A 57,671-nucleotide genomic window follows, 5' to 3' on the forward strand; every position below is an offset into this window, starting at 1 on the left:
GTTGGGGGCCCCTAGTCCAATCAGTGCTCTACCTCCAAGACTCTCACAACATGAGGCTAGCCCTAAAGCTATTTCGGAGAGAACCAGCTATCTCCAGGTTCGATTGGAATTTCTCCGCTACCCACACCTCATCCCCGCACTTTTCAACGTGCGTGGGTTCGGGCCTCCATTCAGTGTTACCTGAACTTCACCCTGGACATGGGTAGATCACCTGGTTTCGGGTCTACAACCACATACTAAACGCCCTATTCAGACTCGCTTTCGCTACGGCTCCGCCTTATCAGCTTAACCTTGCATGGGATCGTAACTCGCCGGTTCATTCTACAAAAGGCACGCCATCACCCATTAACGGGCTCTGACTACTTGTAGGCACACGGTTTCAGGATCTCTTTCACTCCCCTTCCGGGGTGCTTTTCACCTTTCCCTCACGGTACTGGTTCACTATCGGTCACTAGGTAGTATTTAGCCTTGGGAGATGGTCCTCCCAGCTTCCGACGGAATTTCACGTGTTCCGCCGTACTCAGGATCCACTCAAGAGGGAACGAAGTTTCAACTACAGGGTTGTTACCTTCTTCGACGGACCTTTCCAGGTCGCTTCATTTACTTCGTTCCTTTGTAACTCCGTATAGAGTGTCCTACAACCCCAAGAGGCAAGCCTCTTGGTTTGGGCTAATTCCGTTTCGCTCGCCGCTACTCAGGAAATCGCATTTGCTTTCTCTTCCTCCGGGTACTTAGATGTTTCAGTTCCCCGGGTCTGCCTTCAATATCCTATGTATTCAGATAAAGATACTGTTCCATTACGAACAGTGGGTTTCCCCATTCGGAAATCTCCGGATCAAAGCTCACTTACAGCTCCCCGAAGCATATCGGTGTTAGTCCCGTCCTTCATCGGCTCCTAGTGCCAAGGCATTCACCGTGCGCCCTTTCTAACTTAACCATTAGCGAATAAATGGTACAACATAAAGTTGTGTTATTTATTGGTTTGATTAAAGAAAAGTTTCACTTTTCCTCAGCAATTACTGTTATCTAGTTTTCAAAGAACAATCGCAACCAAAATTCTTCTTATCTAATAAGAAGAAAGTAGTATGCTTTCTATAATTGAGAGATTGAACTCTCAAAACTGAACAAAGTGTCAAAACGTACGTCATGTAAAAATCCTTAGAAAGGAGGTGATCCAGCCGCACCTTCCGATACGGCTACCTTGTTACGACTTCACCCCAATCATCTGTCCCACCTTAGGCGGCTAGCTCCTTACGGTTACTCCACCGACTTCGGGTGTTACAAACTCTCGTGGTGTGACGGGCGGTGTGTACAAGGCCCGGGAACGTATTCACCGCGGCATGCTGATCCGCGATTACTAGCGATTCCAGCTTCATGTAGGCGAGTTGCAGCCTACAATCCGAACTGAGAATGGTTTTATGGGATTGGCTTGACCTCGCGGTCTTGCAGCCCTTTGTACCATCCATTGTAGCACGTGTGTAGCCCAGGTCATAAGGGGCATGATGATTTGACGTCATCCCCACCTTCCTCCGGTTTGTCACCGGCAGTCACCTTAGAGTGCCCAACTAAATGCTGGCAACTAAGATCAAGGGTTGCGCTCGTTGCGGGACTTAACCCAACATCTCACGACACGAGCTGACGACAACCATGCACCACCTGTCACTCTGTCCCCCGAAGGGGAACGCTCTATCTCTAGAGTTGTCAGAGGATGTCAAGACCTGGTAAGGTTCTTCGCGTTGCTTCGAATTAAACCACATGCTCCACCGCTTGTGCGGGCCCCCGTCAATTCCTTTGAGTTTCAGTCTTGCGACCGTACTCCCCAGGCGGAGTGCTTAATGCGTTAGCTGCAGCACTAAAGGGCGGAAACCCTCTAACACTTAGCACTCATCGTTTACGGCGTGGACTACCAGGGTATCTAATCCTGTTTGCTCCCCACGCTTTCGCGCCTCAGCGTCAGTTACAGACCAAAAAGCCGCCTTCGCCACTGGTGTTCCTCCACATCTCTACGCATTTCACCGCTACACGTGGAATTCCGCTTTTCTCTTCTGCACTCAAGTTCCCCAGTTTCCAATGACCCTCCACGGTTGAGCCGTGGGCTTTCACATCAGACTTAAGAAACCGCCTGCGCGCGCTTTACGCCCAATAATTCCGGATAACGCTTGCCACCTACGTATTACCGCGGCTGCTGGCACGTAGTTAGCCGTGGCTTTCTGGTTAGGTACCGTCAAGGTACGAGCAGTTACTCTCGTACTTGTTCTTCCCTAACAACAGAGTTTTACGACCCGAAAGCCTTCATCACTCACGCGGCGTTGCTCCGTCAGACTTTCGTCCATTGCGGAAGATTCCCTACTGCTGCCTCCCGTAGGAGTCTGGGCCGTGTCTCAGTCCCAGTGTGGCCGATCACCCTCTCAGGTCGGCTATGCATCGTTGCCTTGGTGAGCCGTTACCTCACCAACTAGCTAATGCACCGCGGGCCCATCTGTAAGTGATAGCCGAAACCATCTTTCAATCATCTCCCATGAAGGAGAAGATCCTATCCGGTATTAGCTTCGGTTTCCCGAAGTTATCCCAGTCTTACAGGCAGGTTGCCCACGTGTTACTCACCCGTCCGCCGCTAACGTCATAGAAGCAAGCTTCTAATCAGTTCGCTCGACTTGCATGTATTAGGCACGCCGCCAGCGTTCATCCTGAGCCAGGATCAAACTCTCCGAAGAAATGTTTGACTTGCTCATTTAAAAAATAAAAATTAACGTTGACGTTTGTCGCTTTGTTCAGTTTTCAAAGTTCAACCGTTGCTCTGAAGCAACTTTATTAGTATAACATTCTATTATTTTGATGTCAACATCTTTTTTAAGATGTTTCTCTCAACTACGCTGTTCATCAGCGACATTTAATAATTTACCATATATAATATATAGAGTCAATCGTTTTTCTAAAAAACTTTATAAATAAAAAAGTTAATGAAGTAAACCTTCAGTAAAGTAACCAATTAACCTCTATTACAATAGCAATCTAGCCGCTATGCAGTTTTCTTATCTTACCATAAAAAAAAAGCCCAGTCATTAAACTGAGCTTTTTTATTTAAACTATTCTGCTAAGAACGCGAAATAGAGTATGAAGATGATACAGAGAGCATACATAATGGGATGCACTTCTTTTCCACGCTTGCTGCATAACATTGTAATAGGATAAAAGATAAAGCCAACCGCAATGCCTGTTGCAATACTGTACGTTAATGGCATCATGATCACCGTGAAAAATGCCGGAACTGCCACTTCGAACTCTTTCCAATTGATTTCTCCTAAGTTTGACACCATCAGAGCTCCTACCGTAATTAAAGCTGGCGCAGTAACAGCTGGTGTTACGACCGCTAACAACGGAGAAAAGAACAGTGCAACTAAGAAAAACGCCGCCGTTACAATTGCAGTAAATCCTGAACGTCCGCCCGCTGCTACTCCAGCCGTAGACTCTACGTAAGCTGTTGTTGATGAGGTACCAAGAACAGCACCAACTACAATCGCACTAGAATCTGCCAATAACGCTCTGCCCGCTCGCGGAAGCTTATTATCTTTCATAAGCCCAGCTTGACTCGCTACAGCAACCATCGTACCTGCTGTATCGAAGAAATCAACGAATAAGAAAGTTAAAATGACGACTAGCATCTTTACAGTAAAGATATCACCGATATTTTGGAAAGCTGCCCCAAACGTCGGGTCAAGACTAGGAACCGATGAAACCACTGCTTTAGGTGTATCAATTAACCCAAAAGCCATACCTGCTACAGCCGTTACAATCATACCGATAAATACAGCTGCATTTACTCGAAGCACCATTAATACAATAGTAATGACAATACCAAAAACCGCAAGTAATGTTGTTGGGTTCGTCAAATCACCCAGTCCAACGAATGTGGCATCATCTTTGACGATGATTCCCGCACCTTTCATACCAATAAAACTAATAAATAAACCAATACCTGCTCCAACAGCCATTTTTAATTCAATAGGAATAGAATTAATAATTTTTTCTCGCAGGCTTGTTAATGTTAAAAGAATAAAAATAACACCTGATATCATAACACCCGTTAAAGCCGTCTGCCATGGAATTCCCATCGTCAGAACAACTGTATAAGCAAAAAATGCGTTTAATCCCATACCTGGAGCTAATGAAATTGGATATCTACCAAGCACTCCCATAACAATTGATCCCAAAGCTGCCGCTAAAGCAGTAGCTGTAAATACAGCCCCTTGGTCCATTCTCATACTGTCAGGTAGATCCTTTACATCACTTAGTGATAGCACAGATGGATTAACAAATAAAATGTAAGCCATAGATAGAAAAGTTGTAAGGCCAGCTATAAACTCTTTTCGGTAGCTAGTACCCAGCTCTTCAAAACGAAAATACTTCTTCACGTTTTTTCCTCCCTTTATAGAAGCCGCATGCACTTAGGCAAGCCATAAAAAATGCCTCTACACTATGGCGCGTAAAGGCATAAAATCGACTAAAAGAGAAATGTATGAGCAAAAAACAAAAGATTTTTATACATACATGTATTACTTTCTCGTAGTCAAGCCATTTACGGTAGCTCGGTAGAAACTTTTGGGCCTTATCCCCAAGATTATACGACATTAAAGCTATATCTCGCTGTTTTATGTTACTATCCTACCATTAACTTTTTAAAAAAGTCAACAAAAAACGAACATTCTTATAAAAGAATGTTCGTTTGTTCGGTTTTCTTACATATTATTCCCATTCAATTGTTGCAGGTGGCTTACTTGTAATATCATACACTACGCGGTTAATATGCTTAACTTCGTTTACAATGCGCGTTGAGATAACTTCAAGCACATCCCAAGGAATACGCGCCCAGTCAGAAGTCATACCATCAATCGATGTAACAGCACGAATACCGATTGTGTAATCATACGTACGAGCATCTCCCATTACACCTACACTGCGGATGTCAGGAAGAACCGTAAAGTATTGCCAGATATCGCGCTCTAAGTCTGCTTTTGCAATCTCTTCACGTAAAATAGCATCCGACTCACGTACAATTTCTAACTTCTCTTCCGTAATTGCACCAAGTACACGAATACCTAGACCTGGTCCTGGGAAAGGCTGACGCCAAACGATGTTATCAGGAATACCTAATTCAGAACCTAATGCGCGTACTTCATCTTTGAATAGCGTGTTTAACGGTTCGATTAGTTTGAACTGCATATCTTCCGGTAATCCACCTACATTGTGGTGAGATTTAATCGTTTGAGCTGTAGCTGTCCCACTCTCGATAATATCTGTGTATAGCGTACCTTGAGCTAGGAAATCAAACCCTTTTAATTTAGCAGCTTCGTCATCGAATACATAAATAAATTCATTACCGATGATTTTACGCTTTTGTTCAGGATCTGATACACCGCTTAATTTTTCTAAGAAGCGATCTTTTGCATCGATTTTAATTACGTTCATATTAAAGCCTTCGCTAAATGTTTCCATTACGCTTTCAGCTTCACCTTTACGTAATAAACCGTGATCTACGAACATACATGTTAACTGATCACCAATTGCTTTGTGAATTAATACAGCTACTACCGAAGAGTCTACTCCGCCGCTAAGTGCGCAAAGTACTTTTCTATCTCCAACTGTTTCACGGATTTTATCCATTTCAACTTCAATGAAGTTCTCAATTGACCAGTTTGCTTCAGCATGACATACTTCAAACACGAAGTTCTTTAAGATATGGTTACCGTGCACTGAATGGCGAACTTCTGGATGGAACTGCACTCCGTACATATTCTTTTCTTTGTTACTCATTGCGGCAATTGGACAAGATGGGCTAGTTGCGTCCACTTCAAAACCAGCTGGTGTTTCTACAACTAAATCACCGTGACTCATCCAAACAACTTGTTCTTTTGGCAACTCATGGTACATTAATGAATCGTTTTGTACGTTAATCGCTGCTTTACCATATTCACGATGGCTAGCACCTTCTACCTTCCCGCCAAAATGATGAGTCATTAATTGCATTCCATAACAAATACCTAAAACAGGAATACCTAATTCAAAAATGTTTTCATCGCAGTGAAATGCGTTTTCACCGTACACACTGTTTGGGCCTCCAGAGAAAATAATTCCCTTTGGATTTAATGCTTTAATCTCTTCTGCTGTAATTGTGTGCGGATGCAATTCACTATATACTCCGAACTCGCGAATGCGACGCGTAATCAGTTGGTTATATTGACTACCAAAATCTAATACAACAATCATGCCTTCCATCTTGTTCACCTCTCCGAATGTGTAAATAATCACTTGTTATTATGCCCTAAAATATAAAAAAAACTAGACTTCTCCCTCAAAAAACAAAGGCAGAAGTCTAGTTGAGCACGACGTTTATCGTCAAATAGACTGTTCTGCCTTCATAGTCAGATCGTTTAAGGTGACCCGGTAGAGACTCTCGAACCATATTATCGAGGATATATGAAGGTATACGAAACATTTATAGTAAGTTCGAGAATATTCTATCAATCCGCGAAACAATGGTCAAGAACTCGTTTTTTTGATTAAATTTTCCCACAATTCAATCGACTCTTTCCATTCTTTTATGGAATCTGCATTTCGATATAAAACCCGCTCGTATTTTTCCGTTAATTTTAGCATATTTACCGTATTTAATTTTTCGTCTACTTCTCCTGCAAAGTCGCGCAGCGTTTGATTTTCTTGCCGTTTTAGTCCATTTGCAGCGAGTCTTTTAAGTAAAAAAGCATACGCTGATTCAAAGGTTTCCACACTCTCTTTCTTTTTATAAAAAGAGATATAAAAAGGTAAAAACCATTTAAATCGATTGAGATATATTACTATTAACATAACTACAATCAGTCCGTAGAAAAGCACTTTCCATTTCATAGACAACTTAGCATTTTGAAGAGAAGCTGTTTTTTCTTTCTCTCTTTTTTCTTGTGCCGGAAGCTCTTTCTTCTTAGGCTGCTCCTTGACTTGCGTTTCTTGTTTCTCTTCTTCCCTTTGACTATTTTCACTAGAGTTGTTAGGTTGGCTATCTACAAAATCATAAGGATTAGAAAAACTTTTTGTTGGTTCAAAAGGTACCCAGCCCGCTCCTGGAAAATAGACTTCGACCCAAGAATGAGCATTATTTTGTGTAATTTCATAGGTTGTCCACTTACTACTTCCTGAAATAACGGTGGCATCACCTTCTGTATAGCCCTTTACCCACCGAGCAGGAATATCTAATGAACGAAGCAACACGACCATAGAAGTAGAGAAGTTATCACAGTATCCTCTTTTTGTATCAAATAAAAATTGATCCACATAATCTTTATTCTTCGTAGGAATTGGAACATTTTCAGTATCATATACATATGGATTGGATCGGAAGTATTCTTCAACGGCTTTCGCTTTTTCATAGCGATTGTTTTTATTTTTTGTTATCGTACGAGCTAAATCCTTTACTCGTTTTGGCAAATTAGCAGGAAGCTGTGTATACCTTGCTATAAATTCATTATTATTCTCTAGACTCTCTGACTTTTTCTCCTCTGCTTGCTGAAGAAGCCCGGTATCAAACACAGGATATTTATACGTTAGCTCATACGATTGAACAGTAACAAGTTTGTCATTTTGATAAGGATATAATTTTTCATTTGTCGGTGTAACATCGGTTTGAATGCCATTTTTTAAGGTTAGAGACAGCAGTTGAGGAACATGCATAAGATGAACAGAAGGCTGCGAATAGGTAACTTCTGCTTTTCTTACTTCTCCTGCAACACTTGAATCATATTGAGGGAGTAAGTTTTCATTTCCTTTGAAAGGCACTTTTTCTTCCTCTTTAGACAGCTCCCAGCCCTTACCTGTATACACATCCTTCGTTTCAATACGCCAATAGTGCTCATCCTCTACTTTAGCTGTAAACACAACCGTATCATCATTGACAAAGGATCCCCCCAATTTAGAATCGTCCATATCATAGCCAATTCGTTGACCGCTTGCAGATTCTCCCTGTCCTTGATTTGTTGTGTGAGCTGCAATAAAAGGGACCGGATCTGGCCACTGCGGACCTGGTTTAGGGGCGAGATAAGCCAGCACAATGACAATGGCTAAAAAACTGCCTAGAAAAAGAAACGATCGTTTTCTATTTTCTAAACGCTCGGTGCTAGCACCTTTTATACGTTCAGGATTGATGCGAAGCATGGCTACTAATAAAAATCCGATAATCGTCACGCGAATAATAGCAGCTCCGGCATCGTAAGTAGAAAAGGTATCCAATACGGTAATATACAAAATGGTTAAGAAGAAAAAGAAGAAAATTCTTTTTTGATAAAAGATCCAGTATCGAATTAAATAAGCCATAATCCAAAGCAGGATAAAAAATAAAGTGGTCCTCATTTCAAAGGATAAATTCGCTATATTCCACTCCATGATACTTTGTACATCTGACTGAAGAATTTCCAAAAGTCTTGGAAGCCATTCTGAAGAAAAGAAGGCACCTTGGAAATAGAGATTGTGAAGTGAAAACAAAATAAACAACATGCTCCCTAACGTCATCACAATAAACGGCAATCGAAACGTTAAGCTCAAAAAACAGTAAGCGACAAACAGGATAAAGTATTGAATTTGATTCGTATCAGTGACTTCATTTAAAGGGAGAAGCCATTCCACTAATAAAAAGAAAGCTCCCGCGTATAATAAGACGTTTTTTACATACCAAGCTGATTTATTCACTTATTTCCGCCCTCACTTCTTTTAGTGATAGAGGAAGATCAATATGAACGACTTCAATCGTTAAAGCAGAAGATTGTATGCCATTGACAATAACTGTCTCTTCGTCACTAAGCCCCGCTCCTTCATTTTTAACGACAATGAGTGAAGCCTTAGCATGAGGGCTCAGCTTGGATTGAATCTGGCCAATAAGAGTCCCTGTAACCTGACTGACAATTACCATAAAAGAATGCTGCTTTTGAATAGCAATATTCTGAAATTCTGTTTCGAATGCTCGATTGCTAATAGGCTGTGCACGTGCTAAGTGATGCAACAGGTTATCAGCCTCCCTTTGTTCAGAGGTTTTCTGCGAAAAAAGGGCATCTCCAGCTAAAAGAAAATCGACTTTTTTACGCTTGGTTTCTTCATGAATGAGCATGGATGCCAGAAAGCTCATTCGCTCTTCAAAGTATAGAGGGCTCATAACATCTGCAATGATAATTATACTCCGTTCATGATAATGACCAAACTCTTTAGAAATCAACGTAGCTTTACGAGCGGTCGCCTTCCAATCGATAGACCCTAATCGGTCACCCGGCTGGTATTCTCTAATGCCTGTCACTAACGTAGTAGATTGATTCCCCGTCGAAACTTCATTTTTTCCTTCTTCTATTCCCGCTAAAAGAAACGGGATATCTATCTCATGGATTTGAGGATACACGACAAACCGCTGCTGCAGTAGAAAATATGCCTTCTTTTTTACGATGCCTAATAAATCACTCAGTTCAATCGAAATCGTAAAAAATTCATATTCTCCTCTTTCTACAAACGATCTTTCATACGGGATAACAGCGTTTCGTTGAAAAAGCGGATAAATTGTTCTTTCTTCTTGATCTAAAAGGTTACTCTCCTCTTTCACGGCTGCCATATAAACAGGAAAAGCCGAGGAGCGTGTAATGTGAATGTCATACGAAAGATGATCTCCAGCGAATCGAGGCTGTAGCTTCACGTCACGAGCAACATTCCACTTCTTCAACGGATAGAGCAACACGGCTACCCCATATAATCCAAAAGGTAAGAAGCTATAAAATAAAAACCAGCTGACAAAGCCTCCTTGAAACATGGCGTAAGAAAACGTAGCGGTAAAGATGCAGAATAAAACGAACCAGTCTCTACCTTTGTTCCATATCACTTTTATATACTGTTTCATAAATTATCCTCTTACCTTTTAACAGGTACTTTCGTATCAGCCATAATTTGCTTCATCACATCACTCGCTATTAAACCGCTGTACTGAGTATCAGGTCTTAGCGTTAATCGATGTGCACACACATACGAAGCAAGCTCTTGAACATCATCAGGAAGACAGTAATCTCTTCCCTTTACTAACGCATATGCTTGAATAGCCTTCATAAAGGAAACCGTGCCACGAGGACTAATACCTAATGAAACATGTGGATGAGAGCGAGTTTTGCGAATAATTTCAATGATATAGTTCTTGATCGTATCATCTACATAAATACTGCTTACAGCTTTTTGAGCCTGTACTAATTCTGGAACGCTCATAACAGGTTTGACATCTTCAAGATTAACTTGAGTCGATACGCCATTTAAAATTTGAAGCTCCTCTTCTTGCGTAGGATACCCCATGCTTAGTTTGAATAAAAAACGATCCAGCTGCGCTTCCGGCAAATGATAGGTCCCATCAAAATCAACGGGATTTTGAGTAGCCATCACAAAAAAAGGCGCCGGAATTTCCCGGGTGATACCATCGGTTGTTACATGATGCTCAGCCATTGCTTCTAAAAGCGCCGATTGTGTTTTAGGAGAAGTCCTGTTAATCTCATCAGCGAGTACTATGTGGCTCATGATAGGACCTGGACGAAAATGAAATTCCATGTCTTTTGGACTGTAAATAGAAACACCTGTTACGTCGGACGGCAGCAAATCAGGCGTGAATTGAATTCGTTTAAATTCCGCATCAATTGATTTGGCCAGTGCCTTCACTAGCATCGTTTTTCCTACACCCGGTACATCTTCAAGCAAAATATGGCCCTCGGCAAGCAAAGCAACCAAACTCAACGTAGATACGTGACGTTTTCCAATCACAATTTGATCAATGTTTTCTAATACTTGGTTTAATTTATTATTAATATGATCCAGCTGAATCAACGACGCTCCCCCTTAAAACTCAGTTAAGCCTTGAGTTTAGTAAGTTTTCCAATAAACATAGTACTATCTTAACAAATTTTAAAAAAATCTGAAAATATTAACGCACACAAAAAAGCGACCAAGTGAGTACTTGGTCGCTTTTTTAGGTAGGGCAGTGATTACATCATGCCGCCCATTCCACCCATGCCGCCCATGTCAGGCATTGCAGGAGCTCCGCCTTCTTCTGGCTTGTCAGCAACAACTGCTTCAGTTGTTAAGAACATAGCCGCTACAGAAGAAGCATTTTGAAGAGCTGAACGCGTTACTTTTGTTGGGTCAACGATACCAGTGTCTAGCATATTTACCCACTCGCCAGTTGCAGCGTTGAATCCAGTTCCAACTGCTTCGCCTTTTAGACGCTCAACGATTACTGATCCTTCTAAACCAGCGTTGTGAGCGATTTGACGTACAGGCTCTTCAATCGCACGCAATACGATGTTGATACCTGTAGCAGTGTCACCGTCAGCTTCGATGCTTGCTACTTTATTATAGATATTTACTAATGCAGTACCACCACCAGCTACGATACCTTCTTCAACCGCAGCACGCGTAGAGTTTAATGCATCTTCAATACGTAATTTACGTTCTTTTAACTCAGTTTCAGTTGCCGCACCAACTTTGATTACAGCTACGCCACCAGCAAGTTTTGCTAAACGCTCTTGTAATTTTTCACGGTCAAACTCTGAAGTTGTTTCTTCAAGCTGAGCTTTGATTTGGTTTACACGTGCTAGGATATCTTCTGCGTTTCCTGCACCGTTTACAACTGTTGTATTTTCTTTTGTTACAACAATTTTAGAAGCGCGACCTAATTGATCGATGCCTGCTGTTTTTAAGTCAAGACCAAGCTCTTCAGTGATTACTTCTCCGCCTGTTAGGATCGCAACGTCTTGTAGCATTGCTTTACGACGATCACCAAAACCAGGAGCTTTAACAGCTACAGCTGTAAATGTACCACGAAGTTTGTTCACAACTAATGTTGCTAAAGCTTCGCCTTCTACGTCTTCAGCGATGATTAATAGCGGCTTGCCTTGTTGAACAACTTGCTCTAATACCGGTAAGATTTCTTGAATGTTACCGATTTTTTTGTCTGTGATTAAGATGTACGGGTCATCTAATACAGCTTCCATTTTATCTGAATCAGTTACCATGTAAGGAGATGCATATCCACGGTCAAACTGCATACCTTCTACCACTTCTAATTCAGTTGTGAAACCTTTTGATTCTTCAAGTGTGATAACGCCGTCGTTACCAACGCGCTCCATTGCTTCAGCAATTAATTGACCTACTTCTTCGTCAGCTGCTGAGATAGCCGCTACTTGAGCAATTGAATCTTTACCTTGAATTGGTTTAGAGATTGCTTTTAGTTCTTCAACCGCTACAGCTACTGCTTTTTCCATACCTTTACGGATACCCATTGGGTTAGCACCAGCCGTTACGTTTTTAAGACCTTCTCTGATCATTGCTTGCGCTAAAACTGTTGCAGTAGTTGTACCGTCACCAGCAACGTCGTTTGTTTTGCTAGCAACTTCGGCTACTAATTTAGCACCCATATTTTCAAATGCGTCTTCTAATTCGATTTCTTTTGCAATTGTTACACCGTCATTTGTAATAAGCGGTGAACCGAATTTCTTTTCCAATACAACGTTACGACCTTTTGGTCCAAGCGTTACTTTTACAGCATTTGCTAATGTATCTACACCACGTAGCATTGCGCGACGTGCTTCTTCGCTAAATTTAATGTCTTTTGCCATATTCTTTGACCTCCTCAAGATGTTCTTAATAATCTATTTTTTACGTATGATAAGTTTGTGGTTAAAATTAGCCGATTACAGCTAAAATATCGCTTTCGCGTAAAATTAAGTATTCAGTACCTTCGTATTTTACTTCAGTACCCGCATATTTTGAGAAGATGATACGATCGCCCGCAGCTACTTCTAAAGCTACACGCTCACCGCTTTCTAATACTCGGCCTGTACCTACAGCAACAATTTTACCCTCTTGTGGCTTTTCTTTTGCACTGTCCGGTAACACGATACCGCTTGCTGTTTTTTCCTCAGATTTTACAAGTTCAATCACTACGCGATCACCTAATGGCTTTAACAAGTGAAACAACCTCCTCAAATAATATGTTTGCATTTTTATTAGCACTCAACCTCAACGAGTGCTAACACAATTATTATATTAAAACAAAGTGGGTTTTTTTTGCAAGTATTAAACAAAAAAAATTTAAAATTTACGACAACTACATATAATAGTCTTAGATTTCGACGATTTTGAGAAATAAAGCATTCTTTTCTCTGTTCAATAATATGTATGTTACAATACGAGCAAGAAGAAATTACTAACTTTACAGTACTTCTTCGACATATATACATAAAAACCTTTTAAAGGAGTATAGAAGATTGGAAAAACGTTATTGGTATGTTATCCTCACTTACATCCTTATGCAGTTTTCAGGAGTTGTTGGTATACCGCTGTTAAAATTAACAGGAATATTTGATGACTATCCAGTTCGAACAGCGAATGTCATGCTTTTGACTTATTGGACTATCATTAGCTTTATCCTTGGTTTACTTATTGTCTTACTGCTGCTGCGCCGTGACATGTCCATGCGTATAGAACATGCTGGAAAAACGATTGCTGTTGTCTGGTCAGTCCTTGGGGTGTTTCTCGCTATGGCTGGTCAAGCTGTAGCAGGTATGATTGAGCACGCTCTTGGCATTACCCAAGTATCTGAAAACACACAAAATATTGTTAATCTTGTTAAAGCAACGCCGTTCCTTATTGTCGTTACGTCTGTTATTGGACCAATACTAGAAGAGATTATTTTCCGAAAGATTATTTTTGGTTCTCTTCACAAACGATACAATTTCTTTATCTCTGCATTTATTAGTTCCCTTATTTTCGCTGCGGTACACTGGGATTTTAAACATTTACTTGTGTATACAGCTATGGGATTTGTATTTGCATTCCTTTATGCAAGGACGAGACTAATTGTTGTACCTATTATTGCTCATGTTTTGATGAATACAATCGTTATTTTATCTCAAACTATTTTTGCAGATAAAATTATAGAAATGCAAAAACAAGCAGAACAAATGCAGTTCATTTTTGGAGGCATGTTTTTATGAAGAATATCCCTTTAACACGAGGGTTTATTTATATTATTATGGGGATTTTATTCACCTACTTGGCAATTCAAAATGCCCAGGAAACCGTCTGGAATTTCCCCACAATCTTATTTGCACTCGTAGCCGCATTCGATTTCAGGTTTGCGGTTCGCATCTTTATCTTGCACTACAAAATTAAAAAATTGCAGCAGCAATATAAAAATCAAGATGATTCATCCAAATAAAAAAACCACTGTTTCAGTGGTTTTTTTTACATACTAACATCTTCTCTTTCTTGCTCTGCCCTTGCCTTTAACACTTTGCGATACGAAATGCGGGAAATAATGATGCTGATTTCATACAAAATTAAGAGCGGCACTGTCACCATCATGTGCGAGAGCAATTCCGGTGGTGTAATAAGTGCGGCAATAACTAGCAGTACGAAATAGGCATATTTTCGAATTTGAGATAAAAACATAGGCGTTATAATTCCTAAACGCGTCAAAAACATAACGACGACAGGAAGCTGAAACAACAGGCCAAAAGGCAGTGTGAGCTGCATTAAAAAAGAAAAGTATTCATTAATGCCAATCACTTGGTTTACATTCAGCTCATCAGAAACGCGCGTCATAAAATCAACGACAAATGGAAACAACACAAAATAAGAAAAAGAGACACCGCCGATAAAGAGAAAAATGGAAACAGGAATATATCCAAGCGTTACCTTACGCTCTTTTTCATATAAACCAGGACTAATAAATGCCCAAAGTTGATACAGTGCAACAGGAGCTGCAAGTACACAGCCGATAATAACAGCAAATTGCATATAAATCTTAACTGGATCTGTTAACCGAAATGCATTCATCGTTAAATTCTTTGCCTCATCAGCATGCTGTAAATAGACAATAACCTTATCCGCTATAAAAAAGCCGCCAATTGTGGCAATCACAAAGAAAAATAAAACAATTAAAATGCGTTTTCGCAGCTCTCCTATATGATCATATATTGACATTTCTTGTTCGGTCATACTATGATCACCCTTTTACTCTTTGTCATCTACTTGACGCTGTTTATCTTTTTCACGATCTTCTGATGCACCGCTAGCGGCATGCTTAAACTCTCTAAGCGTTTGGCCCACTGATCTTCCTAGCTCCGGTAACCGTTTCGGTCCAAAAATAAGCAGTGCTACAATCGCAATAATAATCCAACTGCCTGCTCCAATCCCCATATTCCCACTCTCCTTATTAATTTAGACTTAAGGAAATCGTAACACAGTCCACCTTATTCAACAGGATAATTTTTCAAAAAATAGACAAGCGACTGTAATTCTACAGCAAGATCAATATGATGCAGTCGAATCTCATCCGGTACGTTTAAGCGTGCAGGAGTGAAGTTTAGAATCCCTTTAATTCCGCAATTCACTAAACGATCGGTAATTTGCTGAGCAACAGTTGCAGGAACGGTTAAAATCGCTACTGAGATGTCATCACTCATATAATCTTCCAATTGGTCAAGGTGATAAACCGGCACGTCGCCTACTTTCGTACCGACTTTATCTTCTATCACATCAAAAGCGCACTCAATTTTGGTGTTATTATTTTTAATAAAATTATAATTTAAAAAGGCCGTTCCTAGATTCCCTACGCCAATCAGTGCTACTTTCGTTACTTCATCTTGGTCTAACGTTTTACGGAAAAATGTAAGTAAATAATTCACATTGTAGCCGTATCCCTTTTTTCCTAATGCTCCAAAGTAAGAAAAGTCCCGACGAATAGTAGCAGAATCCACTTTCACTGCCTCACTTAACTCCGCTGACGACACACGCTGTTTACCAGAAGCATGCAAGTTTTTCAAAAAACGATAATAAAGCGGCAATCGTTTAGCCGTTGCTTGTGGTATTTTTAATTGTTCAGTGTTCACGTTGTACCCCCTCAGTTCATGTATGTCATTACTAACATTTTCAAGTCATATTGCATTACCTTTCACAAAGCATCAACCGCTTTGAGGTAGCGCTTCCAATTCTCTCTCTTTTCTCTTGTTTTATATATACTCCGCTTCACACCCCGAAGGCTTTTGTCTATCCAGCACTACTTAAAGTCGGTAGCTAGAACGAAGTAATTAGCCCTTCAAAGGATTCGTTTGTTAGTCATGACGGGTTTTCTACATCCATCATATATAAGTTCAGAGATGCACTTATCTCTTATTTTAACATAGTATCCTGTATAAAATGTGCAGGTAAAATCATTTTATTTCATGAATCAAAACATTCGCTTCATCATTTGTCCTTGTCCCTCTACAAATTACAAACGCTTGTAGGAAGAACTTGTAGTTGAAAATATGTTAAAATACACTATGGATATACTACTAGAGGTGAAAAAATGATTATTCTACAATTGAACGGTATTACAAAATACTATGGGGCAGAACCCATTTTATCGAATATAAAGTTAGAAGTACAATCAAAAGACCGCATTGCCCTAGTGGGACGAAACGGTGCTGGTAAATCAACTTTATTAAAAATTATTGCTGAGCAGCTTTCTTATGACAGCGGAGAGATTATCAAACCTAAAGGTGTTTCCATTGATTATATGGGACAAGATACAGTTCTTGAATCAACACTCTCCATATGGGAAGAAATGATGACTGTCTTTGCTCCGTTAAAGAAGATGGAAAAAGAATTACGTACGCTTGAAACGAAGATGGGCGATCCAGATATTTTTAATGATTCAGTTCAATACGAAAAACTAACCAAAGAGTACGATCAGCTTCAAGTAACGTTCAAAGATTTAGGCGGCTATCAATATGAAGCGGATACACGATCTATTCTTCACGGTTTCCGTTTTTCAAACTTTGACTACAGCACCCCTATTTCCTCCTTAAGCGGTGGACAAAAAACGCGCCTGGCTCTTGCAAAACTGCTTTTAACAAAGCCTGATTTGCTTATTCTGGATGAGCCTACCAACCACTTAGATATTGAAACTTTAGCATGGCTGGAACAGTTTCTGCAAGGGTATGAAGGAGCTATTTTAATCGTTTCACATGATCGTTACTTCCTTGATAAAGTCGTAAATCAAGTGTATGAAGTCGTACAAAAAACAACGGTGAAGTACACGGGCAACTACTCTAAATACCTTGTACAAAAAGCAGAGCGATATGAAAAAGAGTTGCGTCAGTACGAAAAGCAGCAAGATGAAGTCGCAAAGCTGAATGATTTTATTCAGCGAAACATCGCCCGCGCATCGACTACAAAACGTGCGCAAAGCAGACGTAAACAGCTCGATCGAATGGAGTTAATAAATCGACCTAACGAAGGCGAAAAATCAGCTAGTTTTTCGTTTGAAATTGAACGTCAAAGCGGAAATGAAGTCTTAAATCTGGAAGATGTGTCTATCGGATATGATGAACACAACTATGTCGTCCAAGAGGCAAACCTTCGCATTAAAAAAGGGGAAAGCCTTGCGTTGGTTGGTCCTAATGGCGTGGGGAAATCAACTTTATTAAAAGGCATTGTGGATAAACTCAGCTTCAAGACTGGGACCATTTCCTTTGGCTCAAATGTAATGGTTGGTTATTACGACCAAGAGCAAGCCAATTTAACGTCTAATAAAACCGTTTTAAATGAACTTTGGGATGACTACCCAGCCAAACCTGAAAAAGAAATCCGTACAGCGCTTGGAAATTTTCTGTTTTCAGGTGATGATGTACTGAAAATCGTTTCCACGCTCAGCGGTGGTGAAAAAGCACGTTTGGCTCTTGCGAAGCTTATGCTTCAAAAAGCTAACTTCTTAATTTTGGATGAACCTACTAACCATCTTGATTTAGATAGCAAACAAGTACTCGAGAATGCGTTAATTGATTACCCAGGGACTCTATTATTTGTTTCACATGACCGTTATTTTATTAATCGTATTGCCAATAAAATAGCAGAGCTATCTCCTGAAGGAGTAGAAGAATTTCTTGGAGATTATGACTATTATGTAGAAAAGAAAGCAGAAATAGAGGAAATCAAAGAATTAGAAAATATAAAAGCAAACGAAGAACGTACGGTAAAAGTAGATAAACAGTCCTATAAACAAGATAAAGAACAAAAGAAATTGATGAGACAGCGAACGCGCCGCATTGAAGAAATTGAAACTGAAGTAAACAAATTAGAAGCCGCCCAAGCGGCGAATGAAGAACTTCTTTGTGACCCTGAAATTTATCAAAATCACGAAGAAGTATCAAGATTAAACGGTGAAAATGAAAAAATTTCTTCACAGTTATCCACATTAATGGAAGAGTGGGAAGAATTACAGCTGCTTCTAGAAGAGTAGCCTATATTTTTGCGTATCTATTCATCCTATTTACTTGTTCATGCGCTTAAGAGCAAGCTTTATCCACTCTGTGAATAAATAGTGGATATCTGTCTGATTTTCATAATTAAAACTTGTTGATAACAGGTCCGTGTACTGAGTGCACGGACTTTTCCACATAATTATCCACAGTCAATTCTAAATTTATTGAATATTGTTGATAAATCATTTTTATCCACAAAAAAAGACGAATGAGAAATAAATCTCATTCGTCACTTACTCTTCCAAGTCCAAACCGGGGTTTGCATTTAATGACATATCTGAACGTTTTCCTTGAGCAAATCGTACGCTTGCTGCTGCTCCAATCATTGCGGCATTATCCGTACATAGAGATAGCGGCGGGATAATAAGCTCAATATTTGATAGGGGTTCAAATGCCTCTTCTAGCGCTGCTCTAAGCCCTTTATTAGCAGCAACTCCTCCTGCTAATAAAACTTGCTTAACGTTATATTCCTTTGCAGCTTTAATCGTTTTAGTTACTAACACATCAATGACACTCGCTTGAAAGCTAGCAGCAAGTGTTTGTGGAAGAATCTCTTCACCTTTTTGCTTCGCATTGTGGACAGTGTTAATAACTGCTGATTTTAATCCACTGAAACTAAAATCATAGGATCCTTCTTCTAGCCAAGCACGCGGCAAATCAATTAATGGCTCTCCTTCATGTGCAAGGCGGTCAATATGAGGTCCGCCTGGATATGGAAGGTTTAACGTGCGGGCTACTTTATCGTAGGCTTCTCCTGCTGCATCATCTCTTGTTTCACCGATCACTTTAAAATGACCGTGACTTTCCATGTATATAAGCTCCGTATGCCCGCCAGATACAACTAGCGATAAGAGCGGGAATTCTAGTTTTTTGATTAGCTGATTTGCGTAAATATGTCCTGCAATATGATGAACACCAATTAATGGCTTTTGATGTGCAAATGCTAGCGCTTTGGCTGCATTTACGCCAATAAGAAGTGCTCCCACAAGCCCTGGTCCTTCCGTTACAGCTATTGCATCTATATCTGCAAACGTCAAGTTCGCTTGATTTAAAGTTTCTTCAACTACTACTGTAATTTGTTCTACATGATGACGAGATGCAATTTCCGGTACGACACCGCCAAATCGTTTATGGCTTTCTATTTGAGAGGCCACCACATTGGCTACAATTTCATGACCGTTTCGAATCACAGCTGCTGCTGTCTCATCACAGCTTGTTTCTAATGCTAAAATTAATTGATTTTCATTCATAAATTCACCCACATAACTAATGCATCCTCATTGTTATCAGAATAATAATTCTTACGAATACCTCCAGGTTTAAAACCTAGCTTTTGATACAATGATTGTGCAATATGATTAGATACCCTAACTTCTAATGTCATTGACGTAGCACCTAGTTTTCGAAGAACGTCCATCACGTTGCGCAGCAGCAATTCACCGAGTCCCTTGCCTCGGTAGTCTGGCAATAGCGCAATGTTGGTTACATGTGCTTCGTCAATAACAATCCACGTTCCGCAATAACCAATAATATTTTCTCCTTCTTCCATCACAATGTAAGTTGAAAATTGATTATTGGTTAACTCATTTTGAAATGCTTCTGCACTCCAAGGTGTCGTAAAAGACTTCTCTTCGATTTTCACTACTTGATCAATATCTTTAACTTCCATTAAACGAAACTTAATTGTTAGTTTCATGTTATACCTTCTTTTATCCTTTTTGCTGTGAAGCAAGCCAGTTGGCTTCTGCTTCAGCTAAACGAATGTAGTTCGGAACAAAAGTATGCACAGACTGCGGCTCTTTCTTCATTCCTAAGAAAGCCAATTCACTTGGTCTTGGGTTAAACTGCTGAACATGGGCAAATACAGCTTGTTCACTCAACACTTCTTTTAACGCCTCTTCATGCATGGAAAGATCATTGCCTATGAATAAAATAGGTTTGTTGTATGACTTTAAATGTTCCGCCCAGTCCTTATTAATAACAAGTCGATCACTTTCAACTTCTACAAGACCTCGTTCGTTATTCCATTCATATAGTCCTGTATAAAGCTGCTGACGGCGCGCATCAAATAACGGAGCAATATATCCATCAAAATAACGACCGTTTGCTGCTAGTGCCTCAAGGCTAGATACACCTATTAAAGGAATATTTAAAGTCCAAGCAAGTGTCTTGGCAATGGTAACACCAATGCGTACACCGGTATAGGACCCGGGACCGTGTGCCACTACAATACGGTCTAGCTCGCTTGGCGCAATATCACAATCTTTTAACAAAGATTCCACAGCGTTCATCACACGAACAGAGTGATTCTTTTTTAGATTCGTAATAATTTCTCCAATTACTTTGTTTTCTTCAACGACAGCAACACCCATGACAAAATTGGATGTATCAATGGCTAACATTTTCATCTTTTAAAAAGCTCCTTACATATTTCAACGTACCGACTGCCTATCGCTTTTACAAGGATTTTACGAGTCGTTTCGTTTTCATGGTAAATATTGATTTGAATATATTCATTAGGAAGCTGCTCTTCAATCAGGTGAGCCCACTCCACGACCGTCACGCCATCTCCTTCAAAATACTCATCGAACCCTAGGTCTTCAAATTCATCCCCTAGACGGTACACATCCATATGGTAAAGAGGAAGGCGACCGCTTTTGTATTCTTTAATGATAGTAAATGTCGGGCTATTCACATTGCGTTCAATTCCTAAGCCTTTAGCTAAACTTTTTGTGAATGTTGTCTTTCCAGCTCCCAAATCACCTTCAAGCAGCAGCACGTCACCAGCTTCTAATAAAGTTGCTAGACGAGCAGCCAGCTGATTAGTTTCATCAGGAGACGTAGACATAAACGTAAATTCATTAATCTCTGTCATTCATTCAGAACCTCATTTCAATCTGTATATATATATTGTAAACGTTGTGGACTATACATATCCAGTAAGAAATCCAACAATCTTTAACATCGCAATTCTACAAAGAAATTTCTTTGTATATAAAAAATTCCTTAGGATTGCTCCTAAGGACGGTAAAGTTTTATATAAAAATGGTTCAAACAATAAAAAAGACGAAACACATTGTTTCGTTTCTAAAACATGGCGGTCCCGACGGGAATCGAACCCGCGATCTCCTGCGTGACAGGCAGGCATGTTAACCGCTACACCACGGGACCATGTTGGTTGCGGGGACAGGATTTGAACCTGCGACCTTCGGGTTATGAGCCCGACGAGCTACCGAACTGCTCCACCCCGCGATGATAAAAAAGCAAAATAAAAATGCCTAGCGATGTCCTACTCTCACAGGGACAAAGTCCCAACTACCATCGGCGCTAAAGAGCTTAACTTCCGTGTTCGGTATGGGAACGGGTGTGACCTCTTTGCCATTATCACTAGACATTTATATGAGATTATTCTCTCAAAACTAGGTAACAGTTTGCTGAGTAAAGCTTACGCTTTTAAAGTTTTGGTTAAGTCCTCGATCGATTAGTATCAGTCAGCTACACATGTCGCCACGCTTCCACCTCTGACCTATCAACCTGATCATCTTTCAGGGATCTTACTAGCTTGCGCTATGGGAAATCTCATCTTGAGGGGGGCTTCATGCTTAGATGCTTTCAGCACTTATCCCGTCCACACATAGCTACCCAGCGATGCCTTTGGCAAGACAACTGGTACACCAGCGGTGTGTCCATCCCGGTCCTCTCGTACTAAGGACAGCTCCTCTCAAATTTCCTACGCCCACGACGGATAGGGACCGAACTGTCTCACGACGTTCTGAACCCAGCTCGCGTACCGCTTTAATGGGCGAACAGCCCAACCCTTGGGACCGACTACAGCCCCAGGATGCGATGAGCCGACATCGAGGTGCCAAACCTCCCCGTCGATGTGGACTCTTGGGGGAGATAAGCCTGTTATCCCCGGGGTAGCTTTTATCCGTTGAGCGATGGCCCTTCCATGCGGAACCACCGGATCACTAAGCCCGACTTTCGTCCCTGCTCGACTTGTAGGTCTCGCAGTCAAGCTCCCTTGTGCCTTTACACTCTACGAATGATTTCCAACCATTCTGAGGGAACCTTTGGGCGCCTCCGTTACATTTTAGGAGGCGACCGCCCCAGTCAAACTGCCCACCTGACACTGTCTCCCGGCCCGATCAGGGCCGCGGGTTAGAATTTCAATACAGCCAGGGTAGTATCCCACCGACGCCTCCACCGAAGCTAGCGCTCCGGCTTCTCAGGCTCCTACCTATCCTGTACAAGCTGTACCAAAATTCAATATCAGGCTACAGTAAAGCTCCACGGGGTCTTTCCGTCCTGTCGCGGGTAACCTGCATCTTCACAGGTACTATAATTTCACCGAGTCTCTCGTTGAGACAGTGCCCAGATCGTTACGCCTTTCGTGCGGGTCGGAACTTACCCGACAAGGAATTTCGCTACCTTAGGACCGTTATAGTTACGGCCGCCGTTTACTGGGGCTTCGATTCAGAGCTTCTCCCAAAGGATAACCCCTCCTCTTAACCTTCCAGCACCGGGCAGGCGTCAGCCCCTATACTTCGCCTTGCGGCTTCGCAGAGACCTGTGTTTTTGCTAAACAGTCGCCTGGGCCTATTCACTGCGGCTCTCTCGGGCTATACACCCTACCAGAGCACCCCTTCTCCCGAAGTTACGGGGTCATTTTGCCGAGTTCCTTAACGAGAGTTCTCTCGATCACCTTAGGATTCTCTCCTCGCCTACCTGTGTCGGTTTGCGGTACGGGCACCTCCCGCCTCGCTAGAGGCTTTTCTTGGCAGTGTGGAATCAGGAACTTCGGTACTATAATTCCCTCGTCATCACAGCTCAGCTTTCATGATGAGCGGATTTGCCTACTCATCAGCCTAACTGCTTGAACGCGCATATCCAGCAGCGCGCTTACCCTATCCTACTGCGTCCCCCCATTACTCAAACGGCGGGGAGGTGGTACAGGAATATCAACCTGTTGGCCATCGCCTACGCTTTTCAGCCTCGGCTTAGGTCCCGACTAACCCTGAGCGGACGAGCCTTCCTCAGGAAACCTTAGGCATTCGGTGGACAAGATTCTCACTTGTCTTTCGCTACTCATACCGGCATTCTCACTTCTAAGCGCTCCACCAGTCCTTACGGTCTGACTTCGCTGCACTTAGAACGCTCTCCTACCACTGACATCAAAGATGTCAATCCACAGCTTCGGTGATACGTTTAGCCCCGGTACATTTTCGGCGCAGAGTCACTCGACCAGTGAGCTATTACGCACTCTTTAAATGGTGGCTGCTTCTAAGCCAACATCCTGGTTGTCTAAGCAACTCCACATCCTTTTCCACTTAACGTATACTTGGGGACCTTAGCTGGTGGTCTGGGCTGTTTCCCTTTTGACTACGGATCTTATCACTCGCAGTCTGACTCCCATGGATAAGTCTTTGGCATTCGGAGTTTGACTGAATTCGGTAACCCGTTGGGGGCCCCTAGTCCAATCAGTGCTCTACCTCCAAGACTCTCACAACATGAGGCTAGCCCTAAAGCTATTTCGGAGAGAACCAGCTATCTCCAGGTTCGATTGGAATTTCTCCGCTACCCACACCTCATCCCCGCACTTTTCAACGTGCGTGGGTTCGGGCCTCCATTCAGTGTTACCTGAACTTCACCCTGGACATGGGTAGATCACCTGGTTTCGGGTCTACAACCACATACTAAACGCCCTATTCAGACTCGCTTTCGCTACGGCTCCGCCTTATCAGCTTAACCTTGCATGGGATCGTAACTCGCCGGTTCATTCTACAAAAGGCACGCCATCACCCATTAACGGGCTCTGACTACTTGTAGGCACACGGTTTCAGGATCTCTTTCACTCCCCTTCCGGGGTGCTTTTCACCTTTCCCTCACGGTACTGGTTCACTATCGGTCACTAGGTAGTATTTAGCCTTGGGAGATGGTCCTCCCAGCTTCCGACGGAATTTCACGTGTTCCGCCGTACTCAGGATCCACTCAAGAGGGAACGAAGTTTCAACTACAGGGTTGTTACCTTCTTCGACGGACCTTTCCAGGTCGCTTCATTTACTTCGTTCCTTTGTAACTCCGTATAGAGTGTCCTACAACCCCAAGAGGCAAGCCTCTTGGTTTGGGCTAATTCCGTTTCGCTCGCCGCTACTCAGGAAATCGCATTTGCTTTCTCTTCCTCCGGGTACTTAGATGTTTCAGTTCCCCGGGTCTGCCTTCAATATCCTATGTATTCAGATAAAGATACTGTTCCATTACGAACAGTGGGTTTCCCCATTCGGAAATCTCCGGATCAAAGCTCACTTACAGCTCCCCGAAGCATATCGGTGTTAGTCCCGTCCTTCATCGGCTCCTAGTGCCAAGGCATTCACCGTGCGCCCTTTCTAACTTAACCATTAGCGAATAAATGGTACAACATAAAGTTGTGTTATTTATTGGTTTGATTAAAGAAAAGTTTCACTTTTCCTCAGCAATTACTGTTATCTAGTTTTCAAAGAACAATCGCAACCAAAATTCTTCTTATCTAATAAGAAGAAAGTAGTATGCTTTCTATAATTGAGAGATTGAACTCTCAAAACTGAACAAAGTGTCAAAACGTACGTCATGTAAAAATCCTTAGAAAGGAGGTGATCCAGCCGCACCTTCCGATACGGCTACCTTGTTACGACTTCACCCCAATCATCTGTCCCACCTTAGGCGGCTAGCTCCTTACGGTTACTCCACCGACTTCGGGTGTTACAAACTCTCGTGGTGTGACGGGCGGTGTGTACAAGGCCCGGGAACGTATTCACCGCGGCATGCTGATCCGCGATTACTAGCGATTCCAGCTTCATGTAGGCGAGTTGCAGCCTACAATCCGAACTGAGAATGGTTTTATGGGATTGGCTTGACCTCGCGGTCTTGCAGCCCTTTGTACCATCCATTGTAGCACGTGTGTAGCCCAGGTCATAAGGGGCATGATGATTTGACGTCATCCCCACCTTCCTCCGGTTTGTCACCGGCAGTCACCTTAGAGTGCCCAACTAAATGCTGGCAACTAAGATCAAGGGTTGCGCTCGTTGCGGGACTTAACCCAACATCTCACGACACGAGCTGACGACAACCATGCACCACCTGTCACTCTGTCCCCCGAAGGGGAACGCTCTATCTCTAGAGTTGTCAGAGGATGTCAAGACCTGGTAAGGTTCTTCGCGTTGCTTCGAATTAAACCACATGCTCCACCGCTTGTGCGGGCCCCCGTCAATTCCTTTGAGTTTCAGTCTTGCGACCGTACTCCCCAGGCGGAGTGCTTAATGCGTTAGCTGCAGCACTAAAGGGCGGAAACCCTCTAACACTTAGCACTCATCGTTTACGGCGTGGACTACCAGGGTATCTAATCCTGTTTGCTCCCCACGCTTTCGCGCCTCAGCGTCAGTTACAGACCAAAAAGCCGCCTTCGCCACTGGTGTTCCTCCACATCTCTACGCATTTCACCGCTACACGTGGAATTCCGCTTTTCTCTTCTGCACTCAAGTTCCCCAGTTTCCAATGACCCTCCACGGTTGAGCCGTGGGCTTTCACATCAGACTTAAGAAACCGCCTGCGCGCGCTTTACGCCCAATAATTCCGGATAACGCTTGCCACCTACGTATTACCGCGGCTGCTGGCACGTAGTTAGCCGTGGCTTTCTGGTTAGGTACCGTCAAGGTACGAGCAGTTACTCTCGTACTTGTTCTTCCCTAACAACAGAGTTTTACGACCCGAAAGCCTTCATCACTCACGCGGCGTTGCTCCGTCAGACTTTCGTCCATTGCGGAAGATTCCCTACTGCTGCCTCCCGTAGGAGTCTGGGCCGTGTCTCAGTCCCAGTGTGGCCGATCACCCTCTCAGGTCGGCTATGCATCGTTGCCTTGGTGAGCCGTTACCTCACCAACTAGCTAATGCACCGCGGGCCCATCTGTAAGTGATAGCCGAAACCATCTTTCAATCATCTCCCATGAAGGAGAAGATCCTATCCGGTATTAGCTTCGGTTTCCCGAAGTTATCCCAGTCTTACAGGCAGGTTGCCCACGTGTTACTCACCCGTCCGCCGCTAACGTCATAGAAGCAAGCTTCTAATCAGTTCGCTCGACTTGCATGTATTAGGCACGCCGCCAGCGTTCATCCTGAGCCAGGATCAAACTCTCCGAAGAAATGTTTGACTTGCTCATTTAAAAAATAAAAATTAACGTTGACGTTTGTCGCTTTGTTCAGTTTTCAAAGTTCAATATATTTGGAGCGGGTGATGAGAATCGAACTCACGACATCAGCTTGGAAGGCTGAGGTTTTACCACTAAACTACACCCGCAATATGGCGCGCCCGAGAGGAGTCGAACCCCTAACCTTTTGATCCGTAGTCAAACGCTCTATCCAATTGAGCTACGGGCGCTTCTTATGATGTTTACCGCCGTTGTTTTTGCGACTTTATTATAATATCATTTCTATTTTCTTATGTCAACACTTTTTTTAAAAGTTTTTTTGGTGCGGCCGAGAGGACTTGAACCTCCACGGGGTCGCCCCCACTAGGCCCTCAACCTAGCGCGTCTGCCATTCCGCCACGACCGCTAAATACATAAAATGAATAAGATGCGGGTGAAGGGACTTGAACCCCCACGTCGTAAAGACACTAGATCCTAAGTCTAGCGCGTCTGCCAATTCCGCCACACCCGCAAGAAATGAAAATGAGCCATGAAGGACTCGAACCTTCGACCCTCTGATTAAAAGTCAGATGCTCTACCAACTGAGCTAATGGCTCTTTATGGCTGGGCTAGCTGGATTCGAACCAACGCATGACGGAATCAAAATCCGTTGCCTTACCGCTTGGCGATAGCCCAATAATTTAAAATGGCGGTCCCGACGGGAATCGAACCCGCGATCTCCTGCGTGACAGGCAGGCATGTTAACCGCTACACCACGGGACCATCCAAAATTATGTATAAAACAGTCAAAATGGTGGAGGATGACGGGATCGAACCGCCGACCCCCTGCTTGTAAGGCAGGTGCTCTCCCAGCTGAGCTAATCCTCCACAGGATATGTAAATAAAAATCAATGGTGACCCGTACGGGATTCGAACCCGTGTTACCGCCGTGAAAGGGCGGTGTCTTAACCGCTTGACCAACGGGCCATTATAAAATGGCGGAGAAGGAGGGATTTGAACCCTCGCGCCGCTTACACGACCTACACCCTTAGCAGGGGCGCCTCTTCAGCCACTTGAGTACTTCTCCATATGGCTCCACAGGTAGGACTCGAACCTACGACCGATCGGTTAACAGCCGATAGCTCTACCACTGAGCTACTGTGGAATAATATTTATCAGACTTCTTACATTGTAATCGACATTATATGTAATGTCAATAAGTTTTTGTAATTTCTTTGCCGTTTATTTGAGACGGCTTTATTAATTTACCATAATGAATCTATTTTAGTCAAGCATCTTCTACATTTTTTTTAATTTACCTTTACACTTCCCACAAACATATTTAACTGTGTTCACTTTTCTTTTTCGAACATATTTTTGATCACACTGCATACATACATATATGTGCTCTTTTTTCTTTCCATCACTTTCTTTTTTCAATGCCTGACAAAATCGAGGTGCGTCTACTTCTTTCATTAACCTTTTAAAGTCTTGATCTCCATGCTTATACCCTTTCCCCTCAATATGCAAATGATAGTGACAGAGCTCATGTTTAATAATTTCTACTATTTCTTGTGTGCCATATTGTTCAAAGTATTTGTAGTTTACTTCTATATTAGATGTACGTAACAAATACCTTCCGCCTGTCGTACGTAACCGAGAATTAAAAGTGGCTTCATGACGAAATGGTTTGTGAAACAGCTTCAATGAAATTTCTTCTACAAGTATTTGTAAATCCTTATCATTCATCTTATATACTCCTCTACTGTATGAAATCACCTGACTAGCTCTTTGGGCATACACTTCATTACATACTCACTATTCACCTTATCATAAATGAAAAGGAGTGATTGTCCTTATGCCAATGTGGCTACAAAAACAAATGAGGCGCGCTTATTCTGAAAAAGACCGTGCACAAATAAAATTGCTCAACCAATGTTGGTTTTTTTATCAAAAAAATAATTCCGCTTCTTAAATCACTTCTTTTTACAAATAAAATTGCCTTTTCAGAAAATCTGAAAAGGCAATTTTATTATTGATGGGGCGGAATCATCGTCAGTGCAACTCTTCCTTTTTTCATATCTACGTCTTCTACCCACACATTCACCAAATCTCCTACTGAAACGACATCGAGGGGATGCTTAACGTACCGATTCGTTAATTTAGAAATATGGACTAGACCGTCTTGCTTAACTCCTATATCGATGAACGCTCCGAAGTCTACGACGTTTCGCACCGTTCCTTCAAGCTGAATACCTTTTGCTAGATCCTCTAGCTTCAAAATATCCTGACGGAGCAAAGGTTTTGGCAGTTCATCACGAGGATCTCTTTCCGGTCTTACGAGCGCTTCTATAATGTCTTTTAAAGTAAGCTCCCCTATACTTAGTTCTTCTGATATTTCGGGTAAAGAAATATGTTTTAATGCTTCTTTTACTTTCTCCGTTCCAAGTTCAGTCTCTTTCACTTCCGCTTTCTTTAAAAGCTTTTTAACGTCTCCATATGTTTCAGGATGGATACCCGTTCTGTCTAAAGGTTCTTCACCTTCTATAATACGTAAAAACCCAATACACTGCTCATATGTTTTAGCCCCTAGACGCGGAATTTTCTTCAACTGTTTTCGGTTAGAGAATTTTCCGTTTTCATCCCGATATTTTACAATGTTTTGAGCAACTGTCTTATTTAGACCAGCAACGTATTGTAGAAGCGAAGCAGAAGCCGTGTTTGCATTCACTCCTACTTGGTTTACTACTGTCTCTACAATAAAAGTCAGTGAATCATTTAATTGCTTTTGAGACACATCATGCTGATATTGCCCTACTCCTACCGACTTAGGATCGATTTTCACAAGCTCAGCCAGCGGATCTTGCAGCCTTCTGGCAATCGATACAGCGCTTCGCTCTTCTACTTGAAAATCAGGGAATTCTTCTCTAGCAACATCAGAAGCCGAATATACGCTTGCTCCCGCTTCATTCACAATCAAATAATAAACTGGGTTTTCAATTTCTTTAAGAACATCCGCTACAAATTGCTCCGTTTCGCGAGATGCCGTTCCATTTCCAATTGCCACTACTTCAATAGGGTATTCAGCGAACATTTTCTTTAATTTATTTTGTGCTTCAGCTGCTTTTCTCACAGGAGGATGTGGATAAATAACATCAATTTTTAATACCTTGCCTGTTTCATCTACTACAGCTAATTTGCAGCCTGTTCGAAAAGCTGGATCTACTCCTAATACCACTTTCCCTTTCAATGGAGGTTGGAGAAGAAGTTTTCGTAAGTTTTCAGAAAAGATGTGAATGGCTCTTTCTTCCGCTTTTTCTGATAGGTCTTTACGAATTTCGCGTTCAATAGATGGTTCTATTAAGCGTTTATAAGCATCTTCTATAGCTGAGATGATATAACCTTCAACTGAAGAATCCCTTTTCTTGATTACTTCTTTATGTAAATATGAAAGAATACGATCTGTAGGCGCATCAATACTCACTTTTAAAATACCGTCTTTTTCTCCTCTATTCATAGCTAAAATACGATGAGGAACGATTCGCTTTACCGCTTCTGTATATTCATAGTACATTTCATAGATATTTTTTTCATCTTTTTCCGGATCTTTGACTGAAGTAACAATTATGCCATCTTTTACAGTGGTCGTACGAATCCATTGACGGTAAGATGCTTCGTCAGAAATTTGTTCCGCTACAATGTCTAGGGCTCCCTGAATAGCTTCGTCAGAAGATTGAACTCCTGCTTCTTCATTTATGTATGTTTGCGCTTCAATGTTTACGTCAGAATTCGGGAAACTTAGTAGCCACTGTGCTAATGGTTCAAGACCTTTTTCTTTTGCTACAGTTGCTTTTGTACGTCGTTTTTGCTTAAAAGGGCGGTATAAATCTTCTACTTGCTGCAATTTCTTCGCTTGATGAATTTGAGCAGACAGTTCCTCAGTTAATTTCCCTTGCTCTTCAATTAATCGGTGAACTTCCTCTTTACGCTCCTCTAAATTCATTAAGTAGTTCCAGGAATCTAAAATATTCCGGATTTGGACTTCATCCAAAGCACCAGTTTGTTCTTTTCTATATCGAGCAATAAAGGGAACTGTATTACCATCTTCTACTAAAGCAATTACGTTTTGTACTTGCTTGTGTGAAATCTCTACCTCTTTACTTACACGTTGAACAATTTGATTATCTAATTTCGTTGCAACAGACACAGCTTATCCTCCTACCTAAATGAAACTTTGTCTCTATTGTAACAAAACTCACATGCAATAACACATGTGAGCTAAAAAGAAAGGCTATGCAGTTGGAAGATGACCAGCGATATACGTAATATCGTCATTATGAGATCGAATTGCTGCCTGTAGGCGTGTCGACAATTGATCGACATTCATCGAGTTAGCAAAAACAGATTTAATCTCTTTTAATTCTAAGCCATCTGTATGAATCAAAAATTTAGAACCGGAGTCATATGGGAAGGTTTGTGTGCGGAACTTTTGAATTTTCCCTGATAAAAAACCTTGAATTGGCAGAGGGTACGTTAATTTCCCCTCCGGAGAATACAGATAAAAGCGGATATTACCTACATTTGTGTAATGAAATTCGTTATGTTTTTTATCAATTTTCAAAATAGCTACTGCTGCGCCTCTTGTATGTCGAGTAGCCTTGTTGCACTTAGAAATGATCTCATCTACATCTAGATGATGATGAGCTTTCGCTACATCCGTAACAGCTACAGAAGCGGCTCTGGCTTGTTCACCGCTTCCTAATCCATCTGCCACTGCACATAGAAAATAATCATCCGTTTCTTTGACATAGTAACTATCTCCACAACACACGTTCCCTTGCTTTGGCTCTTGATATATATGAGTTTGAATCGACTTTGTATTCGGGTCTACTGTCATCACGACATATACTCCGAATCGTTAGAATCTGAGCGAGCTGCAGTCCTTAGCTTATCAAGAGCTCTTCTTTGCAGTCGAGATACATGCATTTGAGAAATCCCTAATTTCTCACCGGCATCTTTTTGACTCAGATTTTCAATAAATGTATAGCGAATTACTTCTTTTTCTCTATCGCTTAATACATGAAGAATCTTTTCTAACACTAAGCGCTGATCAGTTTTCTCATAACCCGACTCTTGTTCACCTACTAAATCAAGGATTGTAACAGTACTTCCATCAGAGTCTGCTTCAATAGAATGATCAACAGACAACGCTTGATAACTTTGCCCCATCTCCATCGTTTCTAAAATTTCTTCCTCTGTCACTCCGATATGATCAGCAATTTCTTTTACTTGAGGAGATCGCTGTAAACGGGTTGTTAGCTCTTCGACAGCTGCTTTAATTTTAGGACCTAATTCTTTGATGCGGCGCGGTACGTGAACACTCCACGTTTTATCGCGTAAAAATCGCTTAATCTCTCCAATGATTGTAGGAACAGCAAACGATTCAAAACTTCTTCCAAATGAAGCATCATACCTTCTAATAGCTCCTAACAGTCCTAGCATCCCTACCTGCACAATATCTTCATGTAAGCTTCTGCCTTTTGAATAACGACGTGCAATAGATTCAACAAGGTTCTTGTAATGTACTACTAGATCACTTTGTGCTTCTTCATCCTGCGTTTTTTGAAAGCGCTCAATTCGTTCCTGAACCTGTTCTTTAGTTAATTTCATAGGTTGAGACTGTGTTTTCATCACTCTCCACCTGCTCTCTTTGCACATACTTAGTCATCATTAGCGTTACACCTTTTGAATTGACCATTTTCACTTCGTCCATTAGTGTTTCAATTAAATATAAACCAAGTCCACCTTCAGGAAGAAATTCAACTTCTTTTGATGTTTCATAAGGTCCTATATGTTCCTTAAGCTCTTCAAAATTAAAGCTTTCGCCTTTATCGACCACCATGATTTCTAAACGGTCATCAAATAAACCAAAACCTACTCTCACTTCACCATTTTCTTCACTCTTGTAAGCATGCTGCACGGCATTTGTACATGCCTCACTCACAGCAATTTTCATATCTTCAATTTCATCATAAGAAAAACCCATCCGGTTCGCTACACCAGACAGCGTCAGTCGAATAATCGCTACATAGTCTGGCTTAGCAGGAATCTTCATCTCAACAAAGTCATAAGGCTGTTTCATTTTACGCCACCTTCTACTTGTGAATTCACGTTTAAAATGTCTGTGAGGCCCGTAATATCAAATAAGCGCTTGATGCGCTCTGATACACCAACAAATTTCAAAGAGCCGTTATTTTTCTTATTGGCTTTTAACAATGCAATAAATACACCTAGTCCTGTACTATCCATGTATGATACATCGGTTAAATCAACTATAATTTCTGGTTCGTTATGTTCAGTAATTTCCATGAACTTTTCTTTTAGCTTAGGTGCTGTATATGCGTCAATCTCTCCAGCCAGCTTAATACGATATGCTTGACCGTCCTTTTGTATATCTATTTTTAAATTCATCGTATTAGTAGACCCCCTCTAATTTTGTGCTATCTTTTCTGTACCCTTATTTAGAATACTTAAACTAAACTCTTCAAAATAATCAATGTAAAGTCATCCCTCAATTGAAAATGCTGTAATTTTTCCAGCTCTTTATATACAGATTCTACAATTTCTTGAGGAGACAAATGCATGTATTTTCGAATTAATTTTATGATGTCCAATCTTTCAATAAATCCTTCTTCAGTTCTGCATTCTGTTACGCCATCTGTTAACAGAACAATCATATCGCCTTTTGAAAGCTGCTGCTCGTACTGAAGATATTTCACATGGCGATCGACTCCTAGCACGAGTCCTTTTGCTTCCAAATCTTCAAATGAATCAGCTTTGGCATCATAATAAAAGCCTGGCTCATGCCCTGCAGATGCATAATCAAATAAGTTTGTCTCGGGATTATAACTTCCGTAGAACATCGTAATAAACATACTTGGATCTACGTTTCTCTCTACAATATTATTCAAGTTCTCCAATACGTAACTTGGATTTTTTCTTGAGTCCGGTAAGCTGTCCATTGCATACTTGATCATAGACATACACATTGCAGCTGGAATTCCTTTTCCGATCACATCGGCAATGGCAATACTTAACCCACCGTGCTCTTCTTCTACAAAGTGAAAATAATCTCCGTTCATCTGTTTAGCAGGTACGCTAATCGCGCCAATTTCTAAAGTTGAACTAGCCGGAACCTTTGTCCCTAACAGCGTCTGCTGGACGTTAGCGGCAACTTCGATTTCAGAACGAAGTTCCCGCTGCTTATTTTTTAATGTTTGATGCTCACGAAGAGCAAGGCCGTAGCTAATCATTACCTCAAGTAAAAAGTCCAGAGAATGCAGCACTTTTTCTGGAATATCAGAATAAATTTCTTCAATCACTTCTTTATGAATGCTCACAATATCTTCTGGCGATATTTCATTCTCTAAAGATTTTCTACTTAGTTTTTGTCCTTGGTACAAAATTTGTTCATTTTGTGTTTGGATATAGTTCCCCAAAATATCTTTGTATAAATCTCTCATCTCTTTATCAAAAGACATTATCTATTTCCTCCTACCGGAGCCACTTAACTGCTTTAATCTCAGTACCTTCTCCGACATTTGTTTCGATGTCAAACTCATCCATCAATCGTTTTACCCCAGGAAGCCCAGCTCCTAGTCCACCCGATGTTGAGTATCCATCTTCCATTACTTTGCGAACGTCGGGGATACCTGGCCCTTCATCTGTTGCTACGACAAGAAGACCGTTTTTTCCTCCACGATTTAATTTCTCAATATAGATTTGACCCTTACCCGCATATAGGTAAATATTACGAGCTAATTCAGAAATGGCGGTTGTAATACGAGCTTGGTCAACTGTTCCAAACCCTAGCTCTTTCGACACATTTCTACCTAATTGGCGTGCCGCTACGATGTCCCATTCTGTTACGATTTTTACGCTGGATTGGAATTCCATATACTAATCCCCCAATTCCGATTGGAGTTTCTCAAGACCTTTTTCTAAATCGAGTGCAGTAAGAACATCGTTTAGGCCAATCCCTAACTCAACAAGTGTAATAGCTACTGCAGGCTGGATACCTGTTAATACTACTCTGGCCCCCATCAAATTAGACATGCTAACCACGTCACCTAACACTTTTGCGATGAATGAATCGATCATATCAATTGAAGTTAAATCGATTACCACTCCTTTTGCTCCAGTTTGATGAATTTTACTTAGCAAATCTTCTTGGAATTGAATAGCCGTTTGATCATCCAGCTCCCATTGAATGGATACCAATAAGTAGTCGTACAATTTCAAAATGGGTATTCTCACGTTTATTCCTCCGATTCTATATCAACTATTTTCCGCTCAGTCATTTCTAACGCAAACTCTACACCTTTTTTTAATGAGTTTTTCGTAATAATTTCATTTAAGCTAATACCTAAGTTCACAATAGTCTGAGCAATTTCCGGACGAATTCCTACTAACAAACACTTGGCTCCAACCAAACGTACGGCTTCAGCAGCTTGAATGATATGATGGGCAACCATCGTATCCACTACTGGTACTCCGGTAATATCTATTAATACGACCTCTGATCGGTGCTTTACGACACCTTGCAGTAAGTTTTCCATAATTTTCTTTGCACGATCGGTGTCAATTGTTCCCACAAGCGGCATTACCGTAATTTTATCAAATACCGGTATTAATGGAGCAGACAATTCTTGAAGTGCAACTTTTTGCAACATAACTGTATTTTCCCACGAGTTGGAGTATTGTTCTACTATTTTGTTATAAATAGGGCTTAACCACTTGTCAAACCGATAGAATAATTCAGAATGAGTTTGATCAGCCTTTACATGTTCACTGTTTACATACCCTTCAACCACTACATGACCCAAGTTACGTACACCCTGTGTCAAATAAGCAAGAGGCCATCCTAAACTCACAACTCGTCCTACTACTTCCTCTAGTTCCTCTGCAAAATTTTCCTGATCACGGAATGCTTTTGCCAAAAGTAAATTTACAAAATCAGAGCTTACATTTACGTACACTTGCTCGGATACAATGTTTTTAATCCGCTCTGTTTCCACATCATTCATTAACACTAGCCATCGATCAAAAATTTCTGATTTATGATTTTGTATATAATTGAATAAATCTTGATTCATGAGGTCCTCCTTGTGAGTCAATACACTCATTTATATCTATATATATATTATCATTTTTAAAACGTTTCTTATTACAATATACGTTTACTGATTATTCCTAGTCAAATTAAAAAAGTTGCTCATAAAGGAGCAACTTAGCATAAATGGAAGTATAATTCTAAAAGTCGATAAGTCCTACACTGATTTGCAAGGCTTCATCCACTCTGTCCATCATTTCATCATCTAAATGGGTAATCTTGTCTGTTAGCCTCTGTTTATCAATAGTACGAATTTGTTCTAGTAAAATAACTGAATCTCGCTCAAATCCATAGCGCTTTGCATCAATTTCAACATGCGTAGGTAACTTTGCCTTTTGAATTTGAGCAGTGATCGCAGCTACAATAACAGTTGGGCTAAAACGATTGCCTATATCATTTTGAATGACAAGTACAGGGCGAACGCCTCCTTGTTCTGAGCCAACAACAGGAGATAGGTCAGCAAAATAAACGTCGCCACGTTTGACTACCAAGTCATTACCCCCCGCTTACTAAACGATCCACAGTATGATCAGCTTCATACTCTGCTAGAAAAGCCTCGGAAGCAATATTTAAGTTTATCTTTGCCATCTCCATATATCCACGTCTCATTGATTCGCGAATATGGCGTTTTTTTCGCTCACGAAGGTACAATTTTGTTGCTTGGTGAATAAAATCACTTCGGTTGCCATTTTCTTGTTTAACCATAAGATCGAGCTCCGATACTAAATTTTTCGGTAATCTTACTAGGATTTCTGTAGTTGCGCTCGCTTCAGACACAAACATACACCTCCAACATCAATACACACACCAATAGTCTCATCTTTCCTTATCATAACATTGATTAGCTTTAATGGAAAGTTAATTCTGTCAATTTCTACACTATTATCGTCAATTGATACCCTCTTTTATGCATGGAAGTTATTATTTTATTGTCTTTTGTTCGCAGGCTTTTTATGTTGACTCAGGAAGATGTATATTCAGCGCAAGATATAATTATTAACATGAATGTGCTGAGAATCTCTTGTATAAACCCTCGGAACCCTTGCTGCAATCATGCAAGGGATTTCATAATTAATTGTTTCAAGATGCTTTGCTACTTCATCAATTGTAATTTCAGCACCTTGTTGTTTTCCAATAAATGTTACTTTTGTACCCATTTTATACATTTTAGGCAATTTAATCATCAATTGATCCATGCATATCCTACCAACAATTGGCACTTTAACTCCATCTACTAACACTTCAAAATTACTTAATTTACGAATCCAGCCGTCTGCGTATCCTACTGGAATAGTAGCAATCCATTCATCTTCTTTAGCTTCATAAGTAGCTCCGTAACTGATATGACTCCCTTTTTTGACTTTTTTAACATGCACAATACGGCTGTGCAGCGAAAAAGCTTGTTTTAACGGAATTGGCAAGACTTCTTTTAATTCCTCTGAAGGACTCAAGCCATACATAGAGATACCTAAGCGTACGCCATTAAAGATATCGCTCGGACGACGAAGCAAAGCTGCGCTATTTGCACAGTGAATCATCGGAGGTGTAAAATTATGTTCTTTCACAATTCGAACCATTTCTTCAAAGAATGTGTATTGTTCTTCAAAATAAGACGAATTTAGCTCGTCTGCTGTTGCAAAGTGTGTAAACACTCCATCCAGCGCGAATCCTGAATGAGAAGTGATGATATTCATCGTTTCGTGTAATTCTTCTTTTGTTCTAATTCCTAAGCGACCCATGCCTGTATCTATTTTTAAATGCATATGCAACTGACTGTTTGCACCTAGAATGGACGCCGCTTCTTCAATCCAAGCTTTGCTATAAGCAGTGACCGTTACATCCCACTCCAATGCAGTTTGAATGTGTAAGGGAGGCACGGCTCCTAATACTAAAATGGATTCCTTTATTCCTTTTTTTCGAAGAGCAATAGCTTCATCCAAAAAAGCTACAGCTAGCATATCAGCGCCAGCTTGAAGCGCAATCTCTGCTACTTCTTTATCTCCATGCCCGTACGCATTCGCTTTTACTACGGCCATTAACGTTTTATGCCCCGGTATCAGTTCTCTTACATGATTCACATTTTGAAAAATGGCTTCTACATCAATTTCTGCCCATGTTTCTCTATAAAATGCATCCATTACTACGACACTTCCTTTTTTCAGAACCATTCTAAACGTACTTTCCTCTGTTAGTATAATACATCTATAGCCAAACTTCATCTCGATCTTTATTCAAATTAAGCAAGAACAAGCCTACATATATGCAGGCTTGTAAGCTTCTCTTATTTTCCCATCTGACTTTGCACAGATCTAGCAACTGTACTCAATTCATCTGGTGTCAGCTGATCAGAAGCCAGCATAAAGTCTACTCCATTATATGTCCAAGATAGACTTTTATCCGTTAAAGCTCCCACAGTAAAACCTAAATCAAATGGCTCTCCGGCAGTAACTGTAGATGTTGCTGTTTTAGCTACTTGCGCTTTTTCTTGTACAAGCGTAAACGGCTTTTCTCCTTTGTACATTAAAACGACTCTCTCACCATTTTCCGTCTCGATTTTCTTTTCCTTGGACAGCTTTGTACCTTTTGGAACGTCCTTAGGATAAAGAACGCTAAATGATTTGTGCTGAGCTAATGTCGGAATGTCAATCTTTGCACTTGTCATGTTTCTTTTTGTATCAAAAGCCCCTTTATCAAACTTAGAATCGAATTTCACCTTAGAGAAATCAACTTTTATTAACACTTTATTATCCGTATCCATAATTTTAACCGACACAGGCGCTAAGTCACTTTTGTTCAGCGTAATTTCTTGTTTAGGAAGCATTGTGCTATTTTGATAGTTCGTTTTTGTTTCAAAAATATAATGTTTATCCGTTGATTTAAAACTTGCCTTTTCATCCTTCACAATATCTTGGACAAGGGATTCATACAAATAAGCTTGACTGCTATTTTGCGGCCAGTCACTTTGAAAACGAAAGCTTTTATTTAAGGCAGGCGTTAAAACAAAAACCCCTTCATCATTACGCAAAATCATTTGGCTTTGATCTTTCTTTGTATTTTTCAAATTCACTCGATAGTACATAGGCTTACTATGCCAAATTTCTACATCGTATACTTGAGCATCTTTCCCTGTATTCAATGTCATCTTAGCATCTGATTTATACCCCGCCATTTCTTGTACCTTGGCATCCAATGCATCTGTTACATCCTGCTGACTTTTTTCACCGCATGCTGATAAGGCTAAGAGAAAAAAGGCGCAAACAAATAAGCCAATCCATTTTTTATGCATTTCCCCAACTCCTTTATTTCGTATATTCACAGCTAAACGGAGAAGCAAGAACATATCTTGTCTCCCCTATCCACACTATGAATATATGAACAAGAAATAGTGAATATGCAGACTAGCTTGACAAGCGTTCAATAATTACTTGAGCAATCGCATAGTGTGCACTGTGGGAAATAGATACGTGTACAGACGCTTCCAGTGGTTGTTTTGTAACAATGTGGGGTTTCCCTCTTTCATCATTCACGATTTCGATATCTTGGAAGCTGAAATCTTTTCCTATTCCTGTTCCAAGAGCTTTCGAATATGCTTCCTTCACAGCAAATCTTCCTGCTAAAAATTCGACCTTACGTCGGCTTGATAGCTTTTCATAGCGTTCTCTTTCATTTTTTGTTAAAATCCGAGTAATAAAAGCGCTTTGACGCTGCACCATTTTTTCAATCCGCTCTAACTCTGTAATATCAATTCCAGTTCCTATAATCATTTTCATTTAATCCTCTCTTACAGAATAGTATATAAAAATGCCTTTATAAAAAGGAGTGACAAATATGTTCGTACGCACAGAAAATGCAGCTGAATTTAAACGTTTTTATCCTGTTACCTTCACGCTTATCTGCATCCACATTGCGCTATGGTTACTTGCCGCTCTTCCCTCACACCTTGCAGAATCTTTTATACATCAGCTTATTGGTGTGAATAGTTTAATTTCCCAAGGAGACTACTGGCGGCTTTTCACACCTATCTTTTTACATCTAAGCTTTTCACATCTTCTTTTTAACTCATTTTCATTGTTCTTGTTAGGACCAGGCGCTGAGCGTATTCTTTCTTCTTATAAGTTTCTTCTATTCTACCTTACGTGTGGATTGCTTGGAAATATCGTTACATTTCTAATTCAATCTTCTTTTTACAGCCATGTGGGTGCATCCGGTGCCATTTTCGGACTGCTCGGATTTTACCTCTATCTTGTCATAAAACAAAAGCATATGCTTTCTAAAAGCAACCAGCAAATCATTGTCGTCTTTTTAATTATTGGATTACTTTCAGGTCTGCTAACGCCAGGAACCAACAATACAGCTCATTTCGCTGGAGGTATTGCTGGATTTCTTCTCGCTTTTCTTACGTTCAAACAGAAAAACAAGCCACAGATATGAGGCCTGCTTTAGGATTTAATATAAAAAGTGGATGAGTTAATAAATTCCACATCTTCATAAGTCTTCAAATCTCTTACTAACTGAAAGAGCGCTTCATCTTTTTTCTTAGCTTCAATCATGCAATCAATTTGCGGTATCGTTCCATTTACTTCTTTTAAAAAGCTGTAAAACCCATTAACATCGATATAATCTGCATGGGCTCTAAATTCTTTATCACTTTTAGGACTAGATATATGCATTTTTAGAGGAAGTGTTTCATGTTCCCATGTTCTAATGATACGGTCCCAATGCTCTTGCCATGAAGTTTCATCATTGTTCGCCTGATGATGATGAAGATCAAAAATGATTGGGACATTTAGTTTTTCACATAAATACAAGACGTCTTTTATATGAAAGGTTGTATCGTCGTTTTCCAACATAATCATTTGCTGAAGGGATTGAGGTACAAGCCCCCAATTATGAATAAACTGCTCCAGTGCTTTTTCTTTATCATTATAAGCTCCTCCAACATGTAGAACACAGCGATTTTGAAGCGGAATATCCATTCCTTTCAGCAACTTTTGATGCATGCGAAGAGTTTGGATAGAATGCTTAAAAACCTCTTTATCCGTTGAGTTTAAAACAACAAAATGATCCGGGTGAAAATCTACTCGCATTGGATGTTCCTTCAAAAATACAGAAATACGCTGAAGAGCATCTTTTAAAGGAGCTATGTAGTTCCACTCTTTTAGTGCCTCATGGTTAGCTAATGGAATTAACTTAGAACTGAATCGAAAAAACTCAATTTCACTCCACGCATTATGTTTTAATAACCGTAAGCAGTTTTCTAAGTTGGATATTGCAATACGTTCGAGCTTGCGAATGGCCGCTTCATGGTCTTTCACACGCTGAAATTGTGCAAAAGTCATTGTTTGAGAAGGAGAACTATTTTCCAAATGAACGCTCATCGCCACATAACCTAACCGAACAATGGTCGACATCAGTGAACACCCCATTTTATTTTACTCATAGTGTGCACCAATAAAATAGCAATTAACACATAAAAAAACGAGCCTGTTAAGGCTCGTTTTTATTTTACGCTTTGCTGCGAGAATCTTTACGATTACTGCTGCTATTGCGATTTCTATTATCACTGCCGTTGCTTCCACCGCGACGCTTGTCACCAAAACGCTTTGAGTTTCCACGACGATTTTGCTGTGAGTAGTTTTTAGAGTTAGAACGTGAACGACCTCCGCCATTTCCACGTTTGTTTTTATCACCTTTTGCAATTACCGGTGGTTCAGCAGTTAATTGAATTGGTGATTCATTTGGTTCTTTTGTAAATAATTTGATTGCCGCTGCCACTAATGAAACTGAATCGTGCTCTTCAAGTAACTCTTCTGCCAACTGTTTGTAGTAAGATAAGTTGCCTTGTGTCACAGATTCCGTTAATTTGTCAGCTGCAATACGCTGTTGACCTTCCATTGCTTCATCAAGCGTTGGAGCAGTCATACGCTCCATTTTACGTTTTGTTGTACGCTCAATATTGTGTAACTGTCCAGTTTCTCTTGGCGTTACAAATGTCATAGCAGCACCCATTTTACCAGCACGTCCTGTACGTCCGATACGGTGTACATAGCTCTCCGGATCTTGAGGGATATCAAAGTTGTATACATGAGTAACACCAGAAATATCAAGTCCGCGTGCAGCTACGTCTGTCGCAACTAATACATCAATAGAACCTTCTTTAAATTGACGTAGTACAGATAGACGTTTCGATTGTGTCAAGTCACCATGGATACCTTGTGCAGAATAACCACGCATATTTAATGCTTCTGATAACTCATCAACACGGCGCTTTGTACGACCAAAGATGATAGCTAATTCAGGTGATTGCATATCTAAAAGACGAGTAAGGATATCAAATTTACGCTTTTCTTGTACTTCTAAATAATACTGCGTAATGTTTGGCATCGTTACTTCTTTTGCTTTTACTTTTACCACTTTTGGTTCGTTCATGAATTTTTCAGCAATGCGACGGATTGGAGTAGGCATTGTTGCTGAGAATAAAAGTGTTTGGTGGTTCTCAGGTACGTTTGATAAGATTTTTTCAATGTCTTCGATGAATCCCATGTTTAACATTTCATCTGCTTCATCTAAAATAACTGTATGAACGTCTTGTAGACGAAGTGTACGACGATTAATATGATCTAGCATACGTCCTGGTGTCCCTACGATGATATGAGGGTGCTTTTTCAATGCACGAATTTGACGACTGATATCTTGACCACCATAAATTGATAGCACGCGTACGCGCTTTGTTTGACCAATTTTGTAAAGTTCTTCAGATACCTGTACAGCAAGTTCACGAGTAGGAGCAATAATTAACCCTTGAATTGCATCTACGTTTACATCAACTTTTTCAATAAGAGGAATACCAAATGCCGCTGTTTTCCCTGTTCCTGTTTGTGCTTGTCCGATCAAATCGTGACCTTCTAGTGCTAATGGGATAGTTTCTGATTGAATTGGTGTTGCTTCTTCAAAACCCATTTTACTCACAGCTTTGTTAAGCTGTTGACTTAATCCTAAATCTTGAAATAATGCCAAGTTTTTCAAACTCCTTTTATATTTAGACTATCTATATTTTACAAAAAAAAGCATTCTCCGAGGAAACGGAAAATGCTCTAAACGACTACTTCAATAAATTCAACGTTTAGAGTATAAGCGCCTCAAGACACTCAGACTACATCATAACACTATGGCTTTCCGTTTGCAATAGAGCTTACTTATACTCTTTTTAATATCACGGTAATTTATGCATCATTTTTGAGATAACTTCCTCAAGCTTCATCCCTCGAGATGCTTTCACTAAAACCACATCTTCTCTTGTTGTAATCGCTGTTAATTTTTCAACAAGCTCATCTTTCTCCTCAAAGTGTATTACCTTATCTTCTGCAAAATTATTTTTTGCTCCTTGCTCAATTTCAACAGATAAAGGACCGTATGTTAGAACATAATCAATTTTTTCTGCTTGAATAAACTCTCCCACTTCTTTGTGGAACTCTTTTTCCTGATCGCCTAATTCAAGCATATCCCCGAGAACAAGAATTTTTTGCTTATAGCCTTCTAAATCATGCATCAACGTGATAGCAGCTTTAACGGACGTTGGACTTGCGTTATATGCGTCGTTAATGAAGGTCAGGCCATCTGTTCGTTTTACAAGCTCCATACGCATATTTGTTAGCTTTAATTCTTTTAATCCCTTAGCGATTGTTTCGTTGTCTAGTCCAAAATAATGACCTACCGCAATAGCAGAAAGCGCATTGTGAACATTATGTTTACCTAATACCGGGATAAAGAATGAATATGTTGTTTCACGTGAAACAGTGAATGTTGTTCCTAACTCTTCGGCTGAAATAGCACTTGGATACAAATCGTTTTGTTCTGAGCTGCCAAATGTCACCGTTTCAAATGCTGGATTAACTACGCGCGACGTTAAAAGTGGCTCATCACCATTATAGACAAGCTGACCTGTTGGTGCTAAGCCGCTTGTAATTTCTAATTTTGCCTCCGCAATTCCATCACGACTTCCTAAGTCTTGAAGGTGCGATTCTCCGATATTTGTAATAATGGCCACATCAGGCTCCGCTAAATTAGAAAGAAACTCAATCTCTCCTCGGCTGCTCATGCCCATTTCTAAAACGGCAATATCATGAGTTTCATCTAAACGCAAAATAGTAAGCGGCATGCCAATATGATTATTAAAGTTTCCATCTGTTTTCAGAACACGGTAAGTTGTATCAAGCACAGCTTTCACCATGTCTTTTGCCGTTGTTTTTCCGTTACTTCCTGTAATGCCCACTACTTTAATATCTAACTCGTGACGATAGGATTTCGCTAATTGCTGAAGAGCTTCTAGCGTATCATCGACTAAAATAACGCTAATGTCTGTCGGTGGGTTTTCTTCATCTTTGTTCCACAGAGTAGCGACCGCTCCGTTTTCAATTGCTTTATCGACAAATACATGCCCGTTAAAACGTTCCCCTTTAATTGGGATATATAAATTGCCTTGCTGAATAGTTCTCGTATCAATTGAGACTCCCTCAATTACAGTTGCTTCGTTCCCGCTATGAAATACACTTCCTGGAATCATTGCAGCTAGCTGTTTAAGCGTACGTTTAATCATTGTTGGTTTGCTCCTCTCGATATAAAGTAAACTATGGATACTATTTAATTGAAACTAAACACAGAAACACTATTCATGATGAATAGTGTTGTGTGAGTTACATTGTGTGTTTAATTTGCTGCTTTTCAGTATGACGTTCAATTGCTAGTGATACAAGTTTTTCAATTAAATCTGGATATTCAACACCTGCGTGTTTCCACAATAACGGGAACATACTGAAAGGTGTAAAACCAGGCATCGTATTCACTTCATTAATAATGAATTTACCTTCTGATGTTAAGAAGAAATCTGCACGTACAAGGCCAGATCCATCAATTGCTTTAAATGCTTTGATTGCTAGTGCTGACATTTCTTGATGCTGTTCTTCTGTAATTTCAGCTGGAATAATAAGACCTGTATCGCCGTCTTCATATTTTGCTTTGTAATCGTAAAACGCTTTTTTAGGTAAGATTTCTCCAACTACTGAACAAGCTGCTTCATCATTCCCTAACACACCAATTTCAACTTCACGACCAACTGCTGCTGCTTCTACAATGATTTTTCGATCAAATAAGAAGGCTTCAACAAATGCCGCTTCTAACTCTTCGCGGTTATCACATTTGCTAATCCCAACACTTGAACCTAAGTTTGCTGGTTTAACAAAGCAAGGGTATCCAAGTGTTTCTACTTTTTCATACGCAGCCGTTCGATCTGCTTCCCACTCGCGGCGGATAAATGATACGTACTCCACTTGAGGCAGACCTGCCTGTGCAAACAGCTGCTTCATTACAACTTTATCCATACCAGCTGCTGAAGCTAATACGCCGTTTCCAACATAAGGAATATTCAATAATTCTAATAATCCTTGTACCGTACCATCTTCTCCATTTGGACCATGAAGAAGTGGGAAAATAACATCTAGTTGATCATCTGTTTTTGAATCTGTTAATGCAAACATTTCTGTATTCAATGAAACTGGTGAAATAGCTGTTCCGTTATCTTGAATTTCTAATTGAGCAACTGTTTCAAGCGGACCAGTCAGCTGTGTGCCGCGAATCCATTTTCCTGTTTCTGTAATGTAAATTGGATGCACTTCATATTTATCGTGATTAATTGCTTTTGAAACTGCTAGAGCTGTTTGTAAAGATACTTTATGTTCAGCGGATTTTCCTCCGTATAAAAGGCCAAGCTTAATTTTCACTGATGTTCCTCCTAACACATATTCATCTTTTCTATTTTATCATGCACGTTTAGATAGTAAACAGAAATATTAACTATTATTACGTATGTCAAAATAGCTAGGCTTGTGAAAGAAATTCCAGCTTCTCCTTTCATTATTTAAAATGACCTTTTCACTTGAATCATTTATTTTTGAAAAAACTTTTTTGATTTTAAATCTTTTTTAAAAGTTTATTTATAAAGTTTATTTATGCTAAAGATCACCATCAATAATCGAAACTATAGTTCTGGTATAAATCAGGAGGTTCAACAAATATGAGTAAAATGGGAAAAACGATGATTGCTGCATGCAGCGTAGCCATTGGAAGTATTTATGCAACTGGTTATATAAACACTCTATCTGACGCGCAAGCTGTTCAAGTCACACCGGCTCATCATCAGAAAAAAACGAGAGATCAGACAGACAATCAAACGATTGTTAATGATAACTGGGGAGAAGATATCGCTTCTTCTAATAAGCACCCTTCATCAGCGAGTACCGAAAGTTCTGCTCCTAAAACAAAATACAAAGATGGAACGTATTCTGGTCAAGGAAGCAACCGTATCGGAACTGTTTACGTATCTGTGACCATTAAAAACGACCGAATTGATACAGTTGAAATTACAGAAGCGGATACTCACTATTCTGAGAGTTACATTGAGGATCTTCCGTCTCAAGTCGTACAAAGACAAAGCTCAGATGTCGACGTCGTGAGCGGAGCAACGCTTAGCACAGAAGATTTTCAAAATGCCGTGGATGACGCCCTTCAGCAAGCAATGAATGCATAAAGGAGAAACGAATGATGTCCATAAAAACGTATAGCCGCTCTGTCTTATGTATGGGAACAACCGTGTCCATTCAAGTAATTGCTCCCCAATCGGAGGAAGCAAATGTCCTTCACCATATCTCAAAGGCATTTACTATTTTTAAGACCGTCGAAACGACATGCAGTCGATTTGATGCCAAAAGCGAAGTTATGAAGCTAATTAGACATATCAAAGAACCTGTTGCTGTTAGCCCCCTATTATTTGAAGCCCTTCATTTCGCTATCTTAGTAGCAGATGAAACGCATGGAATCTTTGACCCAACGGTAGGAAAACAATTAGAAAAACGTGGTTTTAACGAACATTATTTAGATGGAAAGCCCGTACAAGTGAACGAAGCAGTCGATTCTGGAAGTTATAAAGACATCGTATTGAATACACATAAAAAAACGGTTCTCTTACAAAAACCGATGATTATAGATCTTGGAGCGGTCGCCAAAGGATTAGCTATTGATTTGGCTGCCCACTCCCTTCCTTATCAGCATTTTATGATTAATGCCGGAGGAGACATCCTAGTTAAAGGACTCAATCAACACGGAGATTTGTGGAAAGTCGGGATTCAGCACCCTCAGATTCAAACGCAGTCATTACTGACCTTGCGTGTAACAGATACGGCTGTCTGCACATCAGGAAATTATGCTAGAAAAAATAAGACGCAACCATTCATGCATCATTTGGTTAATCCCTTATCTCCATCTACTAGAAGCAGTCTAATGAGTTGTACAGCTATTGCTCCTTCTGCCATGCTGGCCGATGCATTATCTACATCAGCTTTTATTTTAGGAGCGGAAAAAGGAGTAAATTTATTGAATGATGCCGACGTACGCGGCGTACTCTTCGATTCTAGTTTCACTCCTTTTTTCACATCAGATATGGAGGAATTAATGAATGATGACCACACGTTCTGAACGAAGAAGCGGTGTTAAATATATTAGTACACCCAAAGGTTATATTATTGTAGATGAAAACAAACCAAAAGAAATAAGTCGGTGGGGGCAGCTAGTTAAAACACCTAAAAGATACGTGATGGCTATGCTGCTGCTTTTAACCTTATTAGGTGAATTCAACTCTTCTGCCTTTCAAGGATTAGGACACCTACTACTCGCCGTATGCTCGGCGGCCGCCTTAGATTTAGGATTTTCTTTTGCTTATAAAAAGAAAATTCAGCTTCCTGACGGCGGAATTATTACTGGATTAATTATTGCCTTAGTGCTCAGCACCTCTACACCTGCTTGGGTCACATTTTGCACTGTAGCTGTTGCTATTTTATCGAAGCACTTAGTAAAAGTAAAAAAGAAGCCTATTTTTAACCCTGCCGCTTTTGGTCTTCTCTTTTCACTTATTGTCTTTTCAAGCGGCCAAAGCTGGTGGGGAAGCTTATCTTTACTACCCGTCTGGCTCATTGTATTCGTGTTTGTGACAGGGTACCTTGTGACGAGCAAAGTAAATAAATTCCCTCAAGTATTTGCGTTTTTAGGCGTGTATTTTGCTATTTTTACGATTATGTCATTAATAGGAGTAGGTGATGTAGCGGATGCTTTACGAGCTCCTTTTGTTAATTCCGCTTTATTTTTAGCCTTCTTTATGGTGACGGATCCGCCAACTTCTCCTGCGAAGTATAAAGACCAAATAAAATTTGGGATGCTTGCAGGGGCGATTAGTGCCGTAGATTACTTAGTTTTTGGCGGCCTTGCCTATTTATTAATCGGCCTGTTACTTGCTAATGCATGGAAAGCATGGAAGACTGCAAACAAAAAAGTGACAAAAAAAGCTGCCTAATGACAGGCAGCTTTTTTCATAGCGGAATTTTCACATAAAATTCCGTACCCACGTTTTTTTGACTAAAAACCTTAATTTCTCCGTCATGAGCTTGTACAATCCATTTGGCAATCGCGAGCCCTAAACCTGATCCTCCTTCGGCACGCGCCCGACTCTTATCACTTCGATAAAAGCGATCAAACACATACGGAAGATCTTTCGCTTCAATTCCAATGCCTGTGTCTTTGACAATTAGCGTCATAGAGTGATGATGTTTCTTTAGACTAATATGAATGCTTTCTCCAGGTGGGGTGTACTTAAAAGCGTTGTCTAACAAAATCATACATAGCTGATGAAGTCGTTCTTGATCTCCTCCGAACATTAACGATTCAATTTCCCTTGTGAAATGCAGCTCCTTTAGTTCAAATATAGGCTCAAACTGATTAGCTACTTTATCAACTAGCTCACCCATATTAAAGACCGTTTTGTTTAGCAGCTGTGCACTTGAATCAGATCTAGCGAGTGTTAGTAAGTTGCCCACCAGCTTCGTCATCCGCTTTACTTCGTTTAAGCTTTGATAAATGTTTTCGCTTTCTTGCTCAATCGTATGATTTGGTCGTCTAAACAATAGCTCGAGATGCGTTTGCATCACGGAAAGAGGCGTCCTTAACTCATGGGAAGCATCTGCAATAAATTCGACTTGTTTGTTCCAAGATTTTTGAATAGGTACAAGCGCTCGATTGGCTAAAAACAAGCCAGCTACAAGGGAAAGAAGCAGTCCAATAAAAGCTGAAATGACAAGAAGAAAAGCAAGGTGCTCTAAGGTTTGAGTTTCTGGATCTACGTTTAAGACAAGTTGAATTGTTGAAACGTCTTGATCTTTTATATATCCTTCATTTTTCACATTCATCACTCGATAAGCATGACCGTTTACCTCTTGCGACGTTTTGATTTTCCCTTCTGAGAGCGCAGGCTTAAAGTCGTCAATATCGTTTGTATATAACCCTTTTTTAGGTGTAATTTTGATTAATTTTTTATCACTGCTCCAAAGTAAAAACGCAACGCGACGTTCTGTTTCTCTCTCATTGTTTTCCTGAATTTCATGTAAATTTCTTTTTTTAACCTGCTCGCTCATCTCACTTAGCCGATTGTCCGGGTTTAAAAAAATAAGATGCTGCATGTAAAAATATAAAACCACACTAAAAATGCTCAAGATAACCATCAGCACCATTGTGTTAAATAACACAAGCCTGATTCTCGTCTTTTTAAACATGCTCTTCCCCTTTTAACATAAAGCCTACGCCTCTGACTGTACGTACATAATTGTCACAATTAAAAGGCTGAAGCTTCTTTCTTAAATGGTGAACATAAACATCAACTACGCCCACTCCTACATCGGATGTAAAACCCCATACCCGATTAAAAATTTGATCTCGAATAAGGATTTGTTCTTTATTTCGAATAAAATATTCCAAAAGCTGAAATTCTTTAATCGTTAACGTGAGGACACTTCCATTAATCACTACTTCATGATTGGCTTCTCGTATAGAAATGGGACCATATGAAATCATACCTTCTTCTGCCTGCAAGTCCCTAAGCATTACCCTTAACCTCGCAAAAAGTTCAGCCATGGCAAAAGGCTTAACCAAATAATCATCGGCTCCATAGTCGAGTCCTTTCACTCGATCTTCTACACTATCTTTTGCAGTAAGAAAAATAACTTTGGTCAACACCTTTTGTTTTCTTAGTTTTTTTAGTATGTCAAGCCCTGTCATACCCGGCAGCATAATATCTAAAATTAAGGCATCATAAATATTCTGCTCTGCTAAAAACAAACCTTCATCTCCATCAGACGCACAATCAACTTCATATCCTTCTTCTTTTAAGCCTTCTACGATACCGTGTAATAATGAAGCATCATCTTCTACCACAAGTACACGCATATCAAATTCCCCCTTTTGTGATTACCTAAATAATCATTATCTTAGCATGTCACTTTTAAAAATATTTTAAAACTAGCGCGTTATCATCTCTTATACTTTATAAAAAAAGTTATGCCTGCAAGCAGGCATAACTTTTAACTAAACGCTATTTATGATCAGGACGTCGGTAAATGAACACCGCTTCTTTTGGCAGTTTACCAAACAAAAAGCTAGCAAACGGTAAAAGACGATGACATCCCCAAATAATGAGGTAACAGCCCGCTAATGTCAAAATATAACGTGCCAAGATTTCCACGTGAAACATATAGTTGCCTTGTATTGGTACTGCTTTTGCCACAAAGTTTAAAACCATTGGATGAATCAAGTAAAATCCAAACGAGTACATGGCAATATTTTTAACGACCGTCACGGACTTCACAGAAAGCTTTTCAGCTAATATCTCTGCAATTCGGAAGAAGAAATAACTTCCCACGACCAAATAAAGCGTATTAACAGCCTCATACGTAAAGCCTGAAATGTGAATTGTCTTCATTGTGTATAAGTGATAATTTAACAGTGAAATAGCTATTCCCGATCCGAGCGTCACCAGAAATAATACAATATTTGAACGACTGTACTTTTTATCCACTTGTTCGCGATAATAAATACCAATCCAACCGCCGAGTAAAAACGTAGCCATTGTATTTAAAAATAAATTAAATGAAGTGATATGATACGTATTGTTAAGCATTAAATAACCAAGCTGAATGATAATACCAAACAGCCACATGTATTTTTTAAAAATGGTTACTTTTTGTGCTAGCCATACAAAAACCGGCAGCACGAGATACACTTGTACAATTAAAAAGATAAAATGAAGCTGATAGTAGGACTCTCCGCGTAAAATACGTTTCACAATATCAGCTGCATTTAATTCTGTTGCTCCCACATAGTACGAATAAAATTCATAAATAAGTGCCCAAATAACATAGGGAACTAAAATATATGTCACTCTTCGAGCATAATACGTTTTCCATAAAGTCTTTGTTAACGGCTTGTTAATGTAACTATAAAAGAAAACTAAACCTGTGATCACAATGAAGATCCCTGCTTCAATTCGAACAATTCGGTTAAGGAAATGATATTTCTGATAAGCTTCACTTGCAAATGGCAGTACCGTTGCATACGCTGCTGTTACATGTACGAGCACAACCATCATCATAGCGAATAATCGTAAAAAATAAATGGATTGAATATGCTGCTTTTGTTTTTGCTTCACTTTTTCTCTCCTATATAATGTGAAATATACATTCTAGATGAATAATAGAACATTCAATTTTTTCTTATCTTTCCCGTTTTACAAATAAAAAAGCTAATAACATAAAATAAATGTTATTAGCTTTACTCGTTTGTATTTTATCTTTCCTCTTGCTATCACGCAACTGAATTTACAAAAACAATAAAGAACTTGAGTATAAAGGCCTAACTAAGTACCTTTTATTTACGGTGCATTTTGAATTCTAAAAATAATTCATTGTAATAAGCAAGCATTCGTTTGCCTAAGTTATTATATACTTCAAGCTTATTGGTTAGTTCTTCATCCGGATAAAAACGTTCATCTTTCGCTACTTCTTTCGGCAAATAATCTAACGCTTTTTTATTAGGCGTAGAATACCCTACATATTCTGCATTTTGAGCAGCGTGTTTAGGATCTAGCATAAAATTCATGAATTTATGTGCACCTTCTACGTTTTTAGCCGTTTTTGGAATAACCATGTTATCGAACCATAAATTCGAACCTTCTTCTGGAACAACGTAATTCAGCTTATCGTTTTCACTCATAATTTCAGAAGCATCACCTGACCAAACAACGCCAACTGCCGCTTCTTCATTTGCTAGGAGCATCTTAATCTCGTCTCCTACAATGGCTTTTACGTTTGGTGTTAATGTATCAAGCTTTCTTTTTGCTTCTTGAAGATGAGCTTTATTCGTATCATTTAATGAATAATTTAAGCTGTTTAGCCCCATTCCCATCACTTCTCTAGCGCCATCTGCAAGTAAAATTTGATTTTTTAGCTTAGGATCCCATAAATCATTCCAACTCTTTATCTTCTTACCATGAATCATATCAGAGTTATAAACAATACCCACAGTTCCCCAAAAATAAGGAATAGAGTACTTATTGCCAGGATCAAAAGATAGGTCTAAAAAACGCGGATTAATGTATTTTAAATTAGGCAGCTTCGAATGATCAATTGGCAATAGTAAATTTTCTTCACGCATCTTGCTAATCGCGTATTCAGAAGGAACAGCAATATCAAATGTCGTACCGCCTTGTTCAATTTTTGTCATCATTGCTTCATTCGAATCAAAGGTCTGATAAATGACTTTAATTCCGGTTTCTTTTTCAAACTGATTCACTAAATCAGGATCAATATAATCTCCCCAATTATAGACGGTCAGCGTGTCTCCTCCAGAGTATCCTTCGGCATTGTTCAAATGATGAACCACATACATAAGAACGAAAGAAAGGATGACGATGAAGATAAACGGCTTTGCTAATTGCTTCATTTTCCAGTCGCCACCCCTTTCGCTTTATTGCTATATCGCTGACTGATAAAGTAATAACCAATTACAATCAGCACGGTAAACATGAAAATAAGAGTAGAAAGAGCATTGATTTTCAGCGAGACCCCTCTTCTTGCTAACGAGTAAATTTCTACTGAAAGCGTGGAAAAACCATTCCCGGTCACAAAGAACGTAACCGCAAAGTCATCCAAAGAGTAAGTTAAAGCCATAAAAAAGCCTGCAAAGATACCCGGACGAATAAATGGCAATACCACTTTCGAAAGTACTTCAAAGCGACTTGCTCCCAAATCACGGGCTGCATCGAGCAGTGTCGGACTCATTTCCTGCAGCTTAGGCAGAACCATGATGACCACAATCGGTACACTGAATGCAATATGCGCTAATAATACCGATATAAACCCAAGCTTTACACCGATAATGGTAAATAGAATTAAAAAAGATGCGCCAATAATAACATCTGGACTCACAATTAACACATTATTAAATGTTAACAGTGTATTTTGAACACGTCTACGCTTCACGTATACGATAGCAAGTGCTCCGATCACGCCAATAATCGTTGAAATAACCGAAGACAATAGAGCAATAATTAAGGTATTCAAGACAATAATGAGCAAACGTGTGTCTTGAAACACTTCTTTGTACCAATCTAACGTAAACCCTTCAAACTCTCGCATGTTTCCTCCGCTGTTAAAAGAGTAATACATTAAATAAAAAATGGGCGCGTATAAAATGAAAAAGACAAAAAATAAATAAAGGTGGCTGAACTTCCACTTTCTCTTCATTTTACACACCTCTCTTTCCAGTGCCTGTTATGAGCATCATAACGGCCATCGCAATAATTAAAAAGACAGCAATTGTGGCTCCCATGCCCCAATCCTGCGTCACTAAAAAATGTTGTTCAATCGCCGTTCCCAGTGTAATGACGCGGTTTCCAGCAATTAAACGCGTAATCATAAAGAGTGACAGTGCTGGAATAAAAACAGCCTGACAACCTGATTTAACCCCTTCTAGCGTTAGCGGAAATACCACGCGCTTAAATGTCACCCATGAAGATGCCCCCAAGTCTCGCGAAGCGTAGATAAGCGAGGGATTAAGTTCTTCTAAAGAGTTAAAGATCGGCAAAATCATAAAGGGGATAAAAATATACACTGATACAAATACAAAACTAAAGTCAGTAAATAAAATTTGATGAGTACCAAATCCCAGAAATTCAGTAAATTTATTAACCGTACCGTACGTGCCGAATATGCCTAAAAAAGCATAAGCTTTTAATAATAGGTTAATCCACGTCGGTAAAATAATCAGTAGAAGCCAAAGCTGCTTATGCTTAAGCTTCGTTAGTAAATAAGCTGTTGGATAAGAAAAAACCAAGGAAAATAACGTAATTAAAAAGGCATACCAAAATGAGCTCAGCGTCATCTGTAAATAAACAGGGGTAAAAAATTTCTTATAGTTTTCAAGCGTCAGCTCATTATCAATGCTGAAAAAAGAATAATAGACAACTAATACAATGGGAGCAACTACAAAAAGCAAAATCCATAACACATACGGGACTAAATAAATATTTCTTGATTTAGTTTGCATGGTAATCCTCTTCATAACCTTCGAGTCGCTTATCGAATTCTTCTTCCGTTTCATTAAATCGCATAACGTGAATAGCTTCAGGTTCAAAATATAAACCAATTTCTTCGCCAACCGTTGCCTTTTTTGTAGAGTGGACGAGCCACTCATTCCCTGCATGGTCATAGCCTAAAATTTCATAATGGACTCCTCTAAACAGCTGTGAATCTACACGAACCTGCAGCTTTCCTTGATCGGAGCTTGTAATGGCTAAATCTTCAGGGCGAATCACAATTTCAACCTGCTCATTTCGGTTTAACCCTTGATCGACACATTCAAATTGCTGGCCGCCAAACTCCACTAAAAAGTCAGCAATCATTTTACCTGGTACAATATTTGATTCACCAATAAAATCGGCAACAAAACGATTAATTGGCTCATCATAAATATCTGTAGGTTCCCCGCTCTGCTGAATTCTTCCTTTATTCAAAACAAAGATTTCATCGGACATCGCAAGCGCTTCTTCTTGATCGTGCGTAACAAAAATGAACGTAATACCTAGACGGCGCTGTAATTCTCTTAACTCGTATTGCATTTCCGTACGCAATTTTAGATCAAGAGCTGAAAGCGGCTCGTCCAGCAGAATGACTTCGGGCTGATTTACAATTGCTCGTGCAATGGCTACGCGCTGTCTTTGACCGCCCGACATTTCCTTTATTTCTCTCTTTTCATATCCTTCTAGGTTAACAAAGCGAAGGGCTTCTTTAACTTTTATCCCAATATCAGCATTTTTCATCTTCTTGATTCGAAGACCAAATGCTACATTTTCAAATACATTCAAATGCGGGAAAAGCGCGTAGTCTTGAAAAACCGTATTAACCTGACGTTTGTTAGCCGGGACATCATTAATTCTTTTTCCATTAAAATAAATCGTTCCGCTCGAGGCCTCCGTAAAGCCTGCAATTAATCGTAAAATCGTTGTCTTTCCACATCCCGATGGACCTAAAAGGGTATAAAACTTCCCTTTTTCAATTTCAAAGCTTACATGATCCAATACAACTGAATCATTATCATATTGCTTGGTCACATTTTCAAATTGAATAATTGTATTCGTAGATGTCATTTCACTTCACCTCTTTTGTTCTATAAATAAGACTCTGTCGCCACGATAATTAACTCTGTTATTCCGTCATGAGCATTTAAAATCTGATGTTCTTCAGAAGCTTGAAAATAGATGGTTTCCCCTTGTTTAGCCTCATATATTCTGCCTCCAAGCTTCACCTTCACACACCCGCGCAAAATGTAGCCAAACGTTTCTGAAAGAGAAGGTTCAAATCTCTTAAATGCACCTTTTTCATGAAGAATAAGACGAATTGGCTCCATTTCTTTTTCATTTGATTCATGTACAAGCCACTGAATATGGTAACCTTTTTCATCTTCGCAATAACTCGTGTAGTCTTCCTCTTTATATACAACCTTTTGAACATGCGTATCAATTTCGAAGAATTCTTTCGGTTCGCACCCCAGCACTTCCAAAATACTAAAAAATGTTTCTAAAGACGGCGAACTTAAATCGCGCTCTAGCTGCGAAATATAGCCTTTGCTTAAATCAGTACGTTCTCCTAGCTCTTCTTGTGTTAAACCTTTTTTTAATCGTAAATTCTTAATTTTCTTTCCTATTTCCATACTCTCGATCCTCAACTGTATTTAAAATTAGCAAACAGCATGAATAATTGTTCATGCTGTTCCAAACTCAAGTTTTGTTTTACTTAACTTAAAGTTTACTTTTAACCTTAAAATATTATACATGAATTATTTTTTAGTACAACCTTAAACACTTAAAAAATAAAAACTCCTTTTATTTAAAAGGAGTTTTTATTTTTATTTATACAACTTATGCGTTTCGTACTGTTTCCCCGATAATGTATCAAACTCAACTTCATGGTAATCTTGAAGGTCTTTTGCAGCTTTATTAGAGAGCGCTGCCGGCTCATCCACTAGCTTTCCTTTTGAGTTTATATACATATTTGAACGAAAAGCCGGCACTTCTGTTTTCATTTGATTCAGCTGATCGTAGAATAGATTACTTTTGTAACCAAGAGATTGAACAAGTGTCGGAGCAATATAAATAGGACTCATCGTACCAAGATTTTTATCTATTTTTGTATCGTAATTAGATAAAAATAAGAGCGGCGTCTCATAAAATTTTCGAGATGTTTGCTGCGTTTTCTCGTTTCCAAAACCCGTTTCTTTGTAAGCTTGAAGGTTTTGTCCAAGTGCTGGCAAATGATCTCCCCAAAATACTACAATGGTCGGCTCATCCAACTTTTGAATTTCATCGTTCAATCGTTTTAAAGCAGCATCTGAACGTTTGATTCCTTCAGCATAAATTTCAATTTCCTTTTGCATTTCTGGTGATAACCCTTTACCGGTTACTTTAATGGTTTCCTGACCATTATACTTATCCGCAGAATAAGGAAGATGATTTGCAATCGTTACAGCATGCACAAATGCAGGCTTTTTCGACTGACGAAGCGTATCGAGTACTTCATCAACTACCGCTTCATCAGAAACAAATTCTTTGTTATCTTTTTGCGTATGCTTCATTTGATCAATAAACTTCACTTGATCAAATCCCAAATTTGGATACACATTTTGTCTCATATAAAGCATGCCGCTGTTTGGATGCATAGCTGTTGTAGCATAGCCTTGTTTTTCTAAATAAGAAACAAAAGACGGATATTCTTTTTTACTCAATACATGCTGATAAGGAAGACCTCCAGGGTTAAAGAAAGACAAAGAGTAGCTCGTCAATGCTTCAAACTCTACATTAGCTGTCTCCCCGCCAAATGAAGGACTTAAAGACCACCCAGAAGGATATTTCTTTTGAAGCTCCCTTGTATTTTTCATTGGATCTTCAGAGAACGTCACGTTAAGCTTTGTTGGGTCCCAAAACGTTTCATTCATTACAAACACAACGTTTGGCTTGACTTCAGTCCTGCTTTCTTGTGTTTTCTCTTCCTTTGACTGAATGCGTTTTGCCACTTTGGCCATTACTTCCTGTGAATAGTCATCCGGCTCTTGCAGCACATCTGTTTTAACATTTGAAATCATGCCAATAACCGGTCCATTATAGTAATAATTATTTTGCTGATTCCAAGGCATCAGCGCAGCATATTGATCATAATATTTTTGAGCAAACGAGTGTTCAAAGAATAAAAATGATTTCATTAAAAAGATAAGCGGCAGAATCATAATAATTCGAAGAAACCATCGAATTTTAATTTTCGGCAAGAAAAACCAAAGAGCAATCAGTACGACAATAGATCCAATAACTCCTATGACAATAGGAATTGAAATGGAATCTTTAATCATTGGAATAACTTCTTTTAACTGACTCGCCTGAATAAAATCGTTCGGGAACAATGGTTCATTTCGAAAGATTTTTTTATAATAGTTTACAAGAGCTAAAATAAAATACAGAACAAAGGTAATCCCAGCCCCTAAATAAGCTTCCCCTACTAGCAT

General features: G+C 39.9%; 50 protein-coding genes, 13 tRNA genes, 5 rRNA genes and 2 riboswitches (2 of these 70 running past the window's edge). Of the genes, 8 read left to right on the forward strand and 60 right to left on the reverse strand.

All coding sequences use genetic code 11. From position 1 onward, the window contains the following. From ACWATA_RS23085 to groES, 9 genes are all read right to left on the reverse strand, one after another. Positions 1 to 937 (reverse strand): 23S ribosomal RNA (locus ACWATA_RS23085) (it extends 1,999 nt beyond the left edge of the window). A 225-nt stretch (positions 938 to 1,162) separates the two neighbouring features. Beyond that, positions 1,163 to 2,714 (reverse strand): 16S ribosomal RNA (locus ACWATA_RS23090). The 16S and 23S rRNA genes sit together here, the layout of an rRNA operon. 372 nt (positions 2,715 to 3,086) lie before the next feature. Next, positions 3,087 to 4,412: an NCS2 family permease gene (locus ACWATA_RS23095; protein WP_013055032.1), complete on the reverse strand. Its 1,326-nt coding sequence runs from the start codon at positions 4,410 to 4,412 to the stop codon at positions 3,087 to 3,089. Positions 4,413 to 4,544: 132 nt separating this feature from the next. Further along, positions 4,545 to 4,646, reverse strand: a riboswitch (purine riboswitch). Positions 4,647 to 4,743: 97 nt separating this feature from the next. Continuing rightward, the gene (gene guaA / locus ACWATA_RS23100) at positions 4,744 to 6,273 is read right to left on the reverse strand and encodes a glutamine-hydrolyzing GMP synthase (protein ID WP_028412703.1); all 1,530 of its coding nucleotides are present in this window, start codon (positions 6,271 to 6,273) and stop codon (positions 4,744 to 4,746) included. Positions 6,274 to 6,396: 123 nt separating this feature from the next. Then, a riboswitch (purine riboswitch) is annotated at positions 6,397 to 6,498 on the reverse strand. 39 nt (positions 6,499 to 6,537) lie between these two features. Further along, a complete protein-coding gene (locus tag ACWATA_RS23105) occupies positions 6,538 to 8,730 on the reverse strand; it encodes a transglutaminase TgpA family protein (protein WP_098627211.1) in 2,193 nt (730 codons plus the stop codon). Further along, on the reverse strand, positions 8,723 to 9,916 hold the full coding sequence (locus tag ACWATA_RS23110; protein ID WP_473050194.1) for a DUF58 domain-containing protein: 1,194 nt from the start codon (positions 9,914 to 9,916) through the stop codon (positions 8,723 to 8,725). Before ACWATA_RS23110 ends, ACWATA_RS23105 begins: the two co-directional genes overlap by 8 nt. Positions 9,917 to 9,927: 11 nt before the next feature. Further along, positions 9,928 to 10,878: an AAA family ATPase gene (locus ACWATA_RS23115; protein WP_034265622.1), complete on the reverse strand. Its 951-nt coding sequence runs from the start codon at positions 10,876 to 10,878 to the stop codon at positions 9,928 to 9,930. Between the two features lie 158 nt (positions 10,879 to 11,036). Further along, complete coding sequence (groL, locus tag ACWATA_RS23120; RefSeq protein WP_028412700.1) at positions 11,037 to 12,668, reverse strand: chaperonin GroEL; 1,632 nt, start codon at positions 12,666 to 12,668, stop codon at positions 11,037 to 11,039. Between the two features lie 67 nt (positions 12,669 to 12,735). After that, on the reverse strand, positions 12,736 to 13,020 hold the full coding sequence (groES, locus tag ACWATA_RS23125) for a co-chaperone GroES (RefSeq protein WP_013055026.1): 285 nt from the start codon (positions 13,018 to 13,020) through the stop codon (positions 12,736 to 12,738). A 299-nt stretch (positions 13,021 to 13,319) separates the two neighbouring features. Between groES and ACWATA_RS23130 the strand changes: the two genes are divergently transcribed. After that, positions 13,320 to 14,048 (forward strand): CPBP family intramembrane glutamic endopeptidase, encoded by a 729-nt coding sequence (locus ACWATA_RS23130; protein WP_049162688.1) that lies wholly within the window; start codon positions 13,320 to 13,322, stop codon positions 14,046 to 14,048. After that, the gene (locus ACWATA_RS23135; protein WP_013055024.1) at positions 14,045 to 14,272 is read left to right on the forward strand and encodes a YdiK family protein; all 228 of its coding nucleotides are present in this window, start codon (positions 14,045 to 14,047) and stop codon (positions 14,270 to 14,272) included. Before ACWATA_RS23130 ends, ACWATA_RS23135 begins: the two co-directional genes overlap by 4 nt. Positions 14,273 to 14,298: 26 nt before the next feature. On the opposite strand, the gene tatC is transcribed toward ACWATA_RS23135, so the two are convergent. The 3 genes from tatC to ACWATA_RS23150 are packed head-to-tail and all read right to left on the reverse strand — an operon-like array spanning position 14,299 to position 15,947. Next, positions 14,299 to 15,054 carry a twin-arginine translocase subunit TatC gene (tatC, locus tag ACWATA_RS23140; protein ID WP_013055023.1) on the reverse strand — a complete coding sequence of 252 codons (756 nt, stop codon included), beginning with the start codon at positions 15,052 to 15,054 and terminating at the stop codon, positions 14,299 to 14,301. A 15-nt stretch (positions 15,055 to 15,069) separates the two neighbouring features. After that, positions 15,070 to 15,255, reverse strand: a complete 186-nt coding sequence (gene tatA, locus ACWATA_RS23145; protein WP_013055022.1) for a twin-arginine translocase TatA/TatE family subunit — start codon at positions 15,253 to 15,255, stop codon at positions 15,070 to 15,072. A gap of 53 nt (positions 15,256 to 15,308) precedes the next feature. Then, the gene (locus tag ACWATA_RS23150) at positions 15,309 to 15,947 is read right to left on the reverse strand and encodes a redox-sensing transcriptional repressor Rex (RefSeq protein ID WP_013055021.1); all 639 of its coding nucleotides are present in this window, start codon (positions 15,945 to 15,947) and stop codon (positions 15,309 to 15,311) included. 458 nt (positions 15,948 to 16,405) lie between these two features. Here ACWATA_RS23150 and ACWATA_RS23155 point away from each other — a divergent pair, with 458 nt between their 5' ends. Next, positions 16,406 to 18,340, forward strand: a complete 1,935-nt coding sequence (locus tag ACWATA_RS23155) for an ABC-F family ATP-binding cassette domain-containing protein (RefSeq protein ID WP_033580896.1) — start codon at positions 16,406 to 16,408, stop codon at positions 18,338 to 18,340. 255 nt (positions 18,341 to 18,595) lie between these two features. Here the strand turns inward: ACWATA_RS23155 and tsaD are convergent, their stop codons facing one another. The 21 genes from tsaD to ACWATA_RS23260 form a co-directional block, all read right to left on the reverse strand. Further along, positions 18,596 to 19,612 (reverse strand): tRNA (adenosine(37)-N6)-threonylcarbamoyltransferase complex transferase subunit TsaD, encoded by a 1,017-nt coding sequence (tsaD, locus tag ACWATA_RS23160; RefSeq protein WP_165635442.1) that lies wholly within the window; start codon positions 19,610 to 19,612, stop codon positions 18,596 to 18,598. Beyond that, positions 19,609 to 20,058: a ribosomal protein S18-alanine N-acetyltransferase gene (rimI, locus tag ACWATA_RS23165; protein ID WP_028412696.1), complete on the reverse strand. Its 450-nt coding sequence runs from the start codon at positions 20,056 to 20,058 to the stop codon at positions 19,609 to 19,611. The genes tsaD and rimI overlap by 4 nt, the downstream gene beginning before the upstream one ends. Positions 20,059 to 20,071: 13 nt before the next feature. Beyond that, positions 20,072 to 20,770: a tRNA (adenosine(37)-N6)-threonylcarbamoyltransferase complex dimerization subunit type 1 TsaB gene (tsaB, locus tag ACWATA_RS23170; RefSeq protein WP_028412695.1), complete on the reverse strand. Its 699-nt coding sequence runs from the start codon at positions 20,768 to 20,770 to the stop codon at positions 20,072 to 20,074. After that, positions 20,767 to 21,237, reverse strand: coding sequence for a tRNA (adenosine(37)-N6)-threonylcarbamoyltransferase complex ATPase subunit type 1 TsaE (gene tsaE / locus ACWATA_RS23175; protein WP_013081426.1), 471 nt, complete (start codon positions 21,235 to 21,237; stop codon positions 20,767 to 20,769). Before tsaE ends, tsaB begins: the two co-directional genes overlap by 4 nt. A gap of 220 nt (positions 21,238 to 21,457) precedes the next feature. Further along, positions 21,458 to 21,533: transfer RNA gene (locus tag ACWATA_RS23180), tRNA-Asp, on the reverse strand. A 4-nt stretch (positions 21,534 to 21,537) separates the two neighbouring features. After that, positions 21,538 to 21,614: transfer RNA gene (locus ACWATA_RS23185), tRNA-Met, on the reverse strand. A gap of 24 nt (positions 21,615 to 21,638) precedes the next feature. Beyond that, a 5S ribosomal RNA gene (rrf, locus tag ACWATA_RS23190) occupies positions 21,639 to 21,754 on the reverse strand. Between the two features lie 69 nt (positions 21,755 to 21,823). Beyond that, positions 21,824 to 24,759: ribosomal RNA gene (locus ACWATA_RS23195) — 23S ribosomal RNA — on the reverse strand. A gap of 225 nt (positions 24,760 to 24,984) precedes the next feature. Then, positions 24,985 to 26,536: ribosomal RNA gene (locus tag ACWATA_RS23200) — 16S ribosomal RNA — on the reverse strand. 81 nt (positions 26,537 to 26,617) lie between these two features. Beyond that, positions 26,618 to 26,691, reverse strand: a tRNA-Gly gene (locus ACWATA_RS23205). Positions 26,692 to 26,695: 4 nt separating this feature from the next. Continuing rightward, positions 26,696 to 26,772 (reverse strand) — tRNA-Arg (locus ACWATA_RS23210). A gap of 90 nt (positions 26,773 to 26,862) precedes the next feature. Then, positions 26,863 to 26,948: transfer RNA gene (locus ACWATA_RS23215), tRNA-Leu, on the reverse strand. A 22-nt stretch (positions 26,949 to 26,970) separates the two neighbouring features. After that, positions 26,971 to 27,053: transfer RNA gene (locus tag ACWATA_RS23220), tRNA-Leu, on the reverse strand. A 12-nt stretch (positions 27,054 to 27,065) separates the two neighbouring features. Further along, positions 27,066 to 27,138: transfer RNA gene (locus tag ACWATA_RS23225), tRNA-Lys, on the reverse strand. Between the two features lie 4 nt (positions 27,139 to 27,142). Continuing rightward, a tRNA-Gln gene (locus ACWATA_RS23230) sits at positions 27,143 to 27,217 on the reverse strand. An 11-nt stretch (positions 27,218 to 27,228) separates the two neighbouring features. After that, a tRNA-Asp gene (locus ACWATA_RS23235) sits at positions 27,229 to 27,304 on the reverse strand. Positions 27,305 to 27,333: 29 nt separating this feature from the next. Beyond that, a tRNA-Val gene (locus tag ACWATA_RS23240) sits at positions 27,334 to 27,409 on the reverse strand. Between the two features lie 24 nt (positions 27,410 to 27,433). After that, positions 27,434 to 27,508 (reverse strand) — tRNA-Glu (locus ACWATA_RS23245). 9 nt (positions 27,509 to 27,517) lie between these two features. Next, a tRNA-Ser gene (locus ACWATA_RS23250) sits at positions 27,518 to 27,608 on the reverse strand. 3 nt (positions 27,609 to 27,611) lie between these two features. Beyond that, positions 27,612 to 27,686, reverse strand: a tRNA-Asn gene (locus tag ACWATA_RS23255). Positions 27,687 to 27,820: 134 nt separating this feature from the next. Further along, positions 27,821 to 28,270 carry a SprT family protein gene (locus ACWATA_RS23260; RefSeq protein ID WP_028411875.1) on the reverse strand — a complete coding sequence of 150 codons (450 nt, stop codon included), beginning with the start codon at positions 28,268 to 28,270 and terminating at the stop codon, positions 27,821 to 27,823. A 109-nt stretch (positions 28,271 to 28,379) separates the two neighbouring features. Here ACWATA_RS23260 and cmpA point away from each other — a divergent pair, with 109 nt between their 5' ends. Then, positions 28,380 to 28,496, forward strand: a complete 117-nt coding sequence (cmpA, locus tag ACWATA_RS23265) for a cortex morphogenetic protein CmpA (RefSeq protein WP_013055014.1) — start codon at positions 28,380 to 28,382, stop codon at positions 28,494 to 28,496. Positions 28,497 to 28,553: 57 nt separating this feature from the next. On the opposite strand, the gene ACWATA_RS23270 is transcribed toward cmpA, so the two are convergent. The 14 genes from ACWATA_RS23270 to acpS form a co-directional block, all read right to left on the reverse strand. Continuing rightward, positions 28,554 to 30,728, reverse strand: coding sequence for a Tex family protein (locus ACWATA_RS23270; protein WP_033580805.1), 2,175 nt, complete (start codon positions 30,726 to 30,728; stop codon positions 28,554 to 28,556). Positions 30,729 to 30,812: 84 nt separating this feature from the next. Beyond that, positions 30,813 to 31,418: a PP2C family serine/threonine-protein phosphatase gene (locus ACWATA_RS23275; RefSeq protein WP_033580804.1), complete on the reverse strand. Its 606-nt coding sequence runs from the start codon at positions 31,416 to 31,418 to the stop codon at positions 30,813 to 30,815. Then, positions 31,418 to 32,212 (reverse strand): RNA polymerase sigma factor SigB, encoded by a 795-nt coding sequence (gene sigB / locus ACWATA_RS23280; protein ID WP_013055011.1) that lies wholly within the window; start codon positions 32,210 to 32,212, stop codon positions 31,418 to 31,420. The genes ACWATA_RS23275 and sigB overlap by 1 nt, the downstream gene beginning before the upstream one ends. Continuing rightward, positions 32,178 to 32,663 carry an anti-sigma B factor RsbW gene (gene rsbW, locus ACWATA_RS23285; protein WP_025753516.1) on the reverse strand — a complete coding sequence of 162 codons (486 nt, stop codon included), beginning with the start codon at positions 32,661 to 32,663 and terminating at the stop codon, positions 32,178 to 32,180. The genes sigB and rsbW overlap by 35 nt, the downstream gene beginning before the upstream one ends. Then, on the reverse strand, positions 32,660 to 32,992 hold the full coding sequence (locus ACWATA_RS23290) for an anti-sigma factor antagonist (RefSeq protein ID WP_047751770.1): 333 nt from the start codon (positions 32,990 to 32,992) through the stop codon (positions 32,660 to 32,662). The genes rsbW and ACWATA_RS23290 overlap by 4 nt, the downstream gene beginning before the upstream one ends. 59 nt (positions 32,993 to 33,051) lie before the next feature. Continuing rightward, positions 33,052 to 34,062 carry a PP2C family protein-serine/threonine phosphatase gene (locus ACWATA_RS23295; RefSeq protein ID WP_013055008.1) on the reverse strand — a complete coding sequence of 337 codons (1,011 nt, stop codon included), beginning with the start codon at positions 34,060 to 34,062 and terminating at the stop codon, positions 33,052 to 33,054. A 13-nt stretch (positions 34,063 to 34,075) separates the two neighbouring features. After that, positions 34,076 to 34,477 carry an anti-sigma regulatory factor gene (locus tag ACWATA_RS23300; protein ID WP_013055007.1) on the reverse strand — a complete coding sequence of 134 codons (402 nt, stop codon included), beginning with the start codon at positions 34,475 to 34,477 and terminating at the stop codon, positions 34,076 to 34,078. Between the two features lie 3 nt (positions 34,478 to 34,480). Beyond that, entirely contained in the window at positions 34,481 to 34,837 is a 357-nt protein-coding gene (locus tag ACWATA_RS23305) for an STAS domain-containing protein (RefSeq protein ID WP_013055006.1), read from the reverse strand. A 2-nt stretch (positions 34,838 to 34,839) separates the two neighbouring features. Then, positions 34,840 to 35,676, reverse strand: coding sequence for an RsbT co-antagonist protein RsbRA (locus ACWATA_RS23310; RefSeq protein WP_473050196.1), 837 nt, complete (start codon positions 35,674 to 35,676; stop codon positions 34,840 to 34,842). 157 nt (positions 35,677 to 35,833) lie between these two features. Beyond that, complete coding sequence (ndoA, locus tag ACWATA_RS23315) at positions 35,834 to 36,184, reverse strand: type II toxin-antitoxin system endoribonuclease NdoA (RefSeq protein WP_013055004.1); 351 nt, start codon at positions 36,182 to 36,184, stop codon at positions 35,834 to 35,836. Between the two features lie 4 nt (positions 36,185 to 36,188). Next, a complete protein-coding gene (locus ACWATA_RS23320; protein ID WP_013055003.1) occupies positions 36,189 to 36,470 on the reverse strand; it encodes a CopG family ribbon-helix-helix protein in 282 nt (93 codons plus the stop codon). A 200-nt stretch (positions 36,471 to 36,670) separates the two neighbouring features. After that, on the reverse strand, positions 36,671 to 37,861 hold the full coding sequence (gene alr / locus ACWATA_RS23325) for an alanine racemase (protein WP_033580803.1): 1,191 nt from the start codon (positions 37,859 to 37,861) through the stop codon (positions 36,671 to 36,673). 113 nt (positions 37,862 to 37,974) lie between these two features. Further along, positions 37,975 to 39,033: a LolA family protein gene (locus ACWATA_RS23330; protein ID WP_033580802.1), complete on the reverse strand. Its 1,059-nt coding sequence runs from the start codon at positions 39,031 to 39,033 to the stop codon at positions 37,975 to 37,977. A gap of 58 nt (positions 39,034 to 39,091) precedes the next feature. Next, positions 39,092 to 39,457 carry a holo-ACP synthase gene (acpS, locus tag ACWATA_RS23335; protein WP_028411881.1) on the reverse strand — a complete coding sequence of 122 codons (366 nt, stop codon included), beginning with the start codon at positions 39,455 to 39,457 and terminating at the stop codon, positions 39,092 to 39,094. A gap of 64 nt (positions 39,458 to 39,521) precedes the next feature. Between acpS and ACWATA_RS23340 the strand changes: the two genes are divergently transcribed. Continuing rightward, on the forward strand, positions 39,522 to 40,124 hold the full coding sequence (locus ACWATA_RS23340) for a rhomboid family intramembrane serine protease (protein WP_028411882.1): 603 nt from the start codon (positions 39,522 to 39,524) through the stop codon (positions 40,122 to 40,124). An 8-nt stretch (positions 40,125 to 40,132) separates the two neighbouring features. Here ACWATA_RS23340 and uvsE read toward each other — a convergent pair whose 3' ends face one another. From uvsE to ACWATA_RS23360, 4 genes are all read right to left on the reverse strand, one after another. Continuing rightward, positions 40,133 to 41,104, reverse strand: coding sequence for a UV DNA damage repair endonuclease UvsE (uvsE, locus tag ACWATA_RS23345; protein ID WP_033580801.1), 972 nt, complete (start codon positions 41,102 to 41,104; stop codon positions 40,133 to 40,135). A gap of 94 nt (positions 41,105 to 41,198) precedes the next feature. Beyond that, positions 41,199 to 42,710 carry a degradosome RNA helicase CshA gene (gene cshA / locus ACWATA_RS23350; protein WP_028411884.1) on the reverse strand — a complete coding sequence of 504 codons (1,512 nt, stop codon included), beginning with the start codon at positions 42,708 to 42,710 and terminating at the stop codon, positions 41,199 to 41,201. Between the two features lie 196 nt (positions 42,711 to 42,906). Continuing rightward, complete coding sequence (locus tag ACWATA_RS23355) at positions 42,907 to 44,289, reverse strand: UDP-N-acetylmuramoyl-tripeptide--D-alanyl-D-alanine ligase (protein WP_033580800.1); 1,383 nt, start codon at positions 44,287 to 44,289, stop codon at positions 42,907 to 42,909. Positions 44,290 to 44,386: 97 nt separating this feature from the next. Next, on the reverse strand, positions 44,387 to 45,469 hold the full coding sequence (locus tag ACWATA_RS23360) for a D-alanine--D-alanine ligase (protein WP_013054995.1): 1,083 nt from the start codon (positions 45,467 to 45,469) through the stop codon (positions 44,387 to 44,389). 293 nt (positions 45,470 to 45,762) lie between these two features. Here ACWATA_RS23360 and ACWATA_RS23365 point away from each other — a divergent pair, with 293 nt between their 5' ends. From ACWATA_RS23365 to ACWATA_RS23375, 3 genes are read left to right on the forward strand one after another with little or no spacing between them, the layout of a single operon-like run. Next, positions 45,763 to 46,275 (forward strand): FMN-binding protein, encoded by a 513-nt coding sequence (locus ACWATA_RS23365; RefSeq protein ID WP_033580799.1) that lies wholly within the window; start codon positions 45,763 to 45,765, stop codon positions 46,273 to 46,275. A gap of 14 nt (positions 46,276 to 46,289) precedes the next feature. Next, the gene (locus ACWATA_RS23370) at positions 46,290 to 47,219 is read left to right on the forward strand and encodes an FAD:protein FMN transferase (protein WP_230624707.1); all 930 of its coding nucleotides are present in this window, start codon (positions 46,290 to 46,292) and stop codon (positions 47,217 to 47,219) included. Further along, complete coding sequence (locus ACWATA_RS23375) at positions 47,200 to 48,090, forward strand: RnfABCDGE type electron transport complex subunit D (RefSeq protein WP_228123023.1); 891 nt, start codon at positions 47,200 to 47,202, stop codon at positions 48,088 to 48,090. The genes ACWATA_RS23370 and ACWATA_RS23375 overlap by 20 nt, the downstream gene beginning before the upstream one ends. 16 nt (positions 48,091 to 48,106) lie before the next feature. Here the strand turns inward: ACWATA_RS23375 and ACWATA_RS23380 are convergent, their stop codons facing one another. From ACWATA_RS23380 to ACWATA_RS23420, 9 genes are all read right to left on the reverse strand, one after another. After that, the gene (locus tag ACWATA_RS23380) at positions 48,107 to 49,342 is read right to left on the reverse strand and encodes a sensor histidine kinase (protein WP_033580797.1); all 1,236 of its coding nucleotides are present in this window, start codon (positions 49,340 to 49,342) and stop codon (positions 48,107 to 48,109) included. Next, positions 49,335 to 50,012: a response regulator transcription factor gene (locus ACWATA_RS23385; RefSeq protein ID WP_028411890.1), complete on the reverse strand. Its 678-nt coding sequence runs from the start codon at positions 50,010 to 50,012 to the stop codon at positions 49,335 to 49,337. Before ACWATA_RS23385 ends, ACWATA_RS23380 begins: the two co-directional genes overlap by 8 nt. Before the next feature lie 145 nt (positions 50,013 to 50,157). Beyond that, positions 50,158 to 51,270 carry an acyltransferase gene (locus ACWATA_RS23390; protein WP_028411891.1) on the reverse strand — a complete coding sequence of 371 codons (1,113 nt, stop codon included), beginning with the start codon at positions 51,268 to 51,270 and terminating at the stop codon, positions 50,158 to 50,160. Positions 51,271 to 51,488: 218 nt separating this feature from the next. Further along, on the reverse strand, positions 51,489 to 52,562 hold the full coding sequence (locus ACWATA_RS23395; protein ID WP_028411892.1) for an ABC transporter substrate-binding protein: 1,074 nt from the start codon (positions 52,560 to 52,562) through the stop codon (positions 51,489 to 51,491). Continuing rightward, entirely contained in the window at positions 52,559 to 53,365 is an 807-nt protein-coding gene (locus ACWATA_RS23400; protein WP_028411893.1) for an ABC transporter permease, read from the reverse strand. Before ACWATA_RS23400 ends, ACWATA_RS23395 begins: the two co-directional genes overlap by 4 nt. A 1-nt stretch (position 53,366) precedes the next feature. After that, positions 53,367 to 54,167: an ABC transporter permease gene (locus tag ACWATA_RS23405; protein WP_028411894.1), complete on the reverse strand. Its 801-nt coding sequence runs from the start codon at positions 54,165 to 54,167 to the stop codon at positions 53,367 to 53,369. Continuing rightward, entirely contained in the window at positions 54,157 to 55,266 is a 1,110-nt protein-coding gene (locus tag ACWATA_RS23410; RefSeq protein WP_028411895.1) for an ABC transporter ATP-binding protein, read from the reverse strand. The genes ACWATA_RS23405 and ACWATA_RS23410 overlap by 11 nt, the downstream gene beginning before the upstream one ends. Positions 55,267 to 55,286: 20 nt before the next feature. After that, complete coding sequence (locus ACWATA_RS23415; protein ID WP_028411896.1) at positions 55,287 to 55,829, reverse strand: helix-turn-helix domain-containing protein; 543 nt, start codon at positions 55,827 to 55,829, stop codon at positions 55,287 to 55,289. A 195-nt stretch (positions 55,830 to 56,024) separates the two neighbouring features. Beyond that, positions 56,025 to 57,671: the 3' portion of an LTA synthase family protein gene (locus ACWATA_RS23420; RefSeq protein ID WP_367077746.1), read on the reverse strand. The gene runs 423 nt beyond the window's last position; 1,647 of the gene's 2,070 nt are visible here — the last part of the coding sequence; its start codon lies beyond the right edge, outside the window; the stop codon is at positions 56,025 to 56,027.

This window comes from Priestia sp. USM5 (assembly GCF_058323215.1).

Coding starts and splice junctions, on each gene's coding strand:
- guaA (WP_028412703.1), bottom strand. CDS start 6,273: ATGGAAGGCATGATTGTTGTATTAGATTTTGGTAGTCAATATAACCAA.
- ACWATA_RS23110 (WP_473050194.1), bottom strand. CDS start 9,916: ATGAAACAGTATATAAAAGTGATATGGAACAAAGGTAGAGACTGGTTC.
- groL (WP_028412700.1), bottom strand. CDS start 12,668: ATGGCAAAAGACATTAAATTTAGCGAAGAAGCACGTCGCGCAATGCTA.
- ACWATA_RS23135 (WP_013055024.1), top strand. CDS start 14,045: ATGAAGAATATCCCTTTAACACGAGGGTTTATTTATATTATTATGGGG.
- tatC (WP_013055023.1), bottom strand. CDS start 15,054: ATGACCGAACAAGAAATGTCAATATATGATCATATAGGAGAGCTGCGA.
- tatA (WP_013055022.1), bottom strand. CDS start 15,255: ATGGGGATTGGAGCAGGCAGTTGGATTATTATTGCGATTGTAGCACTG.
- ACWATA_RS23155 (WP_033580896.1), top strand. CDS start 16,406: ATGATTATTCTACAATTGAACGGTATTACAAAATACTATGGGGCAGAA.
- tsaD (WP_165635442.1), bottom strand. CDS start 19,612: ATGAATGAAAATCAATTAATTTTAGCATTAGAAACAAGCTGTGATGAG.
- rimI (WP_028412696.1), bottom strand. CDS start 20,058: ATGAAACTAACAATTAAGTTTCGTTTAATGGAAGTTAAAGATATTGAT.
- tsaB (WP_028412695.1), bottom strand. CDS start 20,770: ATGAAAATGTTAGCCATTGATACATCCAATTTTGTCATGGGTGTTGCT.
- tsaE (WP_013081426.1), bottom strand. CDS start 21,237: ATGACAGAGATTAATGAATTTACGTTTATGTCTACGTCTCCTGATGAA.
- ACWATA_RS23260 (WP_028411875.1), bottom strand. CDS start 28,270: ATGAATGATAAGGATTTACAAATACTTGTAGAAGAAATTTCATTGAAG.
- cmpA (WP_013055014.1), top strand. CDS start 28,380: ATGCCAATGTGGCTACAAAAACAAATGAGGCGCGCTTATTCTGAAAAA.
- ACWATA_RS23275 (WP_033580804.1), bottom strand. CDS start 31,418: ATGACAGTAGACCCGAATACAAAGTCGATTCAAACTCATATATATCAA.
- sigB (WP_013055011.1), bottom strand. CDS start 32,212: ATGAAAACACAGTCTCAACCTATGAAATTAACTAAAGAACAGGTTCAG.
- rsbW (WP_025753516.1), bottom strand. CDS start 32,663: ATGAAACAGCCTTATGACTTTGTTGAGATGAAGATTCCTGCTAAGCCA.
- ACWATA_RS23290 (WP_047751770.1), bottom strand. CDS start 32,992: ATGAATTTAAAAATAGATATACAAAAGGACGGTCAAGCATATCGTATT.
- ACWATA_RS23295 (WP_013055008.1), bottom strand. CDS start 34,062: ATGTCTTTTGATAAAGAGATGAGAGATTTATACAAAGATATTTTGGGG.
- ACWATA_RS23300 (WP_013055007.1), bottom strand. CDS start 34,477: ATGGAATTCCAATCCAGCGTAAAAATCGTAACAGAATGGGACATCGTA.
- ACWATA_RS23310 (WP_473050196.1), bottom strand. CDS start 35,676: ATGAATCAAGATTTATTCAATTATATACAAAATCATAAATCAGAAATT.
- alr (WP_033580803.1), bottom strand. CDS start 37,861: ATGGTTCTGAAAAAAGGAAGTGTCGTAGTAATGGATGCATTTTATAGA.
- ACWATA_RS23330 (WP_033580802.1), bottom strand. CDS start 39,033: ATGTTCTTGCTTCTCCGTTTAGCTGTGAATATACGAAATAAAGGAGTT.
- acpS (WP_028411881.1), bottom strand. CDS start 39,457: ATGATTATAGGAACTGGAATTGATATTACAGAGTTAGAGCGGATTGAA.
- ACWATA_RS23340 (WP_028411882.1), top strand. CDS start 39,522: ATGTTCGTACGCACAGAAAATGCAGCTGAATTTAAACGTTTTTATCCT.
- uvsE (WP_033580801.1), bottom strand. CDS start 41,104: ATGTCGACCATTGTTCGGTTAGGTTATGTGGCGATGAGCGTTCATTTG.
- ACWATA_RS23355 (WP_033580800.1), bottom strand. CDS start 44,289: ATGATTAAACGTACGCTTAAACAGCTAGCTGCAATGATTCCAGGAAGT.
- ACWATA_RS23365 (WP_033580799.1), top strand. CDS start 45,763: ATGAGTAAAATGGGAAAAACGATGATTGCTGCATGCAGCGTAGCCATT.
- ACWATA_RS23370 (WP_230624707.1), top strand. CDS start 46,290: ATGTCCATAAAAACGTATAGCCGCTCTGTCTTATGTATGGGAACAACC.
- ACWATA_RS23375 (WP_228123023.1), top strand. CDS start 47,200: ATGATGACCACACGTTCTGAACGAAGAAGCGGTGTTAAATATATTAGT.
- ACWATA_RS23380 (WP_033580797.1), bottom strand. CDS start 49,342: ATGTTTAAAAAGACGAGAATCAGGCTTGTGTTATTTAACACAATGGTG.
- ACWATA_RS23385 (WP_028411890.1), bottom strand. CDS start 50,012: ATGCGTGTACTTGTGGTAGAAGATGATGCTTCATTATTACACGGTATC.
- ACWATA_RS23395 (WP_028411892.1), bottom strand. CDS start 52,562: ATGAAGCAATTAGCAAAGCCGTTTATCTTCATCGTCATCCTTTCTTTC.
- ACWATA_RS23400 (WP_028411893.1), bottom strand. CDS start 53,365: ATGAAGAGAAAGTGGAAGTTCAGCCACCTTTATTTATTTTTTGTCTTT.
- ACWATA_RS23405 (WP_028411894.1), bottom strand. CDS start 54,167: ATGCAAACTAAATCAAGAAATATTTATTTAGTCCCGTATGTGTTATGG.
- ACWATA_RS23410 (WP_028411895.1), bottom strand. CDS start 55,266: ATGACATCTACGAATACAATTATTCAATTTGAAAATGTGACCAAGCAA.
- ACWATA_RS23415 (WP_028411896.1), bottom strand. CDS start 55,829: ATGGAAATAGGAAAGAAAATTAAGAATTTACGATTAAAAAAAGGTTTA.